Consider the following 57,671-nt stretch of genomic DNA (forward strand, 5'->3'; position numbering starts at 1 on the left):
TCCTGACATTGCTAAAGACAATCATGATGAGATTGCTTCGTTCCTCGCAATGACAGATTGTAACGGATAGCGGGAAACAGCTACTAAAAAAACTACTATCTTTGCACCATGCGAATAGACATCATTACCATATTACCTGATTTATTGCGAAGTCCATTTGAAGGCTCAATCATGAAACGCGCCATCGAAAAAGGACTGGTTGAAGTTCATTTTCATAATTTGAGAGATTATACCACAAACAAACAAAAAAGCGTTGACGATTATCCTTTTGGCGGTGGTGCCGGAATGGTCATGATGGTTCAGCCGATTGATGATTGCATCACGCACTTGAAAAGCCAAAGAAATTACGACGAAATCATATATATGTCGCCTGACGGTGAAACTTTGAACCAGAAAATGGCAAATACCGCTTCGATGTATGAAAATATAATTATTCTTTGCGGTCATTATAAAGGTGTTGACCAACGGGTAAGGGATCATTTTATTACCAAAGAAATTTCGATTGGTGATTATGTTTTGAGTGGCGGAGAAATTGGCGCTATCGTTTTTTGTGATGCTATTATCCGATTAATTCCCGGTGTTTTATCAGATGAGACTTCGGCATTGACAGATAGTTTTCAGGATAACTTATTATCCGGACCAATTTATACGCGCCCGGCAGATTATAAAGGTTGGAAAGTTCCCGAAGTATTAACCAGTGGTCATTTTGCTAAAATTGACAAATGGCGGGAAGACAAGGCATTTGAACATACTAAAAATCGCCGACCGGATTTACTGGAAGAATAAAATATGGAAAAACCAATAGTTTCTGCAATGCTTGCCTACGGAATGTCGGGCAAAGTTTTTCATGCACCTTTTTTGGAAACAAATAAAGGATTCGATTTATATGCTGTTCTTGAAAGAAATGAAAAAAAAGCTGTAAAAGATTATCCTAATATCAAAAGCTACGATTCTATTTCTGATTTATTAGCAGATGAAAAAATCGAATTGGTTGTGGTGAATACTCCAAACGACACTCATTTTGATTATGCTAAGTTGGCTTTGGAAGCCAATAAACATGTGCTGATTGAAAAACCCGCAACTACAACTGCTGAAGAATTTCAAGAATTATTGGCTCTAGCAAAAAAAGTAAACCAAAAAGTACATGTTTACCACAACAGAAGATGGAGCAGTGATATTATGGCTGCAAAACAAATCATCAAATCCGGAAAATTGGGAGCTGTTGTTGAAATGCATCTTCGCTTTGACCGATACAGACCTGCAATTGGCGTAAAATATTTTAAAGAAACTCCAATTCCAAGTAGCGGAATCTGGTATGATTTGGGTTCGCACTTAATTGATCAGGCAATCTCCATTTTTGGAACACCAATAAGTCATTTTGGAATCAAAAATAGCTATCGCGAAAATTCTCAGGTTGATGATTTTGGATTTATGCACCTATTATTTCCAAACAAAGTCAACGTATTTATAACAACAAGTCTGCTGATTTCAGATCCGCAACCCGGAATCATAATCCATGGAACCAGAGGAAGTTTCGTTAAGGAATTTTGCGACGAACAGGAAAACCAACTTATTAATGGCATGTCACTTTTACATCCTGAATTTGGTCTGGAAAAACCAAACAAAGAAGGAAAACTAACTTATTACAACGAAAATGTGCAACAAGTAGTTGAAAGTATTCCGTCGGTTAAAGGTAATTTCAATGCGCTGTTCGATGAAATTTATCAAAGCATTCGCAACAACAAAGAGTTTTCGGTTGACAATCAAGACATTATAACGCAATTAAAATTATTAGTTTAACTCAAAAAAACTCATAATTCATAATTCATAATTCATAATTCTTTTTTATCTTTGCCCCCACATTTGACCAACCTCTGGCGAAAACCGTGAATGTTGCTCCGATTTAAAACCATAATAATTAGAAAAATGGCAAATTTAGTAGATTTCGTTAATAACGAATTATCAACAAAAAAAGATTTCCCTGCGTTCGGTGCTGGTGATACAATCACAGTTTACTACGAAATTAAAGAGGGTGAAAAAACAAGAACTCAGTTTTTCAAAGGAGTTGTAATCCAAAGAAAAGGTGCAGGAATTACTGAAACTTTTACAATCCGTAAAATGTCTGGTGCAGTTGGTGTAGAGCGTATCTTCCCGGTAAATATGCCCGCTTTGCAAAAAGTAGAAGTTAACCAAAGAGGTAAAGTTAGAAGAGCTCGTATCTACTACTTTAGAGAACTTACTGGTAAAAAAGCAAAAATCAAAGAAAGAAGAAGATAATTCTAAACTTTCTGCTTATAAAAAAAGTCCCGATTTCATCGGGACTTTTTTTATTCTCTCAATTTAAATCTGTAATTTTATCAAATCGACAGTTTTTCAAACTTAAAATGACAATTTCACAATTCAATCGATATCGTGATTGCAATCAACCAAATTACTGTCATATTATATATATTTGCTATCGCTAAAATTTTAAACGAATAACCTCAACAATATGGCAAAAATTAAAGTAGCCAATCCAGTAGTAGAATTGGATGGCGATGAAATGACACGAATTATTTGGAGCTTTATTAAAGAACAACTAATCCTTCCTTATCTGGATTTAGATATCAAATACTACGACTTAGGCATAGAGCACAGAGATGCTACTAAAGACCAAGTTACTATCGACTCAGCAGAAGCTATCAAAAAATATAATGTTGGTATCAAATGTGCCACAATTACTCCGGACGAAGAAAGAGTAAAAGAATTCAATCTTTCTGAAATGTGGAAATCACCAAACGGAACAATTCGTAACATCGTTGGCGGAACCGTTTTCCGTGAGCCAATTATCATGAGTAACGTTCCTCGTTATGTTCAAGGTTGGACAAAACCTATTGTTATTGGTCGTCACGCTTTCGGTGATCAATACAAGGCTACAGATAAAGTTATCAAAGGAAAAGGAACCTTGACCATGTCATTTACTAACGAAGCGGGAGAAACTACAACTTGGAATGTTTACGACTTTAAAGGTGATGGCGTTGCAATGTCAATGTATAACACTGACGAAAGCATCTATGGTTTTGCGCATTCTTCTTTTCAAATGGCATTGACTAAAAAATGGCCATTGTATCTTTCTACAAAAAATACAATCTTAAAAGCATATGACGGAAGATTCAAAGACATCTTTGAAGAAGTGTATCAACAACATTACAAGGCACAATTTGATGCTATTGGAATCACATACGAACACCGATTAATTGATGATATGGTAGCTTCGGCAATGAAATGGAACGGTGGATTTGTTTGGGCTTGTAAAAACTATGATGGCGATGTTCAGTCAGATACTGTTGCTCAGGGATTTGGTTCTTTAGGATTAATGACTTCTGTTTTGGTAACTCCGGACGGAAAAACAGTTGAAGCGGAAGCAGCACACGGAACCGTAACACGTCATTACAGAGAACACCAAAAAGGCCGTGCGACTTCTACTAATCCAATCGCATCAATCTTTGCATGGACACGTGGATTAGAGCACAGAGGAAAGTTAGACGGAAACCAGGCTTTAATAGATTTCTGTTTAAAACTGGAGCAAGTTTGTGTGGAAACTGTAGAAAGCGGAAAAATGACTAAAGACTTAGCCATGTTGGTGAAACCGGAAGGTTTAACTGCAGCTGATTATTTAACTACGGAAGGTTTCCTTGCAGCAATTAAAGAAAACTTAGATGCTAAATTGGGGTAAAAATTATCTCAGAAATATATTTATAAAAAGGCGGTCTAAAGATCGTCTTTTTTATTGCCCTAAAATATCAACTTTATTAATGATAATCGTGGCTTTAACATTGGTAAATAAACCAGAAAGATTATTTCCTACTATTTCTCCTTTATCATTAAAGATAGAAAACTGAGCAGTGTTTGGCGAAATCATACCTTCATTTAGTGCTTCAATTACCAATAGGTTTTGACCGTTTCTGAGATTCAGTTGAATTTCTCTATAACCACTTTCTAAAGTAATTGCATCAAATATAACTTGATCATTCAGCCAAATACGAACAACATCTCCATCGGGATCTCCATAATCCTTAAGCGCAAATTTGGCAATGGCTGTCGAACATTTATACGTTGCTAACAGATAATCTTTTTTATAATAATCATAAATTTTACCATCCTCAACTTGCTTATTCATTTTATCGGTATACACTTTAGCCGGACTGGCAAATTGCTCTTTTTCAAAGATGCTTTTTTCTTCTTCGGGTTTTTTCTTTAATAACGAAACACTTTCTCCTAATTTGTCTTTTTTATCAAAAATACTTGGATACGTTATCGCTTTTGAAGATGTGGGAGAAACTGCCCCTTTTGGATTTGATATTGGAGCAATCGAAATTGTTTTCTTAGGCTGCTCAAATTGAGAGAAGCCCTTGAAGGAAAAAATTACTAAAAATAAAAAAGCAAAAGCTGCTTTCATATAGGAGATTTATTTAAGTTGTAAAAGTATTTAAAATCAAACCAATAAATTCTTGTAATTAACCAAAAGTTAACAAATGCTTACAACTTTTAAGCTAAATTTGTTAAGCCCATAAAATTTCCAACACAACAATCATGCGAAAAAAAATAAAAATATTATTTTATTTGCTTTTGATTCCCACACTACTATTGGGTCAAAAAAAATACACTCTCAGTGGAACTGTCTTTGAAGATAAAAACAAGGAGACACTCATAGGCGCTTCGCTTTATATTACCGAAACCAAAACTTCATTCAGCACCAACGAATATGGCTTCTTCTCTATCACGATTCCGGAAGGAGAATATACTGTCACCATCAGTTATATAGGATATAAAACCGTTGAGGAGAAAATTATATTAAATCAGGATATCAGAAAAAATATACTGCTTGGCGCAAATAATCAGGTATTAGACGAAGTTGTAGTCGTTGGTTATAAAAAAAGAGTAGATATCCGAAAACCTGAAATGAGTGTCAACAAACTCACTATCCAGGAAATAAAGGAAATGCCTGTTATCTTTGGTGAAGTAGATATCATAAAATCTATTTTGACATTACCCGGAGTTACCAATGCCGGTGAAGGGCAATCCGGCTTTAATGTTCGTGGTGGTGGTGCAGACCAAAATCTGATACAGCTCGATGAAGCTACCATTTACAATTCCTCACATCTTTTTGGTCTTTTTTCGGTATTTAATCCTGATGCGATAAAGGATTTGAAACTCTACAAAGGTGGAATTCCTGCACGTTATGGAGGAAGATTATCTTCCATACTTGATATTTATCAGAAAGAAGGAAATAAAAATGATTTTCACGTAAATGGTGGCATTGGTCTAATAACGAGTAGAATACTTGCTGAAGGTCCAATTGTTAAGGACAAAGGCTCTTTTGTAGTTGCCGGAAGAGGTTCTTATGCGCATCTCTTTTTAAAATTATTCAACAATCCCAACTCGGCTTATTTTTACGACTTGAATACCAAATTGAGTTATTCGCTAAATGAAAAGAACAATATTTATCTATCAGGCTATTTTGGTCGTGATGTTTTTCAATTGAGCGACAGTTTCAAGAATACGTATGGAAATGCAGTTCTAAACCTCAGGTGGAATCACCTGTTTTCCGACAAGTTGTTTTCCAATCTTTCGCTGATTTACTCTGATTATTATTACGGTCTACAATTAGATTTTGTCGGACTTGATTGGGAAAGCGGCATCAAGAATATTAATTTAAAGTATGATTTCAAGCATTATTTAACTGATAAATTTAAACTCAATTACGGCATCCATGGCAATTACTACACTTTTAATCCGGGAACCGTAACTCCGACAGGAAAAGATTCGAGTATCAATCCGGATCAGCTCGCCAGAAAATATGCTTTTGAATCGGCAATTTACGTTGACGCTGAGCATAAGATTACAGAGAATATAGCCCTTTCCTATGGTTTACGTCTTAGCTCATTTTTAAGGCTGGGACGCCAAACCATGAATATTTACGAAAACAATCAACCTGTTATTTTTAATCCGGAATTTTCTATTTATCAAAGTGCCGAACCCATAGATTCCGTTTATTATCAAAGAAACAAGACTATTGCCAAGTTTGACAATCTGGAACCGCGGTTTGCTATTTCATATGCTATCAATGAAAATCAGTCTGTCAAAGCAAGCTATAACAGAATGTCCCAGTACCTTCATTTAATTTCAAATACGCAATCACCTACTCCACTTGATGTATGGGCTCCGAGTGATCATTACCTCAAACCGCAATTACTCGATCAGGTGGCTTTGGGTTATTATCAGAATTTTAAAAACGATGCATATTCATTGGAAACTGAAACCTTTTTCAAAAAAATAAAGAACCGGATTGACTATATTGATGGTGCCAATCTGATTGCCAATGAAGCCATAGAAAGAGTAGTGCTCAACGGAAGAGCAAGAGCATACGGCCTTGAAGTGTTATTCAGAAAAAATGAAGGCAGAGCTACAGGTTGGGTATCCTATACACTTTCAAGAACCGAACAGCAAGTGCCGGGAAGAACACCTGAAGAAACCGGAATCAACAATGGCCGATGGTATAAAACCGGTTTTGATAAAACGCACAACCTGGCAGTTGTTGGAAATTATAAACTGAATGACAAATGGCGCTTTGGTGCTAATTTTATCCTACAGACAGGACAGCCTGTTACGTTCCCAAATGGTCAATATGTTTACGAAGGGATCACTGTCCCGAGTTACTCCAGTCGTAACGAAGAGAATCTTCCGGCCTACCATCGTCTGGATGTTTCAGCAACATTAACTTCGAGAAAAAACAAAAACCGGAAATGGAAATCAGAATGGGTATTTGGAATATACAATATCTACCATCGGCAGAATGCCGCTTCCATCACTTTCAGACAAAATGATGAAACGGCAGCAAATGAAGCCGTTCGGCTGACTATTTTCGGTATTGTACCGAGCGCAACCTATAATATAAAGTTCTAGATTATGAAAAAGATAAGCATCCTTCTTTTAACCCTCATTTTCTTTACTTCGTGTGAGAAAGTAATTGATGTTGGTCTCAATACTGGCGAACCCAGATTAGTTGTAGAAGCATCTATCAGATGGTATGAGGGAACCGATGGCAGCCAACAAAAAATAAGGCTGTCCACTACTACGGATTATTTTGCCTCAGAAGTTCCTGCAGTTACCGATGCAGTAGTATTTGTTACTAACAGCAGCGGACAGGTTTTTACATTTATACAAAATGAGCTTCCGGGAACTTACGAATGCAATGATTTTATTCCGGTGGTGAACGAAAACTATACGTTGACCATTTCTTATCAGGGAGAAACCTATACTGCCACTGACGCCTTACTTGATACACCAACAATCACTCGTGTTGAACAAAAAAACGATGCCGGTGCACTTGGCAATGAAACCGAGGTTAAGTTCTTTTTCAATGATATCGTTAATGAGACCAATCACTACTTTATAAGAATTGACGATCCTTACAAGGTTATTCCTGAATATGGCGTTTTGGAAGACCGTTTTTTTCAAAACAATGAAATGTTTGCATTGTATTATAGTGAAGATCTAAAGCCCGGTGATACGCTCAAGTGTACACTAAACGGCGTGACACTGAACTATTACAATTATATGAATGTCTTATTAATGCAGACAGGCACTAACAATATGGGGCCATTTTCGACTCCGCCTTCAACGGTTAGAGGTAATGTGGTAAATCAAACCAATTTTGACAATTTTGCCTTAGGCTATTTCAGGCTGAGTAAAACTTCTGTAAACGAATATATCATTCAATAAAAAGCTTGAAGTTGGAAGTTCTTTTATTTAACGCTAACTTCGTGCTTCCATCTCTAACTTCTAACTTTAAATGTCATCACACCACATCGTTCGCGACGACCAGGAACCAGCTTTAATCATTGCCAATGGTGAAGCCTGCAGTTCAGAATTATTGGGACAATTATTAGAATGGTCGCCTTTAGTCATCGTTTTAGATTCGGCTATAGAACGTGTTTTAGAATTGGGAATCAAAGTGGATGTATTATTAGGCGATTTTGACCGAGGTTTTGATATCAATCATTACAAGGAAAAACAATACCCAATTGAAATCGTATATGCTCCAAATCAGGACAAAACCGATTTAGAAAAAGCATTTGATTATTTAATCGAAAAAGGTCACAAAGCAGCAAATGTTATTTGGGCAACCGGAAGACGTGCCGATCACACCATTACCAATTTAACGAATATTGTCGCCTACAGAAATCTTTTGAAAGTCGTGATTCTCGATGACCATTCAAAAGTGTATTTGTTGCAAAACAACTTTGAAAAATGGTACACTGCCAATACAATTTTGTCCTTGATTCCGATTGGAAAAGTAACCGGAATTACCACTAAAAACCTTTTCTATTCTTTAAACAACGAAGACTTAACCATTGGTTACCGAACCGGAAGCAGTAATCATGTTACCGAAGACGGCATCGTTTCGATAACTCACAAAGAAGGCGATTTATTATTAATGGAATGTTGGGATTAAACTGAAATGAAAAAAAATCAAAATACCACAGACTCAAGTCCACAGAGCGAACAGGCGAGGCAAAAATCAGGTTTGCACCCCAGAAATCCTCATCGGTTTCGTTATGATTTTGAACAATTAATATCCGCTTGCCCTGAATTAAAAGAGTTTGTTTCTGTGAATGAACACCAAGTAGAGACAATTGATTTCAGTAATCCCGAAGCAGTAAAAGCACTTAACAAAGCCTTACTCATATCAAATTACGATATTCAAAACTGGGACATTCCTACCGGTTATCTTTGTCCGCCAATTCCCGGGCGCGCTGATTATATTCACTACATCGCCGATTTATTAGCTACAACTAACAACGGAATTATTCCTGAAGGAGAAAACACAGTTGGTTTGGATATTGGTATTGGTGCCAATTGTATTTATCCAATCATTGGAAATTCGGCTTATGGCTGGAGTTTTGTCGGGACAGATATTGACGAAAAAGCGCTTCAGAACTGCAAGAAAATCATAACTAATAATCCAAAGCTAATTGATGTTATCAGTTTGCAATCACAAGTAGAATCACGATTTATTTTTAAAAATATCATTCTGCCCGAAGACAAATTTGCTTTTACCATCTGCAATCCGCCATTTCATTCGTCGGCTGAAGAAGCTGCGAAAAGTGCCTTGCGAAAAGTCAATACCTTAGAAAATAAGAAATCCGATAAGCCAGTCTTAAACTTTGGTGGACAAAACGCTGAACTTTGGTGCAAAGGTGGCGAGATTGGTTTCATCACGCAAATGATTTATGAAAGTGCCAAATATCCAATGCAGTGCTTATGGTTCACAACTTTAGTTTCCAAAAAAGACAATCTGAAAAGCATTTATAAAATATTAAACAAAGTCGGTGCTGCAGAAATCAAAACCATCGATATAGCTCAAGGCCAAAAGATAAGCCGAATTGTAGCCTGGACATTCCAATCTCCAAAACAACAACAAGATTTTATCAATTCATCAAACACATGAGTAATCCAAAAATCGAAATCCTAAAAAATGAAATCCTTTCGGATAATTGGTACACACTCCGAAAAGTAACCTACAACTATCTCAAAAAAGATGGCCAATGGGAAACACAATCACGGGAAGCCTATGACAGAGGAAATGGCGCCACGATTTTGCTGTATAATAAAAATACAAAAACAATTATCCTGACCCGTCAATTCAGATTACCAACCTATTTAAACGGCAATGAAACCGGAATGCTGATTGAAGCCTGCGCTGGTTTATTGGATAAAGACAACGCCGAAGAATGCATTCGCAGAGAAACCGAAGAAGAAACCGGCTATAAAATTTCATCAGTTGAAAAAATATTTGAAGTTTATATGTCACCTGGTTCGGTAACAGAAATTGTCCACTTTTTTACTGCTGAATATACCAAAGACATGAAAATCAATGATGGCGGTGGCGTTGCTGATGAGCAGGAAAATATTGAAGTGTTAGAACTTGATTTTGATAAAGCTTATGACATGATAGCATCAGGAGAAATCAAGGATGCGAAGACAATTATGTTGTTGCAGCATGCAAAAATTAATTTATGCTGGTAGGGTAAATGTGGTGCAAAAATGTTTTCAGTGTAATTAATCAAGCATTACATATACAATTCAAATTTAACCACTTTTTATTCTGTATTAATTCATAACTGCCATGAAACGTATTTTAACTCTTTTCCTTTTGTGTGTATCCATTTGCACTTATTCTCAGGAAGCAAACACACTGCAAAATTCATTTTCAAAAGCCAAACAGGAACATAAAAAAGTATTGTTCTTCTTTTCCGGATCCGACTGGTGTTCCCCTTGCGTAAAATTTAAAAGAAGTTACATCGATTCAGAAGCTTTTAAAGATTTCTCAGCTTCAAATCTTATTGTCTTTAATGCTGATTTTCCGAGACAGAAAAAAAATGCCTTATCCAAAGAACAAACTTCAGAAAACGAAAAATTAGCCGAAAAATATAACCCAAACGGGTTGTTTCCGTTAATCATTTTATTTGACGAAAACGGAAAAATAATCCGTAAATGGGAAGAATTACCACAAGAAACAGTTGCTGAATTCATCAGTAATTTGAAATAATCAGATAGTTATGCAACTCAAAAAGCAAACCCGATTAATGGGAAATCAATTTGAATTCACATTGATAGAGCAAAACGAAATCATTGCTCAGGAACTTTTTGAAATTGCCATTGAAGAAATCAGAAGAATAGAAGCTTTACTGACGACATTTTCAGAAAAAAGCGTAACATACACTATAAACCAAAATGCCGGAATTCAGCCTGTGGCAGTAACCGAAGAAGTTTTTCAGTTGATAAAAAGAAGCCAGTTTATTTCTAAAATCACGCAAGGTGCATTTGATTTGAGTTATGGCAGCATTGATAAACGATTTTGGAATTTTGATTTGAATATGACTTCATTGCCTGATGCTGAAACTGCCAAAAAATCGGTTGCGCTGATTAATTACGAGAACATCCTATTGGATGAAAATAATCAAACCGTATTTTTAAAAAACAAAGGTATGAGGATAGGTTTTGGTGGAATTGGAAAAGGATATGCGGCCGAAATGGCAAAGAAAAAACTATTAGAAAATAACGTTCTAAGCGGAATTGTAAATGCTTCCGGAGATTTATCTGCCTGGGGTTATCAGGAAAATGGCGAACCTTGGACCATTGGCGTTGCCGATCCAAATCAGAAAAAATCACTTTTTTCTACGTTCAAAATAACCAACAAAGCTGTGGCAACTTCAGGTAATTACGAGAAGTTTGTGCTTATTGACAACAAACGATATTCGCATACCATTGACCCCAAAACAGGTTTTCCTGTTTCGGGTATAAAGAGTGTTACCATTATAGCAGAAAATGCCGAAATCGCAGATGCACTGGCAACTCCTGTAACGGTTATGGGAATTGCTGTTGGAATGGATTTCATCAACCAATTAAAAACCATAGGCTGTATCATTATTGATGATAATGACAAAACCTATTTTTCTAAAAACATTACTATTTCCTAAATAAATAATTATGAAGAAGTTTCTTTTAATCCTTATCCTAACCTATTCTCTTTCTTCCTGCGAATCGGTTAAAGAATACCAGAAAGCAAAAATTAATGATGCCGAAATGGTATTGACTTCCAAAAAAACCGAAAAATTCGAAAACACTTTTCAACTCTACAGAGAAGGCAGTTCGGGTGCCAATGGTGGCAAAACCGGTGGCGGTTGTGGTTGTAATTAATAATTTGAACGAATGAAAAAAAGAGTAATTTCAGCAGCAGTTCTTGCACTAATGTTTTCTTTTCAGGCTAAAGCCCAAAATGATACAATCGCAACAAACTATAAAAAACAAAAACTGAAAATTGAAGAAATCAATTTCATTTCGAGTTACTACACACAAGATGGCGACAATTCGGCCGTAACTGGTGGCGTTGGAACTGAAAAATTGACTGATATCGCAACTAACCTTGAAGTCATTTTATCTAAAAAAGATAAAAAGAATAACATTCACAGTTTTGACCTTAATCTTGGTGTTGACAGTTATACTTCGGCTTCATCAGATAAAATTGACCCAAGTTCCGTTTCATCAGCTTCTTATCAGGACGTTAGGGTTTATCCTTCTGCCGATTATAATTATACCAATGTGGAAAAGAATTATGGCTTGCATGCCGGTGTTTCTTTCTCTGCCGAGTTTGATTATACTTCAATTGGTGCCAACATCGGATTTACAAAAACTTCTAAAGACAAAAATCGGGAGTTTTCAGTCAAGGGAATGGCATTTTTTGATACCTGGAAAGTAATCCTGCCCATTGAGCTGAGGGACGATCCATCAGATAACGAAGCCAATCATTTGGACACAAAGCCGAGGACTTCCTATAATTTAGGATTGACTTTATCTCAGGTTATTAATAAGAAATTCCAAATTGCACTGCTAGCAGATCTTGGCTATCAGGAAGGATTATTGGCAACCAAATTCAATAGGGTTTACTTTGATGATTTGAGTGTAAATTCGGAAAAATTGCCTTCAACCCGTATTAAAATTCCGGTTGGCTTAAGAGCAAATTACTTTTTAAATGATCGAATTATTCTGCGTACTTTTTACAGATACTATTATGACAATTGGGGAATTAATTCTCATACAATTAGTTTGGAACCAAGCATTAAATTAACCGCTTTTTCTTCCTTGTCATTGCCATATCGTTTTTATGCTCAAAGTGAAGCCAAATATTTTAAGCCAATCAATCAGCATCAGGCAATTGATGAGTTTTACACCAGCGATTATGATTTGTCTAAATTCAGTAGTAACATGATTGGATTAGGCTATCATTTAACCGATAGTGATAAAGGTATTTTTAATATAAAACGAATACATAGCCTGGAATTGCGATATGGTTATTACACCCGAAATAATGGTCTGGATTCGCACATCATTACGTTAGCATTGCAGTTTAAGTAGTTAGCTTAAATATAAATTACAAAGTTAAAAGTATACCGATTTCTGCTTTTAACTTTGTAACTTAGCTACTTTGTTACTCTGCAACTATAGAAGATGAAATTCCAAGTCGTATCCGATTATAAACCTACCGGCGATCAACCACAAGCGATTGAGAAGCTTTCCAACGGAATTCTCAATAATGATAAATACCAGACTTTATTGGGTGTTACCGGTTCCGGAAAAACGTTTACCGTTGCCAATGTGATACAAAACATTGACAAACCAACTTTAGTTTTAGCACACAACAAAACCTTAGCAGCGCAATTATACTCCGAATTCAAGCAGTTTTTTCCAAACAATTCGGTGCAGTATTTTGTGTCGTATTATGACTATTACCAACCCGAAGCCTTTATTCCGGTTACGGGAACTTATATCGAAAAAGATTTATCCATCAATGCCGAATTAGAAAAGCTGCGTCTAAGCACTACTTCTGCCCTGCTTTCGGGTCGTCGTGACATTATTGTAGTTTCTTCGGTTTCGTGTTTGTATGGAATTGGAAATCCGGTAGAATTTCAGAAGAATGTTGTTTCAATTGCCAAAGGCGAAATTATATCGCGTACCAAATTATTGCATCGTTTAGTGCAAAGTTTATACTCAAGAACCGAAGCCGATTTTACGCCCGGAACGTTCCGAATTAAAGGCGATACCGTTGATGTTTTTCCGAGTTATGCTGATGAACCGTATCGTGTGCATTTCTTTGGTGATGAAATTGAAGAAATAGAAGCCTTTGATGCCAAAAGTTCCAAGGTTATAGAACGCTATGAAAAACTGAATATTTATCCCGCGAATATGTTTGTGACTTCGCCAGATGTATTGCAGGCTGCTATTTGGGACATCCAACAGGACTTAGTAAAACAAGTCGATTATTTCAAGGAAATTGGGAAACATCTCGAAGCAAAACGTTTGGAAGAACGCACCAATTTTGATTTGGAAATGATACGCGAATTGGGTTATTGCTCCGGAATTGAGAACTATTCCCGTTACTTGGACAGACGTTCTCCGGGAACGCGCCCTTTCTGTTTACTGGATTATTTTCCCGATGATTATTTAATGGTTGTGGACGAAAGCCACGTAACAATTTCACAGGTTCACGCCATGTATGGAGGCGATAGAAGCCGAAAAGAAAATTTGGTCGAATATGGTTTCCGATTGCCTGCCGCGATGGATAATCGTCCGTTGAAGTTTGAGGAATTTGAAAGCATGCAAAACCAAGTCATTTATGTTTCGGCAACGCCTGCTGATTACGAATTAGAAAAATCTGAAGGAATTTATGTTGAGCAGGTTATTCGTCCGACAGGATTATTAGACCCTATTATAGAAGTACGTCCGAGTCTGAATCAGATTGATGATTTAATAGAAGAAATACAAGTACGTTGCGAAGCTGACGAAAGAGTTTTGGTGACAACTTTAACCAAAAGAATGGCGGAAGAACTTACCAAATATCTAACTAAAGTTTCGATTCGTTGTCGTTATATTCATTCCGACGTGGATACTTTGGAGCGTGTAGAAATTATGCAGGATTTGCGTAAAGGTTTGTTCGATGTGTTAATTGGAGTGAACTTATTGCGTGAGGGTTTGGATTTACCCGAAGTTTCACTTGTGGCTATTTTAGATGCTGACAAAGAAGGTTTCCTTAGAAGCCATCGCTCGTTGACACAAACCGTTGGTCGTGCCGCGCGAAACGTAAACGGGAAAGCGATTATGTATGCTGATAAAATTACCAACAGTATGCAAAAAACAATAGACGATACCAATTACCGCCGCGAAAAACAAATAGCTTACAACACTTTGCACAAATTAGAACCAAAAGCACTGAATAAAAGTTTGGGAAGCGCTTTGGGAAGCAACTCAGTTTCCACACAATACTTTGAAGACAAAATTGCCAAAGCTGCCGAACCCGAAAGTTTGTATTTATCCAAACCCGAAATCGAAAAGAAAATCCGTGATGCCCGAAAAGCGATGGAAAAGGCGGCCAAAGATTTGGATTTTATGCAGGCCGCTAAACTGCGTGATGAGATTAAGAGTTTGCAGGAAAGGATTTAATTTAAGATTAAAATGAATTACCATTTCAGAAAGGCGACTTTAGTAGAAATTCCACAAATATGGACTATCATTCAGCAAGCCATAGCCCGCAGAAAGAATGATGGAAGTCAGCAATGGCAGGATGGCTATCCAAACGAAACCGTTATTCAGCAGGATATCGAAAAAGGTATTGGTTATGTTTTACTTGATGACAATACCGTTGCAGGTTATGCTGCTATTCTTTTCAATGACGAACCTGCCTATGAACAGCTAAAAGGAAGCTGGCTGACCAATGGCGATTTTGTTGTAGTGCATAGAGTTGCTATTTCTGATGACTATTTAGGGAAAGGCTTAGCGCAGAAAATTTTCCTTTTTACGGAAGATTTGGCAATAGACAACAACTTCTTCAGCATCAAAGTAGATACTAATTTTGATAACATCCCTATGCTTAAAATTCTTGAAAAATTAGGATATACCTATTGTGGCGAAGTGACATTCAGAGGTGGTGTTAGAAAAGCTTTTGAGAAAGAATTGTTTAAATAATACTTTTATGAAACCGGAAAATCTAAAAGACGGAGATCAATGCAATGTGACTAGTGGAACACATAAAGGAAAATCCGGCAAAGTCAGAGACATCAATATCAGTAAAACTGGCCACATTACCATTACGGTTGAACAGGAAAATGGTGTCCGATTTAAAACACTTGGTAAAAATGTGGTGAGGGTTTAATTTAACTTCTCTTGAAATACTTCAAATATATTTCTATTTTTGCACCGTAAGTTGTTAAAAATCAAAACATAACACACAGCAAGCATTGAGCAGCACTGTCTACATACCGAAAACTAAGTATCTCAAACAAGTGATTCGTTCAATTTGGCAAACTAACTATCAAACTCGTTATCAACATGAAATTATTATACCTAAAGGAATTGTAGAGATTATTTTTGATTTAGGTGACAGTGCTCCTATTCAAAGCACAATTTATACTAAACATTTTCAACTTCCAAAGTGTTTCATCAATGGCTTCAATACCCATCCCATTCAGATTAAACTTCCCGAACATCATTTTTTCTTTGGTGTGCAGTTTCATCCGATTGCCATTAAAGATTTTTTTAAAGTTCCGGCCAGCGAATTCTCAAATCTGGCTATCGATTTAACGCTGCTTTCTCCATCATTTAACTATTTGTGGCATCAACTTGCTGAAGCAAAAACATTTGACGAAAGAGTGCTTATTATTTCCAAATGGTTAGAGACAAAAATCATTGAAACACAACCCCGGGATATCTTGCTAAATTCCTTTTTAGAAAACAACAATCCGCATACTACCATCAAAGAACTTTCGGATACAGTCTTTTATTCGCCAAGACATGTGTCCAGAAAAATTAGTGAACATACCGGAATGAATTCAGAGCAATTTTTACTCTACAAAAAATACCTTCATGCAGTTCATTTGATGCATCATACTGAACTTTCCTTAACCGAAATTGCCCACGACAGTAATTTTACCGACCAATCGCATTTTACCAAAACATTCAAGACTTTTACTCAAATTACGCCCAAAGAATACAGACAAAATAAAGGTTTTGTTCCGGGACACATCAATAAAGATGTCCGTTAAATACAATTTTCAGAGTTGATTAAATATCATTTTTGCATAAAAAAATAATCAAAAAATGAAAACAACTCTTTTATTTGTTTCAATCAGTCTGGCCAGTGGCTTGTTACTGGTTAATGTGTACAATTCCCTTATTGACACAAGGTCATGGGGAAGTGACTTACCTAATTCTATTGCTGTAGCAAGAGACTATTTCAAAATGATAAATCCCGGAAATTTTTACAGGATTTTCTCTCCACTCAATCAACTACTGGCTTTATTGTCACTGATTTTGTTTTGGAAAGTCTCTCCGGCAATCCGGCTATATTTGGGAATTAGCCTGGTGCTCTATGTTTTAGTAGATGCTCTTACGTTCGCTTATTTCTATCCAAGAAATGACATCATGTTTAAGACAGCGCAACTGACAGACATCCCAACGCTGAAAAAAGCCTGGTCAGAATGGAATATGATGAATTGGGTGCGCTCCTTACTTTTACTCATAGGAGTAGTCTTTTCGTATTTGTCTTTGCATAAAATCTACATGCAAAAATAAAACCTTGAGTTTGACAAAAAAAGCGCCTCAAATAAGGGTGCTTTTTATTTTAATTCAACTGCTCCTGGAAAACTTCCAGCAAAAATTCGGGAGAAATTAATTTGGTTGGCGAATCTTGCATCGCTTTTAAAACACGTTTGATAGCATGTGGATTTAATCCCATATTGATGCCAATTTCGTGGATTTTGTTTTGTTCGCGTTCGTGTAAAACACCGTCACAATGCATCAGCAAAGCCAAACGGTAAAATTGTTGAATGCGCTCAAACTCCGATTTAATCACAATTGGATATTCTTCCTGATGAAAAAGACTTTTGAAATCACCTTTTTCCACCTGAAGTTCTTCGGCAATCATAGCCAAAAAAAGATATTCTCTTTCATGCAATCTTCCGTCAACGACAGAAAACGCAATCATTTCAGATAAAAGAGCCAATCTTTCTTTGTAATCGTTCATGCTTTTTAAAAATTTTTAGCTAAAATATAATTTTTTCTTTATGTTTCATCATTGGTTTTAAAAAATGGAGAAAGAATTATTTTTGTTACTTTTACCTCTTTAAACATCTAAGCTCATGAATACTTTTAAAATGGCGATTATTGGTTTGCTGTTGACTTCTGCAACTGCATTTTCGCAATACAATGATTATTACAATTATAACAGAATGGGGCGATCTAACAGAGATTACTCCACAACCTCATCACAACCCTCAGCTGAAGAAATTGAAAAAGCCAAAGCAAAAAAAATTGATCAAATTATTGCAAACTTAAAAACCGAGTTAACATTAGACGAACTTCAGACTATTGCTATAAAAAATGAAATTGCTTCAAGTATTAAGAATATAGATATTGTTTCCAAAAAAGAAATTTCCGATGAAGAAAAATCAAAAGAAATAAAAGCACTTACAGATAGAACAGAAGTTACAATCAACTCCTATTTAAACGCAGCACAAAAAGAAAAATATAAAGCTTTAATATCCGAAAGCAAGAGCGGTAAGAAAGGCAAAAAAGATAAAAAGACTCGAGGTACCCGAGCCAAAGGCGAACAGAGCGAAGCTAAAGACGAACAGAACGAAACTAAAGACAAAACGGTCGAAGAATAAATCTAACAATTACCATTTTGAAACAGTTTTTATCATTCCTCTTTTTATTTGTTCTTTGCAATGCAAATGCACAACAAAGCACAGCTAGTAAGCAAGTTTCTTCCTATACAATTGATGCACCTCAATTAAAAACTTCTAAAAAAATTTGGGTGTATTTGCCAAAAAACTACACCGCTTCCACCAAAAAATATCCCGTCATTTACATGCATGATGGTCAAAATTTGTTTGACACCAGCACTGCTCCGTATGGCGAATGGAATATTGACGAAACCTTAGACAGCATCAATGCTCAGGTAATTGTCATTGGGATTGAACATGGCGGCGATAAGCGAATAGAGGAATTGACGCCTTATAAAAATGCCAAATATGGTGGCGGTAAGGCCGATGATTATTTGGATTTTGTTGTCAAAACCCTGAAACCAAAAGTGGACTCCACCTACAGAACCAAGACTAATGCAAAAAGCACAGCGATTTTTGGAAGTTCGCTTGGCGGATTGGTTTCGTTTTATGCTGCCATAAAATATCCGGATGTATTCGGAAAAGTAGGTTGCTTCTCACCTTCTTTTTGGTTTGGCAGAAATGAAATGAATGATTTATTGGCAAAAACCAAAGACTTTCACACCAAAGTTTATTTCCTATGTGGCGATAACGAAGGCGATGATGATGTTATTCGTGATATGAAAAGGGTAGAACATTGGGTAAACACTAAGCGTTGCGAATGTAAAAAACTAAACAAAGAAGTAATCGTCAAAGGTGGACAGCACAACGAAAAAATGTGGCGTGAGAATTTTAAAAAGGCGTACCTTTGGCTGTTCTAAAAACTTAAAAAATGAATAACAACGATATCTTTAAAAAACTCCGTGTCGCCTTACAGCTTCGTGATGACCAAATTGTAGAAATCATGCAATTGGTAGATTTCAGAATTTCCGCTGCTGAATTGGGAGCTTTTTTTAGAAATGCTGATCATCCCAAATATATGGAATGCGGTGATCAGGTGTTGCGTAATTTCCTTAACGGATTAGTAATTCATTTGCGTGGCACGAAAGAAAGTCCAAAAAATGCTATGGATGTTATCAGACAGAATCAGGATGCCGTAAAGAAAAACATCACGGAAAAACCGAAAGTTGAATTTAAACCTAAGACAGAATTCAAGCCAAAAACAGATACTAAAAAGAAGCCATTCAATCCAAAGGATAAAAAACCTGCACAAAAAATTCAGGTGGTTGAAAAGGTTCAATACAAAAACGGGAAGAACAAAAAATAAAAAACACTTACTCTTTTACAAACTTACTGACATATTTATCTTCTCCTGAATAAGCTTCCATAATATAGATTCCCTTCGCTAAGTTTTCTACATTTATTGTATTGCTATTTTGAGTTTGAAGGATTATTTTTCCTGAAAGGTCAGTAATGCTAATTTTATCTAAACTGCAATCATTTTCTAGTTGTAATGTAAGTACAGTTGTAACAGGGTTTGGATAGACTGTAATTTTTGAATCAATATTGTTGTGTGTAACACCAAGTTGTTGTGTGATTTTGCGGATCCTTTCATTGCTCTGATCCCCTATATATATATTCCCCGCGGAATCAATTGCAACTCCTTCTGGAAAATGAAACTGGGCGGAAACTCCTGCACCATCTGCAAAACCCTGTGTAGAGCCCGCCAGAGTACTAACTACACCTGTCGGAGTAATTTTCCGGATTTTATTATTATAAGCATCTGCTACATACAAATTGCCTGCGGGATCAGTCGCTACTCCAAAAGGATAATAAAATTGAGCTGCTGACCCTGTTCCATCAGCAAAACCTACTGTAGAGCCCGCCAAAGTACTAACCATGCCTGCTGGGGTAATCTTTCGGATTTTATTGTTTTCACTATCTGCTACATATACATTGCCTGCGGCATCAATTGTCACTCCTCGAGGAGCATTAAACTTCGCTGCAGTTCCAGAACCATCTGCAAAACCATATGTAGCGCCTCCCGCCAAGGTACTCACTACACCCGTTGGGGTAATTTTTCGAATTCTGTGGTTAATCAGATCTGCTACATACACATTACCTGTGGCATCGGTTACCACTCCAGTAGGACTACAAAACTGAGCGGTAGCGCCCGAACCATTTAAAAAGCCACAAGTTCCCGAACCCGCCAGGGTACTAACCACACCCGCCGGAGTGATTTTTCGGATTTTGTTATTTTCAGTATCTGCTACATATACATTACCTGCGGTATCGGTCGCCACTCCAAAAGGATGATAAAACTGAGCGGAACCTCCTGCACCATCTGAAAAGCCTTGTGTAGAACCTGCCAAAGTACTTACGATACCCGCCGGGGTGATTTTCCGGATTTTGTTGTTCCAGCCATCCGCTACATACAGATTACCTCCAGCATCGACTGCCACTCCCAAAGGAGAAAAAAACTGAGCTGTGGCGACCGGGCCATCGGCAAAGCCCTGAGTAGAACCGGCTACAGTCGTTACCTGCTGAGCAGTACTCATAAATGTTGTGACAAAGGCACTTAATAAAAAAATGGCTTTTTTCATATTTTATTTTGAATGCTAAAAATATAAAAAAGGAAACTAAATCAAAGCAAAAAATCCTGAACTTTCATTCAGGATTTTTTTTATGCTAGTCTTTGTCTTTTCTGTTCTCTTGCCAATAAAGTATTTTTCAAAAGCATTGCGATTGTCATCGGTCCAACTCCACCGGGAACAGGTGTTATATAAGATGCTTTTTTGGAAACCGCATCAAAGTCAACATCACCGGTAATTCTATAACCTCTTGCATCATTTTCATCAGCAACACGTGTAATCCCAACGTCAATTACGACTGCATCGTCCTTGATCATTTCGGCTTTCAGATAATTGGGAACACCAAGAGCTGTGATAATAATATCCGCTTGTGTTGTGATTTGGGCAATGTTCTTAGTATAACTGTGCGTAAGTGTTACGGTTGAATTTCCTGGAAAACCTTTTCTTCCCATCAGGATGCTCATTGGTCTTCCCACTATGTGGCTTCTTCCAATGACAACCGTGTGTTTTCCTTTGGTTTCGACATTGTATCGTTCTAGCAATTCCAGAATTCCAAATGGTGTTGCCGGAATAAAAGTGGTCATATCCAAAGCCATTTTTCCGAAATTCTCCGGATGAAATCCATCGACATCTTTACTTGGATCGATTGCCATTAATATTTTTTGGGTGTCAATTTGTTCCGGTAAGGGCAACTGAACAATAAAGCCGTCAATGCTGTCATCGTCATTGAGTTCAGCAATTTTCTTAAGCAATTCCGTTTCCGAAGTGGTGCTTGGCATTTTGACTAAAGTCGATTCAAATCCAACTAATTCACAGGCTTTGACTTTGCTTCCAACATAGGTTAAACTAGCACCATCATTTCCGACAATAACTGCCGCCAAATGTGGCACTTTTTCTCCGTTAGCTTTCATTTTGTTAACCTCAGCCGTGATTTCGGTTTTGATGTCGTTAGAGATTTTTTTTCCGTCTAATAATTTCATTTGTTGTGTTGTTTATATAAATAAAAAAGACGCGAAATATCGCGTCTCTACATATTATCTCATTCCACCCATCATCTTCATCAGGTTCTTACCGCCGCCGCCTTGCATCATCTTCATCATTTTGCTCATTTGGTCGAATTGCTTCATCAGCTGATTAACTTCTTCTATTTTTCTTCCGGAACCTTTTGCGATTCTGGTTTTTCTTTTCATATCGATGATTGCAGGCTTGCTTCTTTCTTTTGGTGTCATCGAGTGAATAATCGCTTCAATATGCTTGAATGCGTCATCTTCAATTTCAACATCTTTCAATGCTTTTCCGGCTCCGGGAATCATTCCGACAAGGTCTTTCATGTTACCCATCTTTTTCACTTGTTGGATTTGGGCTAGGAAATCATCAAAACCAAATTCGTTTTTGGCTATTTTCTTTTGGATTTTTCTCGCTTCTTCTTCATCATATTGCTCCTGTGCTCTTTCTACCAAAGAAACTACGTCACCCATTCCGAGAATTCTCTCCGCCATACGCGATGGATAGAACACATCGATAGCTTCCATTTTTTCTCCGGTTCCAATAAATTTGATTGGTTTATCTACAACCGATTTAATAGAAATGGCAGCTCCACCACGAGTATCACCATCTAATTTGGTTAAAATTACTCCGTCAAAATTTAATCTGTCGTTAAAAGCTTTTGCCGTATTTACCGCATCTTGTCCGGTCATTGCGTCAACAACAAACAAAGTTTCCTGTGGTTTTACAGCAGCATGAACATTGGCAATCTCGGTCATCATCTCCTCATCAACTGCCAAACGACCAGCGGTATCGATAATTACAACATTAAAGCCATTCGATTTGGCATACGCAATCGCTTTAAGCGAAATGTCAACCGGATTTTTATTTTCCGGTTCAGCGTAAACTTCAACGCCAACCTGACCTCCAACAACCTGTAACTGATTAATCGCCGCAGGACGATAGATATCACAAGCTACTAAAAGCGGTTTTTTATTCTTTTTGGTCTTAAGATAATTGGCTAATTTTCCTGAGAAAGTTGTTTTCCCTGAACCTTGCAAACCCGACATTAAAATTACGGTTGGATTTCCGGAAAGGTTGATTCCTGTAGCATCACCACCCATTAATTCGGTTAATTCGTCTTTTACGATTTTAACCAATAATTGTCCCGGTTGCAATGTCGTTAATACATTTTCACCGATTGCTTTTTCTTTAACTCTTGTGGTAAAATCTTTGGCGATTTTAAAATTAACATCGGCGTCAAGTAAAGCACGACGGACTTCTTTCAAAGTTTCGGCTACATTGACTTCGGTAATTTTTCCATGTCCTTTTAAGATATGGAAAGCTTTATCTAATTTATCACTTAAATTATTGAACATAGATGACTTTGCTTTTAATGAAGTGCAAATTTAAGGATTTGATTTAGAAATTCTATGATAGAATAAATAAAAAAACCATCTCGTTTTAGATTGAGATGGTTTTCAAATACTATTAATTCTTTTTCATGTTTACATTAGTTCTTGGTAAAGACCAAAATATCTGTCCCACCATTTCCACCGCTTACATCTATTAGAGATATTGTAGTAGCAGTATGGCTAACTACATCCCAATCATCAGTCAAATCTGCAAAGTCAACCGGAGTTGTAAACCCAATATTAAAATCTAAATCACTGCTTGGATTATCATCATTGCTATCGTCTGAAGTTACAGACCAAGTTCCGGTATAAGTGTTGGTTCCGTTTGTGGCAGTCAAAACACCTCCTGAAGCAAACGTGAAATTATATCCTGTAAAATGATTGGTTTCATCATTTCCTGAATCTACATAACTGGTAACTCTCCAGGTACCGCTTGTAGCAGTATTGATTACCGGTGTTGGATCTCCTCCAGAAGATGAATTATCGTCATCTGAGCTACACATCGAAGCAACGTTTAGCATAAATAGGGAAAAAAGGGCTGGGATTAAAATTAACTTTTTCATGTTTTTTTTGTTATAGGTTTATAAAATTTTGTTTTGAGTGCGCCTCTTTTATTGAAACAAAAAGCAAAAAAAATACCCTACTTAGAAATGCAAAATTTCTGTCTTAGGTTTGATAAAAAGTGAAATGAAAAAACCAGCACTATGGCTGGTTCTAAGTATTTGCAAAAAGTTATTTCTAGCTTACAGTTTAATTTAGTTCTTAGTAAAATTCAAATAATGATTGTCACTTCCTCCACCGCTTTCCTCTCTTAATCTCATAGAAGTAGCCGTAAACTCAAGTACTTTCCAGCCTTCTTCCATTTCCTCTAAAGCTGAGCCATCATAATGTAAATCAAGTCTTTGATATCCATTTTCATCATTTATATCCCAATCTCCATTAATAGTAATGCTGTTTTTTATCGCAGTACAAGTTCCGTTTGGATTAAAGTTAAAATTATAGCCGTTGTAATAATTCGTTTGGTCATGACCATCTCCGTAGTAATAGGAAACATACCACGAACCAGTTGTCAAAACATCTGATAAGACAAGAGTTCCTGAACTCGTAGTATCACAATCATTAATAACATTTTCTATGGCGGACTCAAGTTGTGAATTAGTCGTAATGGCAATATTATCACCGCTTGAATTGGTTAACGTTATCGGAAACACAAATCCAACTATTTCGCCATCAGTCAAATTATTTACAAAAGTATATAGCTGATTATCGTTTTGCAAAGTGACTGAACTTGCTACCTGATCGTTAGAATTGTAAATATTGATAGAAATAGGATAATTAAAATTGATACAGAAAATGTCACGATAAGGGCTATCATCTCCATATCCTGCGATGATACTTTCAAATTCTGCTTCTGTCGCTACATCATGCTCGTAATAATTTGGATAAACCATGGTAATAGGAAAACCAAAGTGAACTATATCATCATCCGTAGCGCTTTGGTTTTTTATATCCTGAACCGCTTGGAAATCGGACTCAGAAACTACATAAACGTATTGACTGTTAACTGTAACGTGTGCCGGCAATTTTATACTACAATTGCTTGTCCCATCTAAAACATTATCGGCAGTAGTTTCATATTGAGACACTCTACTTATAAGCGAAGATATTGGTGATGATTTGGCAAAACTGTTTTGAGTGTTAAGCGTTATCGTTTCTGATTCGTCCTGACACGAAAAAAACGTTAACACAAAAAAATATAGCAACAATAAATAACTCTTTTTCATGGTATCATAAGCACTTTTGACGTAATTAAAACAAAGTTGCAATAAAAAACCCTACTTAGGAAAAAAAAATTAAATTTAAACTCTCGAAAAATTCAAAAAAGTAAATGGAAGAAAACAATTCTGATGGCATCTGTGAAGAATTAATTTTTTCAGGTTTTTTTAAAGCTAACGTAAAATCATTACGGAATTACTTGTATTTCAAATTTGGAAACGAGGAAAAAGCTAATGATGTTACGCAAGATTCCTTTATAAAGCTATGGGAAAACTGCAAAAAAGTACCTTTAGAAAAAGCCAAATCTTATTTATATACTATTGCCAATAATGCTTCATTAAATGAAATAGCACATCAAAAAGTAGTTTTAAAATATGCCCAAAATAATGCAGGCAATGATAAAACTAATCTGAATCCGGAGTTTTTGATAGAAGAAGAACAATTCAAACAAAAACTGGAAAAAGCAATAGAAAAACTAACCGAAGGGCAAAGAACTGCTTTTCTTTTACACCGAATAGAAGGGAAAAAATATCACGAAATTGCAATTATGCTTGACATCAGCGTTAAAGCAGTTGAAAAAAGAATTCATGGCGCATTAGTTTCTCTACGAGCAGAAATCGAACAGATCAAGTAGGGTTTTTTAAAATTAAAATGTTTTTAAACAAATGAATGCAATGGAAGAAAAATACGAATTAGCAAAGTGGTTAGCCGGAGAGATGACTGAAAAGGAACTACAAGCTTTTCAAGAAACTCCTGAATATCAAACTTACGCCAAAATTGCGGTCTATTCGAGTCAATTGAAAGCTCCTGATTTTGATGCGGATTTGTTATATCAAAATACCATCAGACATAAAAAAGCAGCTCCAAAAGTTATTCCGTTCTATAAATCAAAATGGATGCGAATTGCTGCTATTTTTGTTGTATTTCTTGGTTTGTCTTTATTCTTTAGAACTACAATAACTTCCACAGAAATTGCTAAAAACGGTCAAAAAACAACTTTTTCTTTACCTGATAATTCCGAAATTGTTTTAAATAGCGGTTCCCAAATTCAATATAAAAAATGGAATTGGGACAACAACCGTAAACTGGATTTAGATGGAGAAGCTTATTTTAAAGTCGCACACGGAAAAAAATTTCAGGTCAATACAACTCTCGGAACTGTAACTGTTTTAGGAACACAATTCAACGTTAAAGCCAGAAAAAACCGCTTTGATGTGACTTGTTACGAAGGAAAAGTTAAAGTAAGTTACAACAGTAAAGACATAATTATAACGAAAGGAACAGCAGTAACTTTTGAAAACGACTATTTCGACAGAAAAAATATTACTGTCCAAAAACCAGAATGGACAGCCAATGAAATAGTTTTCAAAAAAGAAAATCTTCAAAGTATCGTTGATGAATTGGAAAGACAATACAGTTGTGAAATTGTTTTAAACAGTAGAGAAAACGCGCAACTTTTCACCGGAACATTACCGACTAATGATATTAAAACAGCTTTAGATGTTGTCTGCTCCATATTTCATTTAAAAATTTCTAAATTTGATAACACGAAAATTATTCTAGTGGATATTTAATGTTTGTCAAAAAAAAACTCTTTTCATTACTGCTTTTTTTTCTTTTTTTGTTTGCTCAAGCGCAACAAGAGAAGGAGCTTTTTTCTTTAAAAGTAATTTTAGATGAAATTAGTGCAAAGCACCATATCAAATTCAACTATATTGATGAAGAGTTAATCGTCTACCGAATAGCTCATCCAAAGGAAGACTTATCACTTTCTGAAAAAATTATCTATATCGAATCCAAAACCGGATTGAGAATCAAAAAAATCAGCGAAAATTATTATTCCGTTTACAATAATCAAAAGTTAGACAAACCGCTTTGTGGTTATTTGCTCGACGCCGAAATGGGACTTCCTATTGAAAATGCCATCATTAAAATTCTAAACAATAATATCAGTGTGTTTTCAGATGAAAAAGGCTATTTCGAATTACCGCTTATTTCTGCCAATGCAATTGAAATATCGCATTTAAGCTTTGAAAAAAAAATAATTACTCCAACAGAATTATATGTTTTGGGCTGTCCCAAAATAAAACTTGTTCCTATAGTTCAAAAATTAGATGAAGTAATTACGCAACGTTATTTGACAACGGGAATTTCTATAAAACAAGACGGGACACTTGAAATAAAACCACGCAAATTTGGAATCTTACCCGGATTAATTGAACCCGATGTTTTACAAACCATGCAACAAGTTCCCGGTATTATCAGTGTTGACGAAACCATTTCCAATATTAATGTTCGAGGCGGAACACATGATCAAAATCTTTTCCTATGGAATGGTATTCGAATGTTTCAAACAGGACATTTTTTTGGATTGATATCGGCTTTCAATCCTTCATTGGCGCAAACTATTACGATAGCCAAAAACGGAAGCTCGGCTTTTTTTGGCGAAAGCGTTTCAAGTATGGTTGATATTTCTTCCCGAACCAATACGATTGAAAAAACCAACAGCAGTTTTAGTACCAATCTTATCAGTGCTGAGATTTACACTAAATTAAAAGTTTCCAAAAATGCGAATCTTACGTTGTCCGTGAGGCGTTCGGTTACCGATTTTTTCAAAACTCCAACCTATCGAAATTACAGTAACAGAATCTTTCAAAACACCATTATCACTGATTTGAATACCAATGAAATTGTTGATTACAAAAGCAATGTCGAATTTTATTTTTACGATGTTACGACACAATTTCAGCAAAAAATCGGTCTCAAAAACGAATTGAATATAGATGTCATTGCTATAGAAAACACACTGCATTTTAATCAATCTACATCAGATTTGAACAAAAACAGCAATCTGGAACAGGAAAATTATGGTGGCACAATCCGATGGAAAACCAATTGGAATACAAAACACAGCACCGAATTTAAAGGCTATTTTTCGAACTATGATTTGAATTCGATTAACGAAACACTTGAAAGCAATCAGATTTTGGCCCAAAAAAATCTGGTTCTTGACATCGGATTTCAAGTTAGAAATTCGAATCTGATTTCAAATAAAATTACGCTTAATTCCGGTTATCAATTCAATGAAATAGGTGTTACCAATTTTGATGAAATTAATCTGCCATTATTCTCAAGAAAGATTAAAAATGTATTGTTGACGCACGTTGGTGTTGCAGAAGCTGTTTTTGAAACCGAAAGCAAAAAGACATTCCTGAAAGGCGGTTTGCGTGCTAATTATTTTGATAAATTCAGTTTCTTTCTTGTGGAACCGAGAATACAATTCAATCAGGCATTGACTTCTGCACTGCATTTGGAAATTTTAGGTGAGCAAAAAAGTCAAACCCTTTCTCAAATTATAGACTTACAACAGGACTTTTTGGGTGTAGAAAAACGAAGATGGACTTTGGCTAACAATTCTACAATTCCGATTCAGAAGAGCAATCAGATTTCTTTGGGTTTTAATTTTAAAAAAAATAATTGGCTAATAACTTTGGATAATTTTTACAAAAAAATCACCGGAATTACCAGTGGAAGTCAGGGTTTTCAGAACCAGTTTGAATTGGAAAAAGCAGCTGGCGATTATCAGGTCATCGGTTCAGAATTTTTGATACAAAAATCTTTTAATCAATTTTATACCTGGTTGAGTTATAGTTACAATGACAACAAATATAATTTTGACCAATTATCAAATACTTCTTTTCCTAACAATTATGATATTACACATGCCTTTTCCTGGGCAGGAATTTATGAATGGGAAAAATTGAAATTGGCTTTGGGAGCCAAATGGCATAGCGGAAAACCTATTACAACACCAACATCATTTACAGTATCAGATGCCAATCCGGAAATTATTTATAATGCACCTAATAATTCCAGATTGAAGGATTATTTCCAAGTTAATTTTTCGGCTTCAAGAGAATGGAAACTGAAAGACAATATGAGTTTGCAAACGGCTGTATCGGTACTGAATTTGCTCAATACCAAAAATAGCCTGAATCGTTTTTACAGAGTAAACACAACAGACAATTCGGTAGAAAGTGTTGATACTTATTCGCTTGAAATGACACCAAACTTTAATGTAAAGTTCAGTTTTTAACATAAAAAAAGGCTGGAAAATTCCAACCTTACTTTTTACATTCTTTCCGGAACTTCTATTCCGAGTAGCTTGAAAGCTGATTTTATCGTTTCAGCCACTTTTTGGGAAAGCTGCACTCTGAAAACTTTATTTGTCATATTTTCTTCTCCCAAAATAGAAACCGATTGATAAAACGAATTGTATTCTTTCACCAATTCATAAGTATAGTTGGCAACCAAAGCCGGCGAATGATTATTGGCTGCGTTTTGAATTACATCGGGAAAAAGTTCTATTTGTTTCAGCAATTCTTTTTCTTTTGGATGCAATTCCAATTCGGTAACTGCAAGACTCAAATCAAAATCTGCTTTTCTCAAAATGGACTGAATTCGGGCGTAAGTATATTGAATAAACGGACCAGTATTTCCGGCAAAATCAACTGATTCTTCAGGATTAAAAAGGATTTGTTTCTTAGGATCAACCTTCAAAATGTAATATTTCAAAGCACCAAGACCAATTGTTTTGAAAAGTTTCGCCTTTTCTTCTTCTGAATAACCTTCTAATTTTCCTAATTCCGTTGAAATTCTTCCGGCGGTTTCTGTCATTTCTATCATCAAATCATCGGCATCAACAACAGTTCCTTCACGGGATTTCATTTTCCCTGATGGCAATTCCACCATTCCGTATGACAAATGAAATAAGCTTTCAGCCCAGTCAAATCCGAGTTTTTTCAGAATTAGAAACAACACTTTAAAGTGATAATCCTGCTCATTTCCAACGGTGTAAACCATTCCGCCAACATCCGGAAAATCTTTTACTCGTTGAATTGCGGTTCCAATATCCTGAGTCATATAAACCGCTGTTCCATCAGAACGCAACACAATTTTTCGGTCTAAACCATCAGGTGTCAAATCAATCCAAACCGAACCATCAGCATCTTTTTCGAAAATGCCTTTTTCCAATCCGAATTGCACGACTTCTTTTCCTAATAGATATGTATTGCTTTCATAATAATAACTATCGAAATCGACTCCAAGATTTTTATAAGTTTGAGCAAAACCGTCGTAAACCCATTGGTTCATGGTTTTCCAAAGTTGGATAACTTCTGGTTTTCCTGCTTCCCAATCGAGTAGCATTTGTTGTGCTTCCTGAATAATTGGCGCTTGTTTTTTTGCTTCGTCTTCTGTTTTTCCCTGAGAAATTAATTCTGCGATTTGGGCTTTATATTCCTGGTCAAACTTCACATAAAAATTCCCAACCAGCTTGTCACCTTTCAAACCGACACTTTCAGGTGTTTGTCCGTTGCCAAATTTTTGCCAGGCCAACATCGATTTGCAGATATGAATTCCACGGTCATTGATAATTTGAGTTTTATAGACTTTTTTTCCTGAAGCCTTTATGATTTCAGAAACAGCATATCCTAAAAGATTATTTCGAACGTGACCAAGATGTAAAGGTTTGTTTGTATTTGGTGATGAATATTCGACCATAACTGCCTTGTCATTTGGCGAAACTGGAACAAAACCAAAGCTTTCATTATCTTTTATTTCCTTAAAAAAATTAAGATAATAATCGTCTGAAACCACTATGTTTAAGAATCCGGACACTACATTAAAACGGATAACTTCATCAACATTTTCAACTAAATAGGTTCCGATTTTGGTTCCGATTTCAATTGGATTGCCTTTGATAACCTTTAATAGTGGAAAAATAACCATAGTAATATCACCTTCAAATTCCTTGCGGGTAATTTGAAATTCAACTCTATCAATAGAAACATCAAATAATTGTTGTACTGCTTTTTGAATCGGTAAAGTAAGAATTTGCGAAAGCTTCATGGTAATTTCTTTTAAGTTGGCAAAGATAAACATTACAAGATAATTTTAATAGTAAGAACAATTTATAAAAAAACATAGGTAATAATTCTGTAAGAAATAAATTTTGTAAGTTTTTTATTTGTTAAAATATAAATATTATGCATTTCATCGATATTATTTGCTTTTAAACGATATTAGTATCAATATTTGCTTTGTCAAAATCCCCAGATTATGAAAAAGTTATTACTCTTAACCTCAATCATGCTATTTACCATTGGCTTTTCTCAGCCAATTTCGGTTAGTACAACCAGTTACACAGTACCACAATTGGTAAACAATGTGCTAATTAATTCACCCTGTGTCAATGCCACGAATATAACGTGGAGCACGGGATCCAATTTTGGTTCTTCGAATGGAATTGGTTTTTTCCAAAATACAAATCCAGGTTTTCCAATGCAAAGTGGCGTTGTATTAAGTACCGGTAACGCATTAAATGCTGCTGGTCCAAATACTTCATTACTAAACGACGGTTCAACAGCTTGGTCCGGAGATACTGATTTAGAAGCGACATTGGCGGCGGCTGGAATTTCTATGGTGTCTAAAAATGCTTCTGTCTTGGAATTTGATTTTACGCCTATTTCCTCAAATTTCAGTTTTGATTTTATTTTTGCTTCTGAAGAGTATGGAAATTTTCAGTGTTTATATTCTGATGCTTTTGCCTTTTTGTTGACTAATATGACAACCGGAGTCACAACTAACTTGGCTGTTGTACCTAGCACAAATACGCCTATATCAGTTGTGACTATTAGAGATTTTTCATACAACTCTTCTTGTCCATCAGTAAATGCCGGATATTTTGGTAGTTTTAATGGTGGTTCTGGTGCTGCAAATTCAGCTACTAATTTTAACGGTCAAACTAAAGTTTTAACAGCGGCTTCTTCATTAACTGTTGGTGTTCCATACCATATTAAATTGGTAATTGCAGATAGATCAGATCCACAGTCAGATTCGTCAATATTTATTTCTTCTGACAGTTTTAATATTGGTCAGGATGTATTAGGTTTAGATTTAACCGTTGCTGGTGGTAATGCATTATGTTATGGAACAAATCACACTCTCGACACCGGGTTAAGTACTTCTAATCATACATTTGTTTGGAAAAAAGATGGTGCCGTTTTGCCTGGAGAAGTTGGTTCAACTTTAACAGTTAATCAGGCTGGCACTTATGAAGTAACGTATACTAATATTTTTAGTACTTGTTTACCAATAACGGATTCGGTTACTATAGAATATTATCCTGAAATAACCTCTCCGAATCCAAATAATCTTTATAAATGTGATTCTGGTGCTGCTTCATATACTTACAATTTGGATTTAAATACATCAAGAGTAAAACAAGGTTTAGATCCAGCAACCAGTGTTTCTTATTTTATATCTCAAAGTGGCGCGGATAATAATATAAATCCGCTCCCATTGCTGTATAATAGCCCGAGTGGACAGACAATATATGTTAGAATTCAGTTGCCAAATAGCAGTTGTTATACTGTTAAAACATTTCAATTACTGGTTTCTCCTGGACCAGTTGCTAATACTCCTCCAGATTTAACATTATGTGCAATCACACAAGGTCAAGTTAGCGCTCGTTTTAATCTTAATTTACAAAGAACTCTGATTTTAAATGGTCAGTCATCTACAATAAATATTGTTAGTTATTATACCTCACTAAATGATGCCAATAACGGAATTAATCCTATAGCTAATTTATCTTCATTCAGCTCCTTTGGACAAACAATCTATGTTAGGGTTCAAAATGTTGGTGATTCGGCATGCTTCAGTATTACAAGTTTTAATCTTATCGTTAATCCGTTGCCAATTGTTGATGTCCTTGAAGATGTAATAGTGTGTACCAGTTATACTTTACTTCCCTTAACAAATGGAAATTATTTTACGGCAATAAATGGTGGTGGAACCCCATTAAATGCTGGGGATGTAATTACAGAAACACAAACTGTTTACATATTTAATCAACCCGGAGGACCAGGCGCTTGTGGGTCTAATAGTTCATTTAGAGTTACTATTATTGATGAGCCTTCACTAACACCTCAAAATGTAACAAGTTGTGGTAATTATACTTTGCCAAGTTTAGAGTTTGGAAAGTATTATACCGGACCTGGAGCAACTGGTACAGAAATTCCTTCAGGAACTGTAATAGCTGCATCTCAACTAATATATTATTATTTTACGACCACGACTCCGCCGATTTGTATTGTGGATTCTAGTTTTACAGTTACTATTGTTCCTAATATTGAAGTTGGTACCAGACCTGATGCCTTTGAATGTACTTCTTACACTTTACCAGCATTATCATTAGGGAATTATTTTACCGCTCCTGGTGGAACAGGAACTCAATTAGCAGTAGGAACTGCCATAACAACCAGCCAAACTATATATGTCTATGCAACTACAACCGGAACAACACCATGTAGTGATGAAGATGCTTTTGATGTTTTTATTGGAATGCCACAACCAGCAGATATTTCACAATGTAATGGCTATACTTTACCCGTACTTCCTATAGGAAACTATTATACCGGTCCAAGTGGAACCGGAACACAAATTCCTGCTGGTACAGAAATAAATGATAATTCAACCATTTATATATATGCACAAACAGCAAGTGGATCAAACAATTGCACTGACAATTTACATTTTACACTAACTTTTGCTCAACCTCCAATTGATGTAATTGCTGATGTTTCTGTTTGTGAAACTTATACGCTACCGTCATTAACAAATGGTGAATACTTTACAGATATTGAAGGAAATGGAACAATGCTTTATCCTGGTGATGTTATCCTTTCAACTCAAACAATCTATATCTTTAAAAGGTTAAATGCAACTTGTTTTAATCAAAATAGTTTTACTGTTACGATTAATCCATTACCGGCTATTGACTCTCGTTCTGATATTGATATTTGCGACCAATATGTATTGACGCCTTTAACTGTAGGAGATTATTACACCGGACCGAATGCAACCGGGACATTAATTGCACCGAATACCGTTATAACTTCTTCTCAATTAATTTATATTTATGCTATTTCAAATACTACTCCTGCATGTAGTATCCAAAATACTTTTCAAATAAATGTCTTTTCAACAACAGCAGATTCGACACCAAACGTTACCGCTTGTGATAGTTATACTTTACCTGCTTTAACACCTAATAATCGCTATTACACTGCATCTGGTGGACCAACCGGCACCGGAACAGAGATTCCTGTTGGCACTGTAATCACTTCAAGTCAGACAATATATATATTCAAAGAATCTTTAATTAGAACCTCTTTTTCATGTCTTGATGAAACCTCATTCACAGTAACTATTAATAACACTCCAGTAATTGCTCCTATTGCAAATGTCAAAGTTTGTAATTCCTATACTTTGCCTCCATTGGCTATCGGGGATTATTATACGGATGTAAATGCATCCGGAACTTTATTACACGCAGGTGATGTTTTGACTTCTTCACAGATACTATATATTTATGCACATACTGCAACATCACCAGATTGCTCAACTGAAAGACGTCTTACAGTTACCATTTTTAATGTTGATACTTTACCAAATGTTACTATTTGTGAAAACTATACGCTACCAACTTTAACCGTAGGCAGATTTTTCACTGGTCCAGGTGGGACGGGAATAGAGCTTTCTTCAGGCACCGTTATCAATACCTCAATGATTGTTTATGTCTATGGCTCATCTCCATTTGATCCTAAATGTAGTGATGAAACCTCATTTACCGTGACTATTATTGATACACCCGTTGCGAATTCAGTTCCTGTAAGTTTGAGAACTACCTGTGATACAGATGGCACTAATGATGGAATAACAAATTTCAACTTGTCAACCTTATCAGCTGCAGTTCTGGGAACTCAGACAGGTAGTGAATTTAGTGTCACTTACTATGAAAGTTTGGCAAACGCAACGACCGCATCAAACCCAATAACATCTACTACTCAAACCGTTGTTTATGTTAGAGTTAGTAATTCATTGGCACCAAATTGTTATGATGTAAAACCGATAACTATTATTGTAAATAAACTTCCGGAACCAACACCTGTTGATGGAATAATTTGTATAGATAGTGAAACCGGAGCATTACTAAATCCTTATACTATGTATAGTGGATTAAGTACTGGGACACATAGATTTGTCTGGACGAATGAAACCGGGAATACCGTTGGAACCGCAAGTAATTATCAGGCGACTGTACCAGGAGTATTTACTTTAGTTGCAACCATTAATGCTACAGGTTGTGCTTCTGAACCGGTAAATGTTACTGTTTCCCCATCTGAACCTGCTATCGTAACCTACGAAGTAAGCCAAGATTTTGCAGATAATCAATCAATTACCGTAACAGCAACCGGTCAGGGAAATAATTTTGAATACCAATTAGATAATGGCCCGTTTCAGGACAGTAATGTTTTTGAACATGTTTCATCCGGAATTCATACTGTAACCGTTAGAGATAAATATGGTTGTGGAAGCACCTCTATTCAAGCTTTGGTTGTAAACTATCCTAAATACTTTACGCCAAATGGTGACGGCTACAACGACTCATGGAATATCCAGGATTTATCAGGTCAATCAAGTGCCAGCATTGTAATTTATGACCGTTATGGCAAAATACTTACCCAAATAAAACCAAGTAATAGCGGTTGGGACGGAACCTATAATGGTCGCTTAATGCCTTCTGATGACTATTGGTTTAGTGTTTCCTATATCGATGAAAATCAAGTCAGCCAGGAATTTAGAGCCCATTTCGCCATGAAGCGATAACCTACATAATACCTACTTTATGAAAACTCCCGAAAATATTGGGAGTTTTTTTTGTTAAAATTTGTAACAAGTTAACCCTTTTAAAGTCTACTTAGGCATCAAATAAATAACCATCAAACATCATGAAGTTTAAAATTTTACTACTTAGCTTATTAAGTACCATTTCTTTTCTGCAAGCCCAAAATTCAAATCAAGGAGCATTTGCATTGGGAAGCATATCCGGAAAAGTAATCGACAAGAGTTCAAGTCAACCGATTCCTTACGTTAATGTTAGTGTTAAATTGGATGGAAAAGTTGTCACCGGTGGAATTACACAAGACAATGGAAGCTTTTCAATAAAGAACCTTGAACTAAAACAATATGTTGTCGAGTTCCAGTTTATGGGTTACAAAACACAAACAGTCTCTGTAAATTTAAATGACGCTACCAAAAATGTCAATCTAAATACTATTTCACTCGAAGAGGAAGCTGTTCAACTGGAAGGTGTTGAGATTGTTAGTGAACGTTCCACTGTTGTTCAAAAAATAGACCGAAAAGTAATCAATATTGGAAAAGATTTGATTGCTTCTGGAAATACCGCATCTGAAATCATGAATAATATTCCAACTGTTAGTGTCGATCCACAAACAAAGGAACTTAGCTTAAGAGGAAACTCTAATGTAAGAGTCTTGATTGACGGGAAACCATCGAACATTGATTCAGCACAATTGTTACAACAAATTCCGTCATCTTCTATCAAACAAATCGAATTGATTACTAATCCTTCAGCCAAGTACAATCCGGAAGGAATGAGCGGAATTATCAATATCATTTTGCATAAAAACTCACAGCAAGGCTTTAACGGAAGTATCAACTCAGGTGTAACTTTCGGAGTTACGCCAAAAGTAAATTCGGCTTTAAACCTTAACTACAAAGTTGGGAAAGTGAATTTCTATACTAATTACGGCTTCAATCACGGTAAAAATGAAAACCATGGTTATATTGATAGTTTCAGACCAACATTAGAAAATCATCAGGATTTTGGAGGTTCTAATCTGAACACTTCACACCTAATTAAATTAGGAATGGATTATTACATCAATGAAAAAAACACCATTTCCTTTTATACCAGCCAAAACATTGTAAATGGTGGCGGTATTGGTTTTACCAATGTTAATTACAGTGATTTGCTGTTGAGAGATTCCAGACAAACTTCTGATTCAGAAACTGATAACCATACCCAAACTTATGATTTGGCGTATAAGCATGATTTCACCAAAAAAGGGGAAACCTTAGATTTTCAGGCCAATTTTTCGAATACAGACAGCCCGGAAAACAGCGATTATGAATACACGCAAACCAATCCAACTTCAACAAGATTCACCAATAACGATATTGCACGTGATACGGATTACTTACAAATCAACGTGGATTATGTAAATCCGTTGTCTGAATCCGTTAAATTGGAAATTGGTGCTGAAACGCGTCTTCAAAAAATCACTAACGATTTTGTTGAAACCGTAAGCGAGCCATCACTATCATACAACAGACTTGGACATTCAAATTTCGAATTCACCAGAAATATCCATTCGTTTTATACAAACATTGGAAAGCAATGGAAAAAATGGAGCGTTCAGGCCGGAGTAAGATTAGAGCAATATGAAATTGATGGTGATTTTTCCAATGTTGTAACCTCATCTAATCCAACTGAAAACATCAATGATCAAAGTACTATAAAAGACGATATCTTCTCAATTTACCCATCATTGTTTTTCAATTACAAAGCAAGTGACAAAGACTCTTTTAATTTTAACTTTTCAAGACGTGTTGACCGCCCAAGCATTGGCCAAATTAGCCCAATAAGAGAATGGACAACACCATTAGTAGAATCAAGAGGAAATCCTTCATTAGAACCACAATTCACCAATTCATTTGAAACAAATTACACCAGAACAACCAAAATAGGTTCAATCACTGCAGGTGTATTCTTCAGACAAATCAATGATGAAATCAGTAGAGTCATTTACAAAAACCCGGATAATAACAATCAGGACATTATCTCATATGACAATTTTGACGACAACCATGCTATAGGTGCGGAAGTCTCTGCGAATTTAAAATTGACCAAATGGTGGTCTGTAAATGCCAGCTCTGATGCTTACTTTAAAACGGTTCGAGGAACTGTCCAAAATGCTAACTCGGGTTTACAAGAAAGAGCCGAAGCAGATGTAGTTATTTTTAATGCCAGAATGAACAATAACTTTGTAGCAACAAAAAAATTGAGATTCAATTTATTTGGTATGTACAGAGGAAAAGATTTAGGCTTACAATTCGAAAGAAAACCAATGTACAAAATGGATATTGGTTCAACTTATACCATCCTAAAAGGAAAAGGAAGCATTACGGCCAGACTAAATGATGTTTTTCAAACCATGCACTTCGGATTTGACGGAAGCATTCCTTATCGTCAGGCCGGAGCATTTTACTGGGAAAGTAGAACTTTCTACTTAGGATTCAATTATATGTTTGGTGGTGGAAAAAACAGCGCAATGCAACGCAAGCAAAGAGATCAAAATGAAACACAAAGTGGTGGAGGCCTTTTATAATCATCACAAATTATTTGAATAGTTATTAATGAAAAAGCCATCCGTGAAAAGATGGCTTTTTTTATTTTTATGTTTTAGGAGCACAGTATCTCGCTATTTAAGGACACTTTCTCCCGCTGTCCGCTCTATCTGTCATTGCGAGCTTGCGAGGCAATCTCACAATAACAGGATGCCGCTCCCATCGGGGCTAAAGACAGCCTACCACTTTATTATAGCACTTGCCCAGGTAAATCCACTACCAAAAGCAGCTAGGACAACCGTATCACCTTTCTTTATTTTTCCTTGTTCCCATGCTTCGGTTAAAGCAATCGGAATAGAAGCTGCTGTCGTATTTCCGTATTTTTGAATGTTATTGAAAACCTTGTCATCACTCAAACCAAATTTCTTTTGGATAAATTGTGAAATTCTCAAATTTGCCTGATGCGGAATCAACATATCAATATCAGACACGGCTAAATTATTAGCCTGCAATCCTTCGTTAATCACTTCACTAAAACGAACCACTGCATTTTTGAAAACAAATTGTCCGTTCATATAAGGAAAATAACTCTCATCTTCCGGATTGTTATCTGCCAAAATATCAGTAACCCATCTTCCTCCCATTCCCGGAGCTAAAACCGCCAATTCCTTAGCATGCTCTCCTTCTGAATGCAAATGTGTGGAAAGAATTCCGCTATCATCATCGCTTCTGCTCAAAACCGCAGCTCCTGCTCCATCTCCAAAAATCACCGAAACAGCTCTACCGCGATCAGTCATATCCAATCCTAGTGACTGCACTTCGGAAGCAACTACCAAAATGTTTTTATACATTCCGGTTTTGATAAATTGATCCGCAACAGAAAGTGCGTATACAAAACCCGAACATTGATTCCGAATATCCAAAGCGCCAATGGTTTTCAAGCCTAATTCCTTTTGCAAAGCAACGCCCGGACCGGGAAAATAATAATCGGGAGAAATGGTGGCAAAAACGATAAAGTCTATATCGTCATAGGATATTTTGGAACGCTCAATAGCAATTTTCGATGCTTTTACACCCATTGAGGTTGTCGTATCCTGACCACGAACTATGTGCCTTCTTTCCTGAATTCCGGTTCTTTCCTGAATCCATTCATCATTCGTATCCATTATTTTAGATAAATCATCATTGGTAACTACATTATCGGGAACATAAAATCCTAAACCTGATATTTTGGAATGAAACATAATTTCTATTTAATTGTTAAAAAACACCATGCTAAATTAAACATTTTTAAGGCTTCTTTTTCAAGTAAATTTCACTGCCTATTGAAACCTCAACCTCACTTTCAAAAAAAATAGTTTTATTGTTATGAATAGCTTCAACCAGGCAATGATTTCCTAAAAAATAAGATTTTACAACTTCAGCTTTTAAATCTGATTTTTCTACTATCATCAATTGACTTGGATAAATAAGCTCAGTTTTTCCATCAATTTCAATTTCATTTACATCGCCAAAAAGTGATGCTATGTATTTGTTTTTTGGATTGTCATAAATGCTTTTTGGATTTCCTTCTTCGATGCTTTTTCCATCTCTCAGAACCAAAACGTCAGCTGCAAAAGAAAGCACATCTGAACTGTCATGCGTAGCAAAAATAGTGGTGATTTGTTTCTCTTTTAAATACCCAAAGAGTTTTCGGCGTAGGCTGTTTTTTCTGAAATTATCGATATGACTAAAAGGTTCATCCAATAATAAAACCTCGGGCTCAAGTGCCAAAACTCTTGCTAATGCTACGCGCTGCATTTGTCCACCACTTAAATTTTTTGCTTTTATATTGGCATAATCCGTCATTTCGACGATTTCTAATAGTTCGGCAATGCGCTCTTTTTTTTGTTCCGGATAAAAGTTCGAAAGGTATTTTCCAACATTTTCGGCTACGGTAATAAATGGCATCAAATCAAAATCCTGTGCCAGATATTTCATGAAATCCATTCCCGGAATAAGATTGTATTTTGGGCCTAAAACTTCGACATCATTCCAAAATAATTGCCCATCATCTAAGTCATACAATCCATAAATAAGCTTAAGCAAAGTGCTCTTCCCGCAACCACTTTCTCCAATAATTGCTAGATTCTTTCCTTTTTCTAGTTCAAAAGAAATGGAGTTGATGGTTGGCTTTTCCTGATAAGAAAATGAAATGTTTCTGACTTTTAGCATAGCTTAGCTTAATTTACAAAATTGAGCAATCTAAAATGAAATTAAAAATATATTTGAGAAACTATTTATAACTATAACGTTGTAGGTCTATAACTAACAGATTTTGAGCTATGTTTTTTAGGAATTTGTGAAATTAGGCATACATTTGCCTTGAATATCCGGACGATTTATGAAATTGAAAATCTACATAACTATACTTTTACTTTTAGCAATAAATGCTTCTTATGCACAAGTTGGCATTGGAACCACTTCTCCTAATGCATCATCTATGCTGGACATTACCTCAACCAATAGTGGTCTGCTAATTCCCAGAGTTTCTTTAGTCAGCACAAGTGATGTAACAACAATCGCTTCTCCAATAACTTCATTGTTAGTTTACAATTCTGGTTTTGCTCCAAATGGTTATTATTACTGGAATGGTTCGCTTTGGGTTCAATTAGCTGTTGGCTCCAATGCAGATTGGTCACTAACCGGAAACACAGGAACAAGCAGTGCTACAAATTTCTTAGGAACAACGGATAATGTGGATATTGTTTTTAAAAGGTTTAACATAAGGGCTGGTTATATTGGAGACCCAACGTATAATCTTTCTACGTTTGATTCCAATAACGGGAATACCTCTTTTGGTGGTAATTCACTCGTCAATCCTACAGTAAATGTCGGTTCACAAACTGGTGTGCGTAATACAGCTTTTGGTGTAAATGTTATGCCAGGGCTTACAACTGGCCAGCGAAACTCGGGAGTTGGCGATTTTGCCTTATTCTCAACCACTACAGGGAATGAAAATACCGCTGTAGGAGTTGGTGCATTATTTTCAAATACCATTTCGAGCGGGCAAACTGCTTTCGGGAGGAATGCATTGACTTCTTTTAATGGCCCCAATACAGCTAATATTGGTAATACTGCGGTTGGTTTTTCTGCTCTTAGGAATACCGTTAGCGGAATATCGAATACTGCTATTGGTTATGAAGCGTTACGGAATACAACGGGTAGCGGAAATGTAGGTGTAGGATTCCAGGCGGGAAGATTGGAAACAGGAAGCAACAAACTTTATATAGAAAACACCAATGCCGATGCGAATAACGCATTAATTTATGGTGAGTTTGATAACAATATTGTGAGGGTAAATGGAACTTTACAAATAAGTAATCCGGCTTCTGCTCCGGGATATTCACTCCCAATCGTAAGAGGAACGAGCGGTTATGTTTTACAGACTAATGGTGCAGGAGCAACTTCTTGGGCAGACCCAACAACTTTATCTATTACTGAAACCGACCCACAGGTTTCATCGGTAACAACAAACGTTGTCCCAAAATGGAACGGAACTACTTTAGTTGATGGTGTGATGACTGACGACGGAACTAATGTTGGCGTTGGAGTTACTCCAAGCACAGGGAATAAACTGGAGGTAAACGGAAAAACAAAAACCACCAATTTTCAAATGACAACCGGAGCTGCAACCAACTATATTTTACAAAGTGATGCCGCAGGAAATGCTTCCTGGGCAATACCAAACAATACACTTTCGGTTGTTCGTACCACAATGAGTGGCGCTATTGACCAGGCGCTAACAACTGGTGGTTGGCAAAAAGTAACTTTTAACAATGTTGTTTTTGATACAAATGCGGAATTTAATACCGGCACTAATCGATTTGTTGCAGCTAAAGCAGGGTACTATGAAGTGAATGCAGGATTTCATATTAAAACAAATACCAGCACTAACCTCTTTTCAATTGGAGTTCGTGTCAATAATGGTTTGTATCAGGAAACCGGAGGTAATCATACCGGAAGCGGGATTGCCTCAAGAAATATAAATTGTATTGTAAACTTAGCCGTTGGTGATTATGTAGAAATTTTTGTTGAAAACACCTTATCAGGTGCATTAATCGATGGCTATTCAGGGAAAACATTTTTTGAAGTAAAACAAATAAAATAAAAAAAAGCCGTCTCTTTCAAGACAGCTTTTCTTTTTATAAACTTCAGAAATTATTTTCCTGCTTCTTTTTGAGCATCCTGAACCATTTTTTCGTTGGCTGTGATAGCAAATTCAACACGACGGTTTTGACTTCTTCCTTCAGCAGTATCATTTGTTGCAATCGGATCAGCAATTCCTAAACCAGTTGTAGTGAAACGTGAAGAACTAATTCCTTTTCCAGCTAAATAACTTTTAACCGAAGCCGCTCTTTGTCCTGAAAGTGTTAGGTTATATTCAGGCGTTCCAGTGCTGTCAGTATAGCCATAAATTTGAATGTTGGTATCAGGATATTGATTAAAAACAGGAACCAATTTATCCAAATTAGCTTTAGCAGTTGTAGTCAAAGTTGATTTATTTGTATCAAAACGAACTGCATTCTCTCCCAATACTAATTTAATTCCTTCTCCTACTCTTTCTACTTGTGCACCAGGCAAAGCTGTTTCAATCTCTCGAGCTTGTTTATCCATTTTGTTACCAATTACACCACCGGCAACTCCACCAATTACACCACCAAGAACAGCACCAAGTGCGCCATTTCCTCCTTTACCAATATTATTACCTAAAATCCCACCGATAACGGCTCCACCAGCAGCTCCAATTACGGCTCCACGTTGCGTTTTATTTGAGTTTTTTACAGCTTCACAACCTGTGAAGAAACTTCCTAAAAGGAAAAGACTTGCCAAAGCAACTATTTTTATATTTTTCATAATGATTTTATATTTAATTTCTATTGAATTGGTAAACTACAGCTGTTGCTGTTCCAACAACATCAATCTGGTCAATAAGCTGGAAGGAATTGTCTGTTATGTTGGCAACTTTTAAAACATAACCATCTTTTACTTTTCTTGCTTTAGATTCATCTAAAATTTTCAGAATAAATTGCCCATCTTTATTGACAAACCAAGTAATTGGTGTACTGTAAGATGTACATTTTGGGCTGTTAAGTGAGAAGTTTCCCTTGTTGTTGTTTGAAACAAATTTCCATTTACTTCCAACAAAACATTGTGAATCAGCCAACTCAAAGGAGTTCACTTTTATCATACTTGAATTAGGATAAGTAACAGAGGTAATAGTCCAGTTTCCTTTCATCGCAACCTGTGTTTTAGAATCCAATTTGGTTTCGGTAGCCGATTTTGATTTACAAGATAAAATCAAAACTGACAATACACTTATTAAAATAATTTTTTTCATTCTTATTAAAATTTATAATTAATTACTACAAATATACGCCGATTTTTAATTTGGAATTTACATTATACTGTAGAATTGTTACAGAATTATTGTAGAATTGTTACTACGTCAATTTGTCATAACTTGTACAATTGGTATTAGTTTTGACTAGTCAGAATTCAAAATCGTTTAATCTAAAAAATATAAATATGACAACAGGAAAAATTAATGTATCCGTAGAAAACATCTTTCCACTGATTAAGAAGTTTTTATACAATGACCACGAAATTTTCTTGCGTGAATTAGTATCAAATGCAACCGACGCCACACTAAAATTAAAGCATTTAACCAGTATTGGTGAAGCCAAAGTCGAATATGGCAACCCAATCATAGAAGTTAAAATTGACAAAGAAGGCAAAAAACTCCACCTCATCGATCAAGGTTTGGGAATGACTGCCGAAGAAGTTGAGAAATACATCAACCAAATCGCTTTCTCCGGAGCTGAAGAATTCCTTGAAAAATATAAAGACTCTGCCAAAGATTCAGGAATCATTGGTCACTTCGGACTTGGATTTTATTCTGCCTTTATGGTCGCTTCCAAAGTGGAAATTATCACCAAATCATACAAAGACGAACCGGCAGCACATTGGACGTGTGACGGAAGTCCGGAATTTACTTTAGTTCCATCTGACAAAACGGAAAGAGGAACAGAAATCATTCTTCACATTGCGGAAGATTCCTTAGAATTTTTAGAAGATTTTAAAATCCGTGAATTGTTGACCAAATACAACAAGTTCATGCCGATTCCAATCAAATTCGGAACAAGAACTGAAAAAATTGAGCAAAAAAAAGGCGAATCTGTTGCTGAAGAAGACAAGGACAATATTTTCACTGAAGTGGAAGTCGATAACATCATCAACAATCCAAATCCGGCATGGACAAAACAACCGGTTGATCTGACTGATGAAGATTATAAAGATTTCTATCGCGAATTGTATCCAATGCAGTTTGAAGATCCATTATTCAACATTCATTTGAATGTGGATTATCCGTTCAACCTTACCGGAATTTTATATTTCCCAAAAATGTCTGCCGATTTGCAATTGCAAAAAGACAAAATCCAGATGTACCAAAACCAGGTTTTTGTTACTGATAACGTAGAAGGAATTGTTCCTGAGTTTTTAGGCATGCTGAAAGGTGTGATTGATTCTCCGGATATTCCATTGAACGTTTCGCGTTCGGGTTTACAGGCAGATAGTAATGTGAAAAAAATCTCGAATTATATCACACGAAAAGTAGCTGATAAACTGAAATCATTATTCACTGAAAACCGTGAAGACTTCGAGCAAAAATGGAATGATATAAAAATCGTATTGGAATACGGAATGCTTTCGGAGCCAAAATTCTATGAAAAATCAGCAGACTTTATTTTATATCCAACAGTTGATGACAAATATTACACCTTAGCCGAATTGAAAGAAGCTTTGACAGCAAACCAAACCGACAAAAAAGGAAAATTGGTTGTCTTATATGCTTCCAATAAAGATGCACAACACGGTTATATTGACATTGCCAAAGAAAAAGGATATGAAGTGTTGTTATTGGATTCACCTATCGTTTCTCACTTAATCCAGAAACTGGAAAGCGATAATGAGAACCTGACTTTTGTTCGTGTCGATTCTGACCATATAGACAAACTAATTCAGAAAGAGGAAACTCAGATTTCTAAATTATCGGAAGATGAGTCAACACAATTGAAAACGGTTTTAGAAGAAATTGTACCAAAAACAAATTACTCTGTTCAGTTGGAAGCAATGGACAGCACAGCGGCGCCATTCATCATCACACAACCGGAATTCATGCGAAGAATGAAAGAAATGAGTCAAACCGGTGGCGGCGGAATGTTCGGCATGGGCAATTTCCCGGAAATGTATAATTTGGTTGTAAACACCAATTCAGAATTGGCTTCAACAATCCTAAACACTTCTGACAAATCAGCTCAGGAAGGTTTGGTAAAACAAGCTTTAGATTTGGCCAAAATCTCTCAGGGATTATTGAAAGGTGAAGAGTTAACCGCATTTGTGAAGAGGAGTTTTGAACTAATCAAATAAGAGAAAAGAAAATAGAACAAAGAAGAAAGACCTGTGAGTGAAAGCTTGCAGGTTTTTTTATTGGATTTAATTTCCGTAATTCGTAATTAATAATTCGTAATTAATATGACACTACACATCGAAACTCCAGCCCTATTATTCTCAGCAACATCATTGATATTGTTGGCATATACCAATCGCTTTTTGACCATTGCCCAAATCGTGCGCAGTTTGAAAAAGCATTATGATGAAGTACATACAAAAAGCATTTTGCTGCAAATCAAAAATCTAAATCTGAGACTTTCGCTCATTCGCTATATGCAACTTTTTGGGGTTTTGTGTTTGTTTCTTTCCGTATTTGCGATGTTATCATTATTTCTCGAACAACAAACAATGGGCATTTATCTTTTTGGTGCCAGCTTATTGACTTTACTTATTTCTCTTGGAATATCTTTTTGGGAAATTAGTATTTCGGTTACCGCATTACGGCTTCATTTAAGTGATTTGATGGAAGCTGAAGAAGAAAAATAATTTTACTATTTTTGAACAAAACCAAAAAACATGAAGTTCCAATTAGAAAGAATACTGCTCTTTAGCGATGCCGTTTTTGCCATCGCCATTACTTTGATGATTATTGAAATAAAGCCACCTCATTTAGAACATGGAAGTTCTTTTTGGCAAGGCTTTAGTGCCTTCCTAAAACTAAGTCCCATCATAATGGGAACAGTCCTTAGTTTTTACCTCGTTGGTTTGTTTTGGTACCGTCATCATGACCTGATGAAGCATTTGGTAAACTGTGATGGTAAATTTTTAGCACTCAATTTAAGTTTATTGCTAGCTGTTGCTTTCATTCCTTTTTCTACTGCTTTTGTGTTCGAAAACGAACCCTCACCTTTTCCCCTATTGATTTATAATATGAATTATGCGATAGCCTCGCTGCTTTATTACAAACTCTGCAGCTATGCTTTCAATCCTAGCCACAATCTTGCCAGCTCCGATGTTTCTGTAGAAGTTAGCAAAATGAAAAGGGAAACCATTTATTCATTGGGAGTTTATACCTTAACTACCGTACTTGCCTTTTTTACACCATTCGCTCCCATTGGATATGTTGCTTTTGCCTTTCAGCATAAGGTGGTGAATCGAAAATAAAAAAACCGTCTCGTTAAATAAACGAGACGGTTTTTTATTTATTCCTAAGCAATTACTTGCTCAAATACATCTTACGTCTCGAATACAATTCGTAGAACTGGTCATCTTTCAAATCATCAATAAACAAAATACTTTCACCCGTTGATTTCATTTCAGGTCCGAGTGCTTTATTGACATCTTTGAATTTGCTAAAAGAGAAAACCGGCTGCTTAATCGCGAAACCTTTTAACTTTGGATTAAAAGTAAAATCATTTACTTTGTTTACACCAAGCATCACTTTCGTGGCATAATTTACATAAGGTTCGCCATACGCTTTCGCAATAAAAGGCACCGTTCTCGAAGCTCTCGGATTTGCTTCTATAATATAAACCGTATCGTCTTTTATCGCAAACTGAATATTGATTAAACCAACGGTTCTCAATGCCAGTGCTATTTTCTTCGTATGATCTTTGATTTGCTGCATTACAAATTCACCCAAATTAAACGGTGGTAAAGTAGCATTACTGTCTCCTGAATGGATTCCGCAAGGTTCGATGTGTTCCATGATTCCGATGATGTAGACATTTTCACCATCACAAATCGCATCTGCTTCAGCTTCAATTGCGCCATCAAGATAATGGTCTAATAGCAATTTGTTTCCCGGAATATTTTTAAGCAAATCGATAACGTGTTCTTCCAGTTCCTGTTTGTTGATGACAATCTTCATCCCTTGTCCACCCAAAACATAAGAAGGGCGAACCAATAACGGAAAGTCTAAAACATCTGCCAATGCAGAAGCCTGGTCAGCATTCTCAGCAATTCCGAATTGTGGAAACGGAATTTTTAAATCGGTCAGTAATTCTGAAAATCTTCCTCTGTCTTCGGCTAAATCCAAAGCATCAAATGAAGTTCCTAGAATTTTTATTCCGTATTTTGATAATTTTTCAGCTAATTTCAATGCAGTTTGCCCGCCAAGTTGCACGATTACACCTTCTGGCTTTTCATGTCGGATGATATCATAAATATGCTCCCAAAAGACAGGCTCGAAATACAATTTATCAGCTGTATCAAAATCGGTAGAAACCGTTTCCGGATTACAGTTAATCATGATGGTTTCGTAACCACATTCTTTGGCTGCCAAAACTCCGTGAACACAAGAGTAATCAAACTCAATTCCCTGCCCAATTCTGTTTGGTCCTGAACCTAAAACCACCACTTTCTTTTTATCAGTAACGATGCTTTCGTTATGCACATATCGTTCTCCCGTTGCTGTTTCAATTTCAGCTTCGAAGGTTGAATAATAATACGGAGTTAACGCTTTAAATTCGGCCGCACAAGTATCAACCAGTTTGTAAACACGCTTGATGTTCATCTCATCGCGTAATTTATTCACTTGGCTTTCTAAGCATTTTAGCATGTGAGCAATTTGTCTGTCGCCGTACCCTTTTTGTTTGGCTTCCAGTAATAATTCTTTTGGCAAAGTATCTACTTTGTATTGTGAAATTTCTCTCTCTAAGAAATACAGTTCTTCGTATTGTTTCAAAAACCACATATCAATCTTAGTGATTTCGTGGATTCTGCTTAACGGAATTCCCATTGCTATCGCATCATAAATCACGAATACTCTGTCCCAACTTGCAAACGTCAGTTTCTCGATAATTTGCTCGTAGTTTTTGTATCCTTTCCCGTCAGCTCCTAAACCATTTCTCTTGATTTCTAGTGATTGCGTTGCTTTGTGTAATGCTTCCTGAAACGAACGCCCAATTCCCATAACTTCACCAACCGATTTCATCTGCAAGCCCAACGTTCTGTCTGCACCTTCAAACTTGTCAAAGTTCCAACGCGGAATTTTTACGATTACGTAATCTAATGTTGGTTCAAATAAGGCTGATGTAGATTTTGTGATTTGGTTTGGCAATTCGTCTAAGTGATATCCTAAAGCCAATTTAGAAGCGACTTTTGCAATTGGATAACCTGTCGCTTTTGATGCTAAGGCTGATGAACGCGATACACGTGGATTGATTTCAATTGCAACGATATCTTCTTTTTCATCCGGTGAAACGGCAAACTGCACGTTACATCCTCCGGCAAAATTCCCGATGGAACGCATCATCAAAATTGCCATATCACGCATCTTTTGGAACGTGGTGTCCGATAACGTCATTGCTGGTGCAACCGTAATCGAATCTCCGGTGTGGATTCCCATTGGATCCATATTTTCGATAGAACAGATGATAACTACATTGTCGTTTTTATCGCGGAGCAATTCTAATTCGTATTCTTTCCAACCAAGCAAAGCTTTGTCAATTAAGACTTCGTGGATTGGTGACATTTCTAAACCATAGGTTAGCTTTTCGTCAAATTCTTCTTTGCTGTGTACAAAAGCTGCGCCGGTTCCACCAAGCGTAAACGATGGACGGATTACTAACGGAAAACCAAATTCCTGTGCAATTTCTTTTCCTTTTAGAAATGATGTTGCGGTTTTGGCTGGAGCTGTAGGCACTCCGATTCTTTCTAATAGTTGCTTGAATTGCTCGCGATCTTCGGTAATGTTTATAGCGTTGATATCGACACCTATTAATTTTACTCCGAAGTCTTCCCAAATTCCTTTTTCGTCAGCTTCAAGACACAAGTTCAAGGCTGTTTGTCCACCCATTGTTGGCAAAACGGCATCAATCTGTGGGTGCTCTTTTAGGATTTGGATGATTGATTTTGTAGTTAATGGCAATAAATAAACATGATCGGCCATACTTGGATCAGTCATTATCGTTGCCGGATTGGAATTGATAAGGATTACTTCAATTCCTTCTTCGCGGATTGAACGTGCTGACTGAGAACCGGCATAATCAAATTCGCATGCTTGTCCAATTACGATTGGACCTGAACCTATGATTAAAACCGATTTGATTGAATTGTCTTTGGGCATTGTTGTGTGTTGTTTTGTAGTTTAGTTGTTGTATGCTTTTGTTTTTTCTAGCCCCGATGGCAGTGAAAATCCTTTTTATTTTTCTAAAAATAAAAAGATTGTAACGAACAGCGGGAAATAGCTCCTAAAAATTATCAATATTTATAAACAAAATATAAAAAAAGCCGCTACTAATAAAAGTAACGGCTTGATATTGATTAATTGCTAATCATTATTTTTTGTGTCTTGGTTCAGAAGATACAGTCAATTTATGTCTTCCTTTTGCTCTACGACGCGCAAGGACTTTTCTTCCATTTGCAGAAGCCATTCTGTCCATAAATCCGTGTTTATTTCTTCTCTTTCTTTTCGATGGTTGAAACGTTCTTTTGCTCATTGCTTTATATCTTTAAAATCGTGTATTATTCTGTTTTGAAATGGTTCCTTTAAAACCGAGTGCAAATATACAAACCTTTTTTTTTCTGGCAAGTAGTTTTATAAAAAAAATTACAATTCATTTTATTACCTTTGACGCACTAAAAAATATAGAACATGTTTCACAGATTTATTAAATTAATTATAGCGGCTTTATTAGTGCTAACAGCCGTTTGGCAATTCACAGAAGGAAATATTGGAAACGGAATTTTTCTAATTCTATTGACAGCAATTCCGATTTTTCTTTATTACAAAAACGAATTTATTCTTTTGGCCTTTTTAAAATTGAGAAAACAGGACTTTGCCGGTGCAAAAGTTTGGTTGGATAAAATTAAAAACCCTGAAACAGCTTTGGTTAGAAAGCAACAAGGTTATTACAATTACCTTCACGGATTGATGATGTCGCAGACGAACATACACCAATCGGAGAAATTCTTTAAAAAAGCGGTTGAGCTTGGTTTGAGTATGGATATGGATTTGGCTGTAGCCAAATTAAATTTGGCCGGAATCGCGATGTCAAAAAGACGTAAAATGGAAGCCACTACTTTGTTAAACGAAGCCAAAAAGCTTGACAAACAAGGAATGTTGAAAGATCAAATCAGCATGATGAAAGAACAGATGAAGAAAATCTAAACACAGATTCCACAGATTTACACAAATAAAAAAACGTCCTGAAATTCTCGGGACGTTTTTTTTTATGGGTTAACCAATCAGTTGTGCGTATAAATCTTCTTTTTCGTTTAGATAGCGGTATTCAAAACCGTGATCTTTCATTCTTTCCTTTATAGCGTGAACATCTTCCTTGTTTTTGAGTTCTAAACCTACCAAAGCCGGGGCGATTTCTCTGTTGTTCTTTTTGGTAAATTGAAAAAAAGTAATGTCGTCGTCTTTACCCAATATCTTACTTACAAATTCTTTCAAAGCGCCAGGCCGTTGCGGAAATTGTATCATGAAATAATGTTTCAGTCCTTCGTATAAAAGTGAACGCTCTTTTATTTCTTCTGTTCTTTCGATGTCATTATTGCTTCCGCTAACGATACAAACTACATTTTTCCCTTTTATTTCTTCTTTATAAAAATCTAATGCTGCGATTGAAAGTGCACCAGCCGGCTCAACAACCATAGCTTCTTCGTTATATAATCGCAAAATGGTAGTACAGACTTTACCTTCAGGAACAAGTACAACATCATCAAGATTCGCTTTGCAAATTTCAAAATTTAACTGCCCAACCTGCTTTACGGCAGCGCCATCAACAAATTTATCGATAGTTTCTAAATACGTGTTTTCGGCATTAGCGATAGACGTTTTCATGGCTGGTGCGCCAAGTGGTTCTACACCAATAATTTTAGTTTTGGGACTTAATTCGGCAAAAACAGTAGAAAGTCCGGCTGATAATCCGCCGCCGCCAATAGGAACAAAAACATAATCGATTTGTTTTTTTGTCGCTTCTAAAATTTCCAAACCAACAGTTCCTTGTCCCGCAATAACTTTGATATCATCAAAAGGATGAATGAAAACTTTGTTGTTCTCGTTGGCATTTTTTATCGCTTTCGCGTAAGCATCATCATACGTATTTCCGGTCAAAACAATTTCTACAAATGATTTTCCGAACAATTGCACCTGCTTTATTTTTTGTTTCGGAGTAGTTTTTGGCATATAAATCACACCATGTATTTGGAGCAAATGGCAGGAATAAGCAACGCCCTGCGCATGATTTCCGGCACTGGCACATACTATACCTGCTCCTTTTTCTGCCTCCGAAAGCGAACTCATTTTGTTATAAGCACCACGAATTTTATAAGAACGAACCACTTGCAAATCTTCTCTTTTTAGAAGAATTGTGGCAGCAAATTCATCCGATAAATTTAAGTTCTCAGTCAATGGTGTAACCTGAACTACTCCACTTAACTGATTTTTTGCTTGTGCTATTTCCTGAAATAAATTCATGTTTTCTCCTATTTGGATTTCTTATTCTACAATTTTCTTCATTGCTGTCATGGCGTTGCGAAGTTCGGCACCACAAATTTCAATAGAATGATTTCTAATCGCTGCATTAATTTTTACCAATTCGAAATTATCAGTTGCAACATTAGTGCTAAAGCTTTTCCCAATTAAGTTGGTGTCCACTTTTTTCATAAAATCAGCCAAAAGCGGTTTGCAGGCGTGATCAAATAAATAGCAACCATATTCAGCTGTATCAGATATTACACGGTTCATTTCAAATAATTTTTTTCTGGCAATTGTATTCGCGATAAGCGGTGCTTCGTGCAATGATTCATAATAGGCCGATTCATTTTTAATTCCCGCAGAAGTCATCGTTTCATAAGCCAATTCCACACCCGATTTTACAAAAGCAACCATCAAAGTGGCATTGTCAAAATATTCCTGTTCCGGAATTTCCATTGTTCCCGCTGCTGTTTTCTCGAAATGGGTTTCTCCCGTTGCTTCTCTCCAAGTCAGTAGATTTTTATCGCCATTTGCCCAATCTTCCATCATTGTTTTAGAAAATTCACCAGACAAAATATCATCCATATGCTTCTTGAACAAAGGAGTCATAATGATTTTCAATTCGTCAGCCAATTTAAAAGCTTCAATTTTTGCCGGATTTGAAAGACGGTCCATCATATTGGTAATTCCACCTATTTTCAATGCTTCTGTAATTACTTCCCAACCGTATTGCACTAATTTTGAAGCATAGGAAGCATCAATTCCTTTTTCTATCATTTTGTTAAAACTCAAAATCGAACCTGTTTGCAACAAACCACAAAGAATGGTTTGTTCTCCCATCAAATCCGATTTTACTTCAGCCACAAACGACGATAATAAAACTCCCGCTTTATGTCCACCCGTTCCAACACAATACGCTTTTGCGATTTCCAAACCATCACCATTTGGATCGTTATCCGAATGCACTGCAATTAATGTTGGCACACCAAAACCGCGTAAATATTCGGCACGAACTTCTGACGCCGGCGATTTTGGCGCAATCATAATAACTGTTAAATCTTTACGGATTTGCATTCCTTCTTCCACAATATTAAATCCATGCGAATAAGATAAAGTGGCGCCTTGCTTCATCAAAGGCACAATTTTATTGATAACCGGAGTATGCTGTTTATCCGGAGCCAAATTGGAAACTAAATCAGCAGTTGGAATAATATCTTCGAAAGTTCCCACTTCAAATCCGTTTTCGGTAGCGTTTACATACGAAGCTCTTTTGTTGTCAATAGCTTCTTGACGCAAGGCATAAGCGACGTGAAGTCCGCTATCTCTAAGATTTTGACCTTGAGCCAAACCCTGAGCGCCACAACCAATTATGACTATTTTTTTACCTTTTAATTTTGAAACTCCATTTGCAAATTCGCTGCTTTGCATAAAATCACATTTTCCTAATTCCTGAACTTTTAAACGGTGAGGAAGTGAATTGAAATAATTTGACATTGTATCTTTTATATTATTGTTATTAGTATTTGTTGCTAAAACTACATTTCGAAAATCATACTCTTATGATTCAAAAATTCGTTGTTTATTGGTTTGTTGGTTGGATCATTTTTCTCCATATCCAAGACTTTCTTGTGAACACCTTCACTTGATTTTATAATGGCAATTCGAGAGCTTTTTACAAATTCAATCAAACTGTATTTTGATAATTCCTTTAGTAAATTATCTACTTCATCATCTTGACCTGTAGTTTCAAAAACGGTATAATCATCACGAATAACTACTGCTCTTGCTCCAAATTCTCTAAGTAAACGCTCTACTTTTACGTCTTTCATTATAACGGATGTTGGAACTTTATAAAGTGCTATTTGTTGCCAGATAATTTCATCATTGGTATTGTAAAAAACCTTAAAAACTTCAACATTTTTTTCCAATTGACGAACAATATTTTTAACTACGGTTTCTGTTTCCCTAATTACAATTGTAAACCGGTAGATGTTCTCAATTTCGCTTGGCGAAGAATTAAAACTGTCTAAACTTATTTTCCTTCTTGAAAAAATAATGGCTATTTTATTGAGCAAGCCAACCTGATTTTCGGTATAAACGGTTAATGTGAATTCCTGTTTCATAATACAATTTTTAAATTTCTTCTTTGCTCAAAACGATTTCGGCAACTCCTTTTCCTTGCGGAACCATTGGGAAAACATTGTCTTCATGAAGTACGGCAACTTCTAAAAGAAACGAACTCGGATTATCCAGCATTTGTTTCAAACCTTCCCGAAGTTCTTCCCTTTGCGAAATTTGCCTTCCGTCAATATTGTAGGCTTTCGCTACCTGCACAAAATTTGGGCTTTGAATATCGGTAAACGAATAGCGTTTTTCATGAAATAGTTCCTGCCATTGGCGGACCATTCCAAGATAGCTGTTATTTAAAATTAAGATTTTTACGTTTGGTTGAAACTGCATTATTGTTCCCAATTCCTGAATATTCATTTGCGCTCCACCATCTCCCATAATGGCTATAACTTCACGTTCCGGCGCTCCAAGTTTTGCCCCAATTGCAGCTGGCAGTGCATAGCCCATCGTTCCTAAACCACCGCTGGTAATATTACTTCGGGTTTTATTTTGCTTTGCATAACGGCACGCTACCATTTGATGCTGACCCACATCAGTTACGATTACGGCATCGCCATTGGTCAGTTCGTTTAAAACCTGAATCACTTCACCCATTGTCAAACCACCTTCGGTTGGATTCAGTTCTTTTTCTATTACCGTTGTGGTTTCTTTTTCCTTTTTAATTTCAAATTCTTTGAACCATTCAGGACGTGATTTATTTTCAATCAAATTAGTAAGCAACGGCAAGGTTTCTTTACAATCGCCCCAAACAGAAACTGCAGTTTGCACATTTTTATCAATTTCTGCCGGGTCAATATCCAAATGAATGACTTTTGCCTGTTTGGCATATTTATCTAATCTCCCAGTTACACGGTCGTCAAATCGCATTCCTACAGCAATTAAAACATCACATTCATTTGTTAAAAAATTAGGGCCATAATTTCCATGCATACCCAACATTCCAACGCCTAGCGGATGATCCGTTGGAATTGCACTCATTCCCATAATTGTCCAGGCTGAAGGTAAATTCCCTTTTTCAATAAAACTTTGAAACTCCTTTTCAGCATTTCCTAAAATGATTCCCTGACCAAATACTACAAATGGTTTTTTAGCCTCATTGATTAATTTTGCCGCTTGTTCTATATATTCAGGTCTGACAATAGGATTTGGTCTATAACTTCTAACATGGATACATGGTCTATAGCCAATATAATCGAATAGCTGTAATTGTGCATTCTTCGTGATGTCTATTAAAACCGGTCCGGGACGACCACTTTTAGCAATGTAGAATGCTTTAGCAAGTACTTCAGGAATTTCAGTAGCATCCGTAATTTGATAATTCCATTTTGTAATTGGAGTAGTAATGTTAATTATATCTGTTTCCTGAAAGGCATCTGTTCCCAATAAATGAGCAAAAACCTGACCTGTAATACAAACCAACGGTGTGGAATCTATCAAAGCATCTGCCAAACCTGTAACCAGATTTGTTGCTCCCGGACCGCTCGTCGCAAATACAACGCCTGTTTTTCCGCTAACTCTTGCATAACCTTGTGCAGCATGAATGGCACCTTGCTCGTGACGAACCAAAATGTGATTTAGCTTGTCTCTAAAGCCAAAAAGTGAATCATAAATTGGCATGATTGCTCCTCCGGGATAACCAAAAATAGTAGTTACGCTTTCAGATAATAAAGCATCAATTACCGCCAAACTTCCTGTGGTAGAAATAGGTTGTCTTCCTGCTTTTTCGATTTTATCTAATTCTAATGTTTTCATAGTTTTATTTTTTAGTCTTCGTCGGTTACACAACCTTCTGAAGCGTCTTTTACCAATTTCACATATTTATAAAGCACTCCGTTTGTCACCTTGAGTGGCGGAATTACTAATTTTTTTCTTCTTTCTGCCAACTCAGCATCGGAAACTTTTAAATTAATAGCGTTAGTAACTGCATCAAGTTCGATAATATCGCCATCATTAACGAGAGCAATATTTCCACCATCAAAAGCTTCCGGTGTGATATGACCGACGACAAATCCGTGGGTTCCACCGCTAAATCTTCCGTCAGTAATCAAGGCAACACTTTTTCCTAAACCTGCACCAATAATTGCCGATGTTGGTTTAAGCATTTCGGGCATTCCCGGACCACCTTTTGGACCAACATATCGAATGACAATTACATCACCCGCTTGTATTTTTTTATCTTCAATCCCTTGAATAAGTTCTTTTTCACCATCAAAAACTTTGGCCGGTCCGATGAATTTTTCTCCTTCTTTCCCTGTAATTTTTGCTACAGAACCTTTGGTTGCCAAGTTTCCGTATAAGATTTGAAGATGTCCTGTTTCTTTAATTGGATTTTCGACAGGACGAATTATATTTTGATCTTCAAAATCAATATCTACAACATTTTCTAAATTTTCAGCCAATGTTTTTCCGGTAACGGTTATGCAATTTCCGTGAAGCATTCCTTTGCTCAACAAATATTTTAAAACCATTGGGACACCTCCTTTTTCGTGGAGATTTTGCATTAAATAATTTCCGCCTGGTTTGAAATCAGCTATCAATGGCGTTTTATTGCTGATTCTCTGAAAATCATCCTGCGTAATTTTAACCCCTACACTTTTTGCCATCGCGATAACGTGCAAAACTGCATTTGTACTTCCGCCAAGTGCAATTAATGTCGTGACTGCGTTTTCAAAAGCTTCAAATGTCATAATGTCTTTTGGACAAATATCTTTTTCTAATAATAGTTTTATATAATGAGCAGCCTGCTTACATTCTTCAATTTTTTCATGACTTACTGCAGGATTAGAGCTCGAATAAGGCAAACTCATTCCGAGCGCTTCAATAGCGATTGCCATTGTATTTGCAGTATACATTCCGCCACAAGCACCAGCTCCCGGACAGGAATTTTTAATAATTCCTTTGAATTCTTCTTCGGATATTTTTCCGGCTATTTTTTCGCCTAAAGCTTCAAAGGCCGAAACGATATTCAAATCTTTTCCTTGGTATTTTCCGGGAGCTATGGTTCCGCCATACACCATTATTGAAGGGCGATTTAATCTTCCCATAGCAATTATAGAACCCGGCATATTCTTGTCACAACCCGGAATGGCAATTACACCGTCATAATAATGTCCGGCAACTACACTTTCAATACTATCAGCAATGATTTCACGGCTTACTAAGGAAAAACGCATTCCGTCTGTTCCGTTAGTAATACCGTCGCTAATTCCTATTGTGTTAAAAATCAATCCGACCATTTCATTTTCATTTACTTCAACTTTAATGTAAGAAGCCAAATGATTGAGATGCATGTTACACGTATTTCCATCGTAGCCCATTGAGGCAATTCCGATGAATGGTTGAGCCAATTGCTTATCATTCAATCCTATTCCGTACAACATCGCCTGAGCTGCAGGTTGTGTTGGATCTTGAGTTACCGTTTTGCTGTATTTATTTA

General features: G+C 36.3%; 50 protein-coding genes (1 of these 50 only partly in view). 31 read left to right on the forward strand and 19 right to left on the reverse strand.

Annotated elements, in window-relative coordinates; genetic code table 11:
- The first annotated feature begins 108 nt into the window (after positions 1 to 108).
- The 4 genes from trmD (at position 109) to GS03_RS13025 (ending at position 3,715) form a co-directional block, all read left to right on the forward strand.
- On the forward strand, positions 109 to 786 hold the full coding sequence (gene trmD / locus GS03_RS13010) for a tRNA (guanosine(37)-N1)-methyltransferase TrmD (protein WP_136152964.1): 678 nt from the start codon (positions 109 to 111) through the stop codon (positions 784 to 786).
- Positions 787 to 789: 3 nt separating this feature from the next.
- Positions 790 to 1,800: a Gfo/Idh/MocA family oxidoreductase gene (locus tag GS03_RS13015; protein WP_136152965.1), complete on the forward strand. Its 1,011-nt coding sequence runs from the start codon at positions 790 to 792 to the stop codon at positions 1,798 to 1,800.
- 126 nt (positions 1,801 to 1,926) lie between these two features.
- On the forward strand, positions 1,927 to 2,277 hold the full coding sequence (rplS, locus tag GS03_RS13020) for a 50S ribosomal protein L19 (protein WP_136152966.1): 351 nt from the start codon (positions 1,927 to 1,929) through the stop codon (positions 2,275 to 2,277).
- Positions 2,278 to 2,491: 214 nt separating this feature from the next.
- Positions 2,492 to 3,715 carry an NADP-dependent isocitrate dehydrogenase gene (locus tag GS03_RS13025; RefSeq protein WP_136152967.1) on the forward strand — a complete coding sequence of 408 codons (1,224 nt, stop codon included), beginning with the start codon at positions 2,492 to 2,494 and terminating at the stop codon, positions 3,713 to 3,715.
- 51 nt (positions 3,716 to 3,766) lie between these two features.
- Here the strand turns inward: GS03_RS13025 and GS03_RS13030 are convergent, their stop codons facing one another.
- Positions 3,767 to 4,438 (reverse strand): hypothetical protein, encoded by a 672-nt coding sequence (locus GS03_RS13030; protein ID WP_136152968.1) that lies wholly within the window; start codon positions 4,436 to 4,438, stop codon positions 3,767 to 3,769.
- 134 nt (positions 4,439 to 4,572) lie between these two features.
- On the opposite strand from GS03_RS13030, the gene GS03_RS13035 reads away from it, so the two are divergent.
- The 14 genes from GS03_RS13035 (at position 4,573) to GS03_RS13100 (ending at position 17,169) form a co-directional block, all read left to right on the forward strand.
- Positions 4,573 to 6,945 (forward strand): TonB-dependent receptor, encoded by a 2,373-nt coding sequence (locus tag GS03_RS13035; protein WP_136152969.1) that lies wholly within the window; start codon positions 4,573 to 4,575, stop codon positions 6,943 to 6,945.
- Between the two features lie 3 nt (positions 6,946 to 6,948).
- Entirely contained in the window at positions 6,949 to 7,764 is an 816-nt protein-coding gene (locus GS03_RS13040) for a DUF4249 domain-containing protein (RefSeq protein WP_136152970.1), read from the forward strand.
- A gap of 70 nt (positions 7,765 to 7,834) precedes the next feature.
- A complete protein-coding gene (locus tag GS03_RS13045; RefSeq protein WP_136152971.1) occupies positions 7,835 to 8,497 on the forward strand; it encodes a thiamine diphosphokinase in 663 nt (220 codons plus the stop codon).
- A gap of 6 nt (positions 8,498 to 8,503) precedes the next feature.
- Positions 8,504 to 9,493 (forward strand): 23S rRNA (adenine(1618)-N(6))-methyltransferase RlmF, encoded by a 990-nt coding sequence (gene rlmF, locus GS03_RS13050; protein ID WP_136152972.1) that lies wholly within the window; start codon positions 8,504 to 8,506, stop codon positions 9,491 to 9,493.
- The gene (nudK, locus tag GS03_RS13055; RefSeq protein ID WP_136152973.1) at positions 9,490 to 10,071 is read left to right on the forward strand and encodes a GDP-mannose pyrophosphatase NudK; all 582 of its coding nucleotides are present in this window, start codon (positions 9,490 to 9,492) and stop codon (positions 10,069 to 10,071) included. Before rlmF ends, nudK begins: the two co-directional genes overlap by 4 nt.
- A 100-nt stretch (positions 10,072 to 10,171) precedes the next feature.
- Positions 10,172 to 10,594: a thioredoxin family protein gene (locus GS03_RS13060; protein WP_136152974.1), complete on the forward strand. Its 423-nt coding sequence runs from the start codon at positions 10,172 to 10,174 to the stop codon at positions 10,592 to 10,594.
- 10 nt (positions 10,595 to 10,604) lie between these two features.
- Positions 10,605 to 11,525: an FAD:protein FMN transferase gene (locus tag GS03_RS13065; RefSeq protein WP_136152975.1), complete on the forward strand. Its 921-nt coding sequence runs from the start codon at positions 10,605 to 10,607 to the stop codon at positions 11,523 to 11,525.
- A 10-nt stretch (positions 11,526 to 11,535) separates the two neighbouring features.
- The gene (locus GS03_RS13070) at positions 11,536 to 11,745 is read left to right on the forward strand and encodes a DUF4266 domain-containing protein (protein ID WP_136152976.1); all 210 of its coding nucleotides are present in this window, start codon (positions 11,536 to 11,538) and stop codon (positions 11,743 to 11,745) included.
- A 12-nt stretch (positions 11,746 to 11,757) separates the two neighbouring features.
- On the forward strand, positions 11,758 to 12,960 hold the full coding sequence (locus GS03_RS13075; RefSeq protein WP_136152977.1) for a DUF3570 domain-containing protein: 1,203 nt from the start codon (positions 11,758 to 11,760) through the stop codon (positions 12,958 to 12,960).
- Between the two features lie 93 nt (positions 12,961 to 13,053).
- Positions 13,054 to 15,042 (forward strand): excinuclease ABC subunit UvrB, encoded by a 1,989-nt coding sequence (gene uvrB / locus GS03_RS13080; RefSeq protein ID WP_136152978.1) that lies wholly within the window; start codon positions 13,054 to 13,056, stop codon positions 15,040 to 15,042.
- Positions 15,043 to 15,054: 12 nt separating this feature from the next.
- Entirely contained in the window at positions 15,055 to 15,564 is a 510-nt protein-coding gene (locus GS03_RS13085; protein ID WP_136152979.1) for a GNAT family N-acetyltransferase, read from the forward strand.
- Positions 15,565 to 15,571: 7 nt separating this feature from the next.
- Positions 15,572 to 15,751 (forward strand): KOW motif-containing protein, encoded by a 180-nt coding sequence (locus GS03_RS13090; RefSeq protein WP_136152980.1) that lies wholly within the window; start codon positions 15,572 to 15,574, stop codon positions 15,749 to 15,751.
- A 130-nt stretch (positions 15,752 to 15,881) separates the two neighbouring features.
- The gene (locus GS03_RS13095; protein WP_168710312.1) at positions 15,882 to 16,640 is read left to right on the forward strand and encodes a helix-turn-helix domain-containing protein; all 759 of its coding nucleotides are present in this window, start codon (positions 15,882 to 15,884) and stop codon (positions 16,638 to 16,640) included.
- Between the two features lie 55 nt (positions 16,641 to 16,695).
- A complete protein-coding gene (locus tag GS03_RS13100) occupies positions 16,696 to 17,169 on the forward strand; it encodes a DUF1772 domain-containing protein (protein WP_136152982.1) in 474 nt (157 codons plus the stop codon).
- A gap of 49 nt (positions 17,170 to 17,218) precedes the next feature.
- On the opposite strand, the gene GS03_RS13105 is transcribed toward GS03_RS13100, so the two are convergent.
- The gene (locus GS03_RS13105; protein WP_136152983.1) at positions 17,219 to 17,620 is read right to left on the reverse strand and encodes an excinuclease ABC subunit B; all 402 of its coding nucleotides are present in this window, start codon (positions 17,618 to 17,620) and stop codon (positions 17,219 to 17,221) included.
- Positions 17,621 to 17,735: 115 nt separating this feature from the next.
- On the opposite strand from GS03_RS13105, the gene GS03_RS13110 reads away from it, so the two are divergent.
- Genes GS03_RS13110 through GS03_RS13120 form a run of 3 tightly spaced genes read left to right on the forward strand, consistent with a single transcriptional unit; the run spans position 17,736 to position 19,527 of the window.
- Positions 17,736 to 18,263: a hypothetical protein gene (locus GS03_RS13110; protein WP_136152984.1), complete on the forward strand. Its 528-nt coding sequence runs from the start codon at positions 17,736 to 17,738 to the stop codon at positions 18,261 to 18,263.
- Positions 18,264 to 18,280: 17 nt separating this feature from the next.
- Positions 18,281 to 19,081, forward strand: coding sequence for an alpha/beta hydrolase (locus GS03_RS13115; RefSeq protein WP_317128578.1), 801 nt, complete (start codon positions 18,281 to 18,283; stop codon positions 19,079 to 19,081).
- 11 nt (positions 19,082 to 19,092) lie between these two features.
- Positions 19,093 to 19,527: a DUF1456 family protein gene (locus tag GS03_RS13120; RefSeq protein WP_136152986.1), complete on the forward strand. Its 435-nt coding sequence runs from the start codon at positions 19,093 to 19,095 to the stop codon at positions 19,525 to 19,527.
- Positions 19,528 to 19,534: 7 nt separating this feature from the next.
- Here the strand turns inward: GS03_RS13120 and GS03_RS13125 are convergent, their stop codons facing one another.
- The 5 genes from GS03_RS13125 to GS03_RS13145 form a co-directional block, all read right to left on the reverse strand.
- Positions 19,535 to 20,758 (reverse strand): T9SS type A sorting domain-containing protein, encoded by a 1,224-nt coding sequence (locus GS03_RS13125; protein ID WP_136152987.1) that lies wholly within the window; start codon positions 20,756 to 20,758, stop codon positions 19,535 to 19,537.
- 125 nt (positions 20,759 to 20,883) lie between these two features.
- Positions 20,884 to 21,771, reverse strand: a complete 888-nt coding sequence (locus GS03_RS13130; protein ID WP_136152988.1) for a bifunctional 5,10-methylenetetrahydrofolate dehydrogenase/5,10-methenyltetrahydrofolate cyclohydrolase — start codon at positions 21,769 to 21,771, stop codon at positions 20,884 to 20,886.
- Between the two features lie 54 nt (positions 21,772 to 21,825).
- Entirely contained in the window at positions 21,826 to 23,154 is a 1,329-nt protein-coding gene (gene ffh, locus GS03_RS13135; protein WP_136152989.1) for a signal recognition particle protein, read from the reverse strand.
- A gap of 134 nt (positions 23,155 to 23,288) precedes the next feature.
- Complete coding sequence (locus GS03_RS13140; RefSeq protein ID WP_136152990.1) at positions 23,289 to 23,753, reverse strand: hypothetical protein; 465 nt, start codon at positions 23,751 to 23,753, stop codon at positions 23,289 to 23,291.
- 192 nt (positions 23,754 to 23,945) lie between these two features.
- Positions 23,946 to 24,974, reverse strand: a complete 1,029-nt coding sequence (locus GS03_RS13145; protein ID WP_136152991.1) for a hypothetical protein — start codon at positions 24,972 to 24,974, stop codon at positions 23,946 to 23,948.
- A 104-nt stretch (positions 24,975 to 25,078) separates the two neighbouring features.
- On the opposite strand from GS03_RS13145, the gene GS03_RS13150 reads away from it, so the two are divergent.
- The 3 genes from GS03_RS13150 to GS03_RS13160 are packed head-to-tail and all read left to right on the forward strand — an operon-like array spanning position 25,079 to position 29,062.
- Positions 25,079 to 25,600, forward strand: coding sequence for an RNA polymerase sigma factor (locus GS03_RS13150; protein WP_136152992.1), 522 nt, complete (start codon positions 25,079 to 25,081; stop codon positions 25,598 to 25,600).
- A gap of 40 nt (positions 25,601 to 25,640) precedes the next feature.
- Positions 25,641 to 26,540: a FecR family protein gene (locus GS03_RS13155; RefSeq protein ID WP_136152993.1), complete on the forward strand. Its 900-nt coding sequence runs from the start codon at positions 25,641 to 25,643 to the stop codon at positions 26,538 to 26,540.
- Positions 26,540 to 29,062, forward strand: a complete 2,523-nt coding sequence (locus GS03_RS13160) for a TonB-dependent receptor (RefSeq protein WP_136152994.1) — start codon at positions 26,540 to 26,542, stop codon at positions 29,060 to 29,062. The genes GS03_RS13155 and GS03_RS13160 overlap by 1 nt, the downstream gene beginning before the upstream one ends.
- A 35-nt stretch (positions 29,063 to 29,097) precedes the next feature.
- Here the strand turns inward: GS03_RS13160 and argS are convergent, their stop codons facing one another.
- Positions 29,098 to 30,876, reverse strand: coding sequence for an arginine--tRNA ligase (argS, locus tag GS03_RS13165; protein WP_136153120.1), 1,779 nt, complete (start codon positions 30,874 to 30,876; stop codon positions 29,098 to 29,100).
- A gap of 210 nt (positions 30,877 to 31,086) precedes the next feature.
- Here argS and GS03_RS13170 point away from each other — a divergent pair, with 210 nt between their 5' ends.
- Positions 31,087 to 35,700 (forward strand): T9SS type B sorting domain-containing protein, encoded by a 4,614-nt coding sequence (locus GS03_RS13170; protein WP_136152995.1) that lies wholly within the window; start codon positions 31,087 to 31,089, stop codon positions 35,698 to 35,700.
- A 122-nt stretch (positions 35,701 to 35,822) separates the two neighbouring features.
- Positions 35,823 to 38,285 (forward strand): outer membrane beta-barrel family protein, encoded by a 2,463-nt coding sequence (locus GS03_RS13175; protein WP_136152996.1) that lies wholly within the window; start codon positions 35,823 to 35,825, stop codon positions 38,283 to 38,285.
- Between the two features lie 198 nt (positions 38,286 to 38,483).
- Here the strand turns inward: GS03_RS13175 and GS03_RS13180 are convergent, their stop codons facing one another.
- Together GS03_RS13180 and GS03_RS13185 are read right to left on the reverse strand one after the other, a co-directional pair.
- A complete protein-coding gene (locus GS03_RS13180) occupies positions 38,484 to 39,488 on the reverse strand; it encodes a 3-oxoacyl-ACP synthase III family protein (protein WP_136152997.1) in 1,005 nt (334 codons plus the stop codon).
- A 46-nt stretch (positions 39,489 to 39,534) separates the two neighbouring features.
- Positions 39,535 to 40,458 carry an ABC transporter ATP-binding protein gene (locus GS03_RS13185; protein WP_136152998.1) on the reverse strand — a complete coding sequence of 308 codons (924 nt, stop codon included), beginning with the start codon at positions 40,456 to 40,458 and terminating at the stop codon, positions 39,535 to 39,537.
- 169 nt (positions 40,459 to 40,627) lie between these two features.
- On the opposite strand from GS03_RS13185, the gene GS03_RS13190 reads away from it, so the two are divergent.
- Complete coding sequence (locus GS03_RS13190) at positions 40,628 to 42,394, forward strand: hypothetical protein (protein ID WP_136152999.1); 1,767 nt, start codon at positions 40,628 to 40,630, stop codon at positions 42,392 to 42,394.
- Positions 42,395 to 42,444: 50 nt separating this feature from the next.
- Here GS03_RS13190 and GS03_RS13195 read toward each other — a convergent pair whose 3' ends face one another.
- Both GS03_RS13195 and GS03_RS13200 read right to left on the reverse strand, forming a co-directional pair.
- Positions 42,445 to 43,140 carry an OmpA family protein gene (locus GS03_RS13195; protein WP_136153000.1) on the reverse strand — a complete coding sequence of 232 codons (696 nt, stop codon included), beginning with the start codon at positions 43,138 to 43,140 and terminating at the stop codon, positions 42,445 to 42,447.
- Positions 43,141 to 43,153: 13 nt separating this feature from the next.
- Positions 43,154 to 43,624 carry a lipocalin family protein gene (locus GS03_RS13200; protein WP_136153001.1) on the reverse strand — a complete coding sequence of 157 codons (471 nt, stop codon included), beginning with the start codon at positions 43,622 to 43,624 and terminating at the stop codon, positions 43,154 to 43,156.
- A gap of 188 nt (positions 43,625 to 43,812) precedes the next feature.
- Between GS03_RS13200 and htpG the strand changes: the two genes are divergently transcribed.
- From htpG to GS03_RS13215, 3 genes are all read left to right on the forward strand, one after another.
- Entirely contained in the window at positions 43,813 to 45,714 is a 1,902-nt protein-coding gene (gene htpG, locus GS03_RS13205; RefSeq protein WP_136153002.1) for a molecular chaperone HtpG, read from the forward strand.
- Between the two features lie 105 nt (positions 45,715 to 45,819).
- A complete protein-coding gene (locus GS03_RS13210; protein WP_136153003.1) occupies positions 45,820 to 46,224 on the forward strand; it encodes a DUF2721 domain-containing protein in 405 nt (134 codons plus the stop codon).
- A gap of 30 nt (positions 46,225 to 46,254) precedes the next feature.
- Complete coding sequence (locus GS03_RS13215; protein ID WP_136153004.1) at positions 46,255 to 46,842, forward strand: TMEM175 family protein; 588 nt, start codon at positions 46,255 to 46,257, stop codon at positions 46,840 to 46,842.
- A gap of 52 nt (positions 46,843 to 46,894) precedes the next feature.
- Here the strand turns inward: GS03_RS13215 and carB are convergent, their stop codons facing one another.
- Both carB and rpmH read right to left on the reverse strand, forming a co-directional pair.
- On the reverse strand, positions 46,895 to 49,747 hold the full coding sequence (gene carB, locus GS03_RS13220; RefSeq protein ID WP_136153005.1) for a carbamoyl-phosphate synthase large subunit: 2,853 nt from the start codon (positions 49,745 to 49,747) through the stop codon (positions 46,895 to 46,897).
- A 211-nt stretch (positions 49,748 to 49,958) separates the two neighbouring features.
- Positions 49,959 to 50,120: a 50S ribosomal protein L34 gene (gene rpmH, locus GS03_RS13225; protein WP_008464848.1), complete on the reverse strand. Its 162-nt coding sequence runs from the start codon at positions 50,118 to 50,120 to the stop codon at positions 49,959 to 49,961.
- A gap of 155 nt (positions 50,121 to 50,275) precedes the next feature.
- On the opposite strand from rpmH, the gene GS03_RS13230 reads away from it, so the two are divergent.
- The gene (locus GS03_RS13230) at positions 50,276 to 50,791 is read left to right on the forward strand and encodes a DUF2892 domain-containing protein (RefSeq protein ID WP_136153006.1); all 516 of its coding nucleotides are present in this window, start codon (positions 50,276 to 50,278) and stop codon (positions 50,789 to 50,791) included.
- A gap of 69 nt (positions 50,792 to 50,860) precedes the next feature.
- On the opposite strand, the gene ilvA is transcribed toward GS03_RS13230, so the two are convergent.
- The 5 genes in view from ilvA to ilvD are tightly spaced (at most 41 nt apart) and all read right to left on the reverse strand, a layout consistent with a single transcriptional unit that may run on beyond the window.
- Complete coding sequence (gene ilvA / locus GS03_RS13235; protein ID WP_136153007.1) at positions 50,861 to 52,105, reverse strand: threonine ammonia-lyase IlvA; 1,245 nt, start codon at positions 52,103 to 52,105, stop codon at positions 50,861 to 50,863.
- A gap of 21 nt (positions 52,106 to 52,126) precedes the next feature.
- Positions 52,127 to 53,599 (reverse strand): ketol-acid reductoisomerase, encoded by a 1,473-nt coding sequence (ilvC, locus tag GS03_RS13240; RefSeq protein ID WP_136153008.1) that lies wholly within the window; start codon positions 53,597 to 53,599, stop codon positions 52,127 to 52,129.
- A 41-nt stretch (positions 53,600 to 53,640) separates the two neighbouring features.
- Positions 53,641 to 54,228, reverse strand: coding sequence for an acetolactate synthase small subunit (gene ilvN, locus GS03_RS13245; RefSeq protein WP_136153009.1), 588 nt, complete (start codon positions 54,226 to 54,228; stop codon positions 53,641 to 53,643).
- Positions 54,229 to 54,238: 10 nt separating this feature from the next.
- A complete protein-coding gene (ilvB, locus tag GS03_RS13250) occupies positions 54,239 to 55,987 on the reverse strand; it encodes a biosynthetic-type acetolactate synthase large subunit (protein WP_136153010.1) in 1,749 nt (582 codons plus the stop codon).
- Positions 55,988 to 55,998: 11 nt separating this feature from the next.
- Positions 55,999 to 57,671, reverse strand: partial view of a dihydroxy-acid dehydratase gene (gene ilvD, locus GS03_RS13255; protein ID WP_136153011.1) — the 3' portion only. The gene runs 7 nt beyond the window's last position; only the last 1,673 of its 1,680 coding nucleotides appear in the window; the start codon falls outside the window, past its right edge — the gene reads right to left on this strand; its stop codon occupies positions 55,999 to 56,001.

The sequence above is a fragment of the Flavobacterium sangjuense genome, from assembly GCF_004797125.1.
In the GTDB taxonomy this organism is placed as follows: domain Bacteria; phylum Bacteroidota; class Bacteroidia; order Flavobacteriales; family Flavobacteriaceae; genus Flavobacterium; species Flavobacterium sangjuense.

Coding starts and splice junctions, on each gene's coding strand:
- trmD (WP_136152964.1), top strand. CDS start 109: ATGCGAATAGACATCATTACCATATTACCTGATTTATTGCGAAGTCCA.
- GS03_RS13015 (WP_136152965.1), top strand. CDS start 790: ATGGAAAAACCAATAGTTTCTGCAATGCTTGCCTACGGAATGTCGGGC.
- rplS (WP_136152966.1), top strand. CDS start 1,927: ATGGCAAATTTAGTAGATTTCGTTAATAACGAATTATCAACAAAAAAA.
- GS03_RS13025 (WP_136152967.1), top strand. CDS start 2,492: ATGGCAAAAATTAAAGTAGCCAATCCAGTAGTAGAATTGGATGGCGAT.
- GS03_RS13030 (WP_136152968.1), bottom strand. CDS start 4,438: ATGAAAGCAGCTTTTGCTTTTTTATTTTTAGTAATTTTTTCCTTCAAG.
- GS03_RS13035 (WP_136152969.1), top strand. CDS start 4,573: ATGCGAAAAAAAATAAAAATATTATTTTATTTGCTTTTGATTCCCACA.
- GS03_RS13040 (WP_136152970.1), top strand. CDS start 6,949: ATGAAAAAGATAAGCATCCTTCTTTTAACCCTCATTTTCTTTACTTCG.
- GS03_RS13045 (WP_136152971.1), top strand. CDS start 7,835: ATGTCATCACACCACATCGTTCGCGACGACCAGGAACCAGCTTTAATC.
- rlmF (WP_136152972.1), top strand. CDS start 8,504: ATGAAAAAAAATCAAAATACCACAGACTCAAGTCCACAGAGCGAACAG.
- nudK (WP_136152973.1), top strand. CDS start 9,490: ATGAGTAATCCAAAAATCGAAATCCTAAAAAATGAAATCCTTTCGGAT.
- GS03_RS13060 (WP_136152974.1), top strand. CDS start 10,172: ATGAAACGTATTTTAACTCTTTTCCTTTTGTGTGTATCCATTTGCACT.
- GS03_RS13065 (WP_136152975.1), top strand. CDS start 10,605: ATGCAACTCAAAAAGCAAACCCGATTAATGGGAAATCAATTTGAATTC.
- GS03_RS13070 (WP_136152976.1), top strand. CDS start 11,536: ATGAAGAAGTTTCTTTTAATCCTTATCCTAACCTATTCTCTTTCTTCC.
- GS03_RS13075 (WP_136152977.1), top strand. CDS start 11,758: ATGAAAAAAAGAGTAATTTCAGCAGCAGTTCTTGCACTAATGTTTTCT.
- uvrB (WP_136152978.1), top strand. CDS start 13,054: ATGAAATTCCAAGTCGTATCCGATTATAAACCTACCGGCGATCAACCA.
- GS03_RS13085 (WP_136152979.1), top strand. CDS start 15,055: ATGAATTACCATTTCAGAAAGGCGACTTTAGTAGAAATTCCACAAATA.
- GS03_RS13090 (WP_136152980.1), top strand. CDS start 15,572: ATGAAACCGGAAAATCTAAAAGACGGAGATCAATGCAATGTGACTAGT.
- GS03_RS13100 (WP_136152982.1), top strand. CDS start 16,696: ATGAAAACAACTCTTTTATTTGTTTCAATCAGTCTGGCCAGTGGCTTG.
- GS03_RS13105 (WP_136152983.1), bottom strand. CDS start 17,620: ATGAACGATTACAAAGAAAGATTGGCTCTTTTATCTGAAATGATTGCG.
- GS03_RS13110 (WP_136152984.1), top strand. CDS start 17,736: ATGAATACTTTTAAAATGGCGATTATTGGTTTGCTGTTGACTTCTGCA.
- GS03_RS13120 (WP_136152986.1), top strand. CDS start 19,093: ATGAATAACAACGATATCTTTAAAAAACTCCGTGTCGCCTTACAGCTT.
- GS03_RS13125 (WP_136152987.1), bottom strand. CDS start 20,758: ATGAGTACTGCTCAGCAGGTAACGACTGTAGCCGGTTCTACTCAGGGC.
- GS03_RS13130 (WP_136152988.1), bottom strand. CDS start 21,771: ATGAAATTATTAGACGGAAAAAAAATCTCTAACGACATCAAAACCGAA.
- ffh (WP_136152989.1), bottom strand. CDS start 23,154: ATGTTCAATAATTTAAGTGATAAATTAGATAAAGCTTTCCATATCTTA.
- GS03_RS13140 (WP_136152990.1), bottom strand. CDS start 23,753: ATGAAAAAGTTAATTTTAATCCCAGCCCTTTTTTCCCTATTTATGCTA.
- GS03_RS13145 (WP_136152991.1), bottom strand. CDS start 24,974: ATGAAAAAGAGTTATTTATTGTTGCTATATTTTTTTGTGTTAACGTTT.
- GS03_RS13150 (WP_136152992.1), top strand. CDS start 25,079: ATGGAAGAAAACAATTCTGATGGCATCTGTGAAGAATTAATTTTTTCA.
- GS03_RS13155 (WP_136152993.1), top strand. CDS start 25,641: ATGGAAGAAAAATACGAATTAGCAAAGTGGTTAGCCGGAGAGATGACT.
- GS03_RS13160 (WP_136152994.1), top strand. CDS start 26,540: ATGTTTGTCAAAAAAAAACTCTTTTCATTACTGCTTTTTTTTCTTTTT.
- argS (WP_136153120.1), bottom strand. CDS start 30,876: ATGAAGCTTTCGCAAATTCTTACTTTACCGATTCAAAAAGCAGTACAA.
- GS03_RS13170 (WP_136152995.1), top strand. CDS start 31,087: ATGAAAAAGTTATTACTCTTAACCTCAATCATGCTATTTACCATTGGC.
- GS03_RS13175 (WP_136152996.1), top strand. CDS start 35,823: ATGAAGTTTAAAATTTTACTACTTAGCTTATTAAGTACCATTTCTTTT.
- GS03_RS13180 (WP_136152997.1), bottom strand. CDS start 39,488: ATGTTTCATTCCAAAATATCAGGTTTAGGATTTTATGTTCCCGATAAT.
- GS03_RS13185 (WP_136152998.1), bottom strand. CDS start 40,458: ATGCTAAAAGTCAGAAACATTTCATTTTCTTATCAGGAAAAGCCAACC.
- GS03_RS13190 (WP_136152999.1), top strand. CDS start 40,628: ATGAAATTGAAAATCTACATAACTATACTTTTACTTTTAGCAATAAAT.
- GS03_RS13195 (WP_136153000.1), bottom strand. CDS start 43,140: ATGAAAAATATAAAAATAGTTGCTTTGGCAAGTCTTTTCCTTTTAGGA.
- GS03_RS13200 (WP_136153001.1), bottom strand. CDS start 43,624: ATGAAAAAAATTATTTTAATAAGTGTATTGTCAGTTTTGATTTTATCT.
- htpG (WP_136153002.1), top strand. CDS start 43,813: ATGACAACAGGAAAAATTAATGTATCCGTAGAAAACATCTTTCCACTG.
- GS03_RS13210 (WP_136153003.1), top strand. CDS start 45,820: ATGACACTACACATCGAAACTCCAGCCCTATTATTCTCAGCAACATCA.
- GS03_RS13215 (WP_136153004.1), top strand. CDS start 46,255: ATGAAGTTCCAATTAGAAAGAATACTGCTCTTTAGCGATGCCGTTTTT.
- carB (WP_136153005.1), bottom strand. CDS start 49,747: ATGCCCAAAGACAATTCAATCAAATCGGTTTTAATCATAGGTTCAGGT.
- rpmH (WP_008464848.1), bottom strand. CDS start 50,120: ATGAGCAAAAGAACGTTTCAACCATCGAAAAGAAAGAGAAGAAATAAA.
- GS03_RS13230 (WP_136153006.1), top strand. CDS start 50,276: ATGTTTCACAGATTTATTAAATTAATTATAGCGGCTTTATTAGTGCTA.
- ilvA (WP_136153007.1), bottom strand. CDS start 52,105: ATGAATTTATTTCAGGAAATAGCACAAGCAAAAAATCAGTTAAGTGGA.
- ilvC (WP_136153008.1), bottom strand. CDS start 53,599: ATGTCAAATTATTTCAATTCACTTCCTCACCGTTTAAAAGTTCAGGAA.
- ilvN (WP_136153009.1), bottom strand. CDS start 54,228: ATGAAACAGGAATTCACATTAACCGTTTATACCGAAAATCAGGTTGGC.
- ilvB (WP_136153010.1), bottom strand. CDS start 55,987: ATGAAAACATTAGAATTAGATAAAATCGAAAAAGCAGGAAGACAACCT.